Below are 57,671 nucleotides of genomic sequence, written 5' to 3'. Positions count from 1 at the left end.
TGATGGTCTGCCCCTGCCGGTGCAGCTCCTTCAGGATCGCCAGCACTTCATTTCCACTGGCGCTATCGAGCGCGCCGGTCGGTTCGTCCGCCAGAATGACGTTGCCGCCGTTCATCAGGGCGCGGGCAATGCTGACACGCTGCTGCTGGCCGCCGGAAAGCTGGTTAGGCGAGTAGTTTAGACGTTCTTCCAGCCCCAGCCGGGTCAACAGCGCGAGCGAACGTTGCTGGCGTTCATGGCGTGCTTTACCGGCATAGATGGCCGGGATCTCCACGTTGTCTTGTACCGTCAGGTCGCCCAGCAGATGATAACGCTGAAAAATAAAGCCGAAGTGTTCCCGCCGCAGCGCGGCCAGACTGTCGTTATCCAGCGCCAGCGTGGACGTTCCCGCCACGAGGTAGTCGCCCTCACTGGGTTTGTCCAGACAGCCCAGGATGTTCATCAGGGTGGATTTTCCCGAGCCTGACGCCCCGACGATGGCGACCATCTCACCCGATTGGATCGTCAGATTAATGTCTTTCAGGACGTCGACGGTCTTCTCTCCGTTGGCGAAACGGCGAAAGACATGGCGCAGGTGCAACAACGGTGTCGTCATGGCTCAGAACCCCATCGGCGGCCTGCCCGGACGGCTGCCGGTCGTGCCGCCCTGTTGGCTGACAATCACCTGTTCGCCGGCGTTGACGCCGGAGGTGAGCTGGACGAAGACGTTGTCGCTGATGCCTGTCGTCACCGCCCGTGATTGGATGTCTCCCTTTGCGCCGACCACCTGTACGGATGTCTTCCCGTTGTCGTTATGCAGCGCGGTCATCGGGACAACCAGCGCGTTCTTGACGGTATCCAGCAGGATGTAGACCTGTGCCGTCATCGAGATTCGCAGGATCTCTTCGGGGTTGTCGACATCGAACAGGCCGTTGTAGTACACCGCCGTGGTGGATGAAGTCGAGCTGCTACTGCTGCTGGCGCTACTGCTGCCGGTAGATGTGGTATCGGAACTCAGCGATTCTGGCGCTGGTTCGATGGCGCGTAGCGTAGCCTGATAGCGTTTATCCGGATCGCCGAGAATGGTGAACCAGACCGACATGCCGGGCTTGACTTTGATGACATCCGCCTCCGAGATCTGAGCTTCGATCGTCATGGTCTTGAGGTTCGCGACTTTTGTAATGGTGGGCGTGCTCTGCGCGGCATTCACCGTTTGTCCCTCTTCGACCGGAATGGCGACGATGGTGCCGTCAATGGGAGAGAGGATGCGGGTATAGCCTAAATTGACCTGCGCCGTGCTCACGGCGATTTGAGCCTGGATGATTTGCGCGTCCAGCGCGTTAATCTCGGCCTGTGTCGCATCTAGCGTCGCCTTGGCGCTGTCGTAATCCGATTGAGCGCCGACGCCTTTTTGCATCAACATTTTCTGGCGCTGCCAGCTAATCTGATTATTTTTCAGTACTGCGAGCTTGGCCGCGCGCTGTGCCTGCACGTTTTTCAGCGCAGCCTGGCTATCTTTGAACGCGTTCTGCTGAGTCAGGTCGTCGATTTCGGCCAGCAACTGGCCTTTGGTGACCTTGTCGCCCAATGAAATCGGCAGTGTCTTAATTTGCCCCGAGGCTTGCGCCCCCACGCTGACCAGCTTTTGTGCTTCTATGGTGCCGTCGGCCAGCACGGTTTTTTCCAGATCCCGAATGGCGACGGGGGTAGTAATATAGTTAACTTTGCTTTCTGGACGCAGTAAATAAAGCGAGAGCAGGGCAAGAAGAATAGTGAACAATATAATTAAAATTAAGCGGATGGGCCGTAAACGGAATTTCATCAAAACTTCAGTGTCCTTAGTAAGGCCGAAGACATAAAGCATAGTAAAGACACCAATTTACTCTATTTATCGCAAGCGCCACGTCATAATTGTCTAAATAAAAAGTAAGTAATCTGTAAATACAGCTGCGTAAGATACTGGCACAATTGAGAATAGGTTTCATACGAACATACGGGAACAAATGATGAAAATTTTACTGGTAGATGATGATGCAGAGCTGGGAAGTATGCTGTGCGAATACCTGACGGCCGAAGGGTTCAACGCCGAGCAGGTGCTGACCGGTCAAGAGGGTGTTGACGGGGCTATGTCCAATCAGTACACCGCCATGATTCTGGACATCATGCTGCCGGACATGAGTGGAATCGATGTGTTACGTCAGGTCAGGCGGAGTCAACAGTTGCCGATTATCATGCTGACGGCGAAAGGCGACAACATCGATCGCGTTATCGGCCTGGAGATGGGCGCGGATGATTATGTTCCTAAACCTTGCTACCCACGGGAATTGGTAGCGCGACTGCGGGCGGTGTTGCGTCGTTATGAAGATAAACCGGAAAAGACCAGTGAAACGGGGACGGTCACGTATGGCGAGCTGATGCTGAATACCTCTACTCGCAACAGCGAATGGCGCGGTGAGTCGTTCGATCTTACGGCTTCCGAGTTTAATCTGCTGGAGCTGTTGATGCGCTCACCTGATAGGGTGGTGACGAAAGATGAGTTGTCGGAGAAATGCCTAGGGCGCCGGCGCGAAGCGTACGATCGCAGCGTAGACGTTCACATCAGCAATATTCGACAGAAACTCAGCGCGTTGGAAGGTAGCACGTTAACCATTGAGACAGTGCGTAGCGTCGGCTACCGGATCCGATAATGATGCAGGGAAGACTTTTCTGGAAGATCCTGATCGGTCTGTGGCTAACGCTGATCGTGATTTCGCAACTGCTGTGGGTAGGCATTTCTTTTTATGGCGATCGCGATGTTCCTCCTGAAATAAGACTGGGGCGGCACGTCATCTCGTTACAGATGACGCTGGCATCTCAGGCTTTGCAGCGCGGTGGGATCGCTGCGCTGGATGAGGAGATGTCGAGCTGGCCTGAAAGTGAACGGCACTATCTTACGGTCTCCACGCAGAATACGTCGGATACCGTACAGCCGCAGGATGACAATGGTGAGCCTCTGCTGCCTGACGATATGGTTGAAGGCAATAACCCTGCCAGGCCCTTACAGCGGGTCACCGGTCCAGATCACCAGCATTATCTTCTGCGCTTCGATATGGATAAGCTGAGACAAGAGTTCCGTTTTGGGCCTCCTGCATTGCAGCGATTTTTGCATATTCCCGGTCCTATCCTGTGGATTGGTGCTATCAGCGGGTTGCTGTTTAGCGCGATGATGGCCTGGAATCTTGCCCGGCCCCTTAACCAGCTGCGAGCGGGATTTGGTCAGGTCGCGCAAGGCAATCTTTCCGTGCGGCTGCCGCCGGCGATGCGTCGCCGGCATGATGAGATCAGCGATGTGGCGCGAGACTTCGATTCGATGGTGGAGCGTCTGGACGTGCTGGTCAGTGCGCGGGAGGAACTGCTTCACGATGTTTCTCATGAGTTGCGATCGCCGTTGGCGCGTCTGCAATTGGCTATAGGGCTGGCTCGGCAAAACGACAGTAATGTGGAAAGCTGCTTACAGCGTATCGAGCGCGAGGCGGAGCGGATGGACAAGATGATAGGCGAGCTGCTGACCTTGTCTCGCACCGATAACGCGGAGATTAACCAGGAAATTAACGAGGAGTATTTCGACCTGCTGGGGCTGGTAAACGCGGTGGTGAATGATGCCAGGTACGAAGCGCAAATACCGGGTGTTGAGATCAACCTCAATGCCGGTGACTACGAGGACTACACCCTCAAGGGCGTATCGGAGCTGATGCGTCGCGCGCTGGATAACATTATCAGAAATGCGCTCCGCTTTTCTTCTATGGGAGAGGAGGTCACAGTGACCTTGAGGAAAAGCGAACGCGAGTGGATTATCGATGTCGCTGATAGTGGTCCCGGAGTCGAAAAGGGTAAACTTTCCAGCATCTTCGATCCGTTTATACGCATAGATTCTCCCCAGTCTGGCAAAGGTTATGGGCTGGGACTGGCCATTGCCCGTAAAGCCGTGCTGGCTCACGGCGGGCGTATTGAAGCGATGAATCGGGAGCCTAGAGGGTTACTGATTCGCATCAGCCTGCCACGTTGGAAATAGGGGCGTCCTGCCTATTTCCGCGGCATTTCGCCGCTGTTATGGCCATCGGCCCTCCGCTCTCTGTGGGGGCCGATCTCCCCGCCATCGCCTCTTTGAAAGGCATATTCTTTGTCTTCCGTTGTGCCCATTCACCCTCATCGACATCACCCCCTTTGCTCTGAACTTGATGCGGTGCGCCAACAGGGCGCCAGATGTCTCGTACAGGCGGAGAAGTCAGGAGATTGGTGCGGAGGCGTGATGGAATATGGATGAGCGAGGTGGGGCGCTGGCGGAGATGATAGAGGACGGGGCAATAAAAAACGGCGCCTAAGCGCCGTTGATGTACAAACCAAGCCGTTGTTATTTTTTGATGCGAATAACCGGCGTTTCGCCGACGACAACAGAACCACTCAGTTTGGTCAGCTCTTTGATTTCATCCATATTGGAGATCACAACGGGCGTCAGTGTAGATTTGGCTTTTTCTTCCAGCAGCGGCAGATCGAATTCGATGATCGTGTCGCCTTTCTTGACGCGTTGACCTTCTTCAGCGATGCGTTTGAAACCTTCGCCTTTCAGTTCAACGGTATCAATACCGAAGTGAACGAACAGCTCGATACCGCTGTCGGATTCGATGGAAAAAGCATGGTTGGTTTCGAAAATTTTACCGATGGTGCCATCTACCGGAGCAACCAGCTTGTTTCCGTTTGGTTTGATAGCAATACCGTCACCGACGATTTTCTCGGCGAAAACAACATCAGGCACATCTTCAATGTTCACGATCTCGCCAGACAACGGGGCGATGATCTCAATGCTGCCGGTATCTTTTTTATCATCAGAAACCAGAGACTTCAGTTTATCGAACAAACCCATGATTCTCTCCTAAGCTTTAATATTGGGCCAGCATGGCGGATCAGCAAAGCGTCTTTTCTTTAATGAACCGGTTTACCAGATTGCTTAACTCTTCCGCTGTCGGTTGGGCTAATGCCTGCTCCGCCAGCGCCTTCGCATCGCCGTAATTGGCATTACGGATGATTTTCTTGATACGAGGGATTGAGATGGCACTCATGCTGAATTCATCCAGACCCATTCCCAATAACAGTAGTGTAGCACGTTCGTCACCGGCGAGCTCTCCACACATCCCTGTCCATTTGCCTTCTGCGTGAGAAGCGTCAATCACTTGCTTGATCAGGGTTAACACTGCTGGGGACATCGGATTGTAGAGATGAGAAATCAGCTCATTACCGCGATCTACAGCCAGAGTATACTGGGTTAAGTCGTTTGTCCCAATACTGAAGAAGTCCACTTCCTTGGCCAGATGATGGGCGATCGTGGCTGCAGCCGGTGTTTCCACCATGACGCCGACCTCGATGGTTTCATCAAAGGCTTTACCTTCTTCTTTCAGCTGCGCTTTCAGCATTTCCAGTTCAGCTTTCAGCGTACGTACTTCCTCGACGGAAATAATCATCGGGAACATGATACGCAGTTTGCCGAAGGCGGAAGCACGCAGGATAGCGCGCAGCTGTGAATGCAGAATTTCTTTACGGTCCAGACAGATACGGATCGCGCGCCAGCCCAGGAACGGGTTGTCTTCTTTCGGCAGGTTCATATACGGCAGATCTTTATCGCCGCCGATGTCCATGGTACGAACGATGACTGCTTGAGCGCCCATCGCTTCCGCAACGGCTTTGTATGCCTGGAACTGTTCTTCTTCAGTGGGCAGCGCATCACGATCCATAAACAGGAATTCGGTACGGTACAGACCAACGCCTTCCGCGCCGTTACGCTCAGCGCCAGCGACGTCGCGCACGGTACCGATGTTGGAGCAGACTTCAACCTGATGTCCATCCAGCGTGACCGCTGGCAGATCTTTCAGTTTAGCCAGCTCTTGTTTTTCGGAGATGAACTGCTGCTGAACTTCTTTTAGCTTATCGATGATGTCCTGGCTCGGATTCTGGTAGATGGTGTTATTCACGCCGTCCAGGATCAGGAAATCACCGGTTTTAACCTGTTGAGTCGCATCTGAGGTACCCACAATAGCCGGCAGTTCCAAAGAACGTGCCATGATGGATGTGTGGGATGTCCGGCCGCCGATATCGGTGATGAAGCCCAGCACTTTTTTCAGATTCAACTGAGCGGTTTCAGACGGGGTCAGGTCGTTAGCAACCAGAATCACCTCATCCTGAATATCGCCCAAATCGACAATATTCATGCCGAGAATGTTTTTCAGCAGGCGCTTGCCGATGTCACGCATGTCGGCAGCGCGCTCCTTCAGGTATTCGTCATCCAGTTCTTCCAATGCTTTGGCCTGGTTTTCAATAACAGAAGAAGCCGCCGCGTCTGCGGATGCGTGGTCATCTTTAATCAGGGATATGATTTCCTGCTCGAACTCTTCATCTTCCAGCAGCATGATGTGGCCTTCGAAAATAGCTTCTTTCTCTGGCCCCAGTGTTTCCGCTGCTTTGTTTTTGATCGCTTCCAACTGCTGTGAGGCTTTCGCCCGGCCAGCCAGAAAACGCTCGACTTCCTGATCGACCTGTTCCGCAGTGATTTTTTTCCGGTTGATGACGATCTCATCGTCTTTCAGTAACAGCGCCTTACCAAAAGCAATCCCGGGTGATACTAATATACCTGAAATCATAACCCTACCTTACTTAATACTGATGTGCACTAAAGAGACCGGCTGCTGTTACTCAAGCTCAGCCATCAGTTTAACCAGATGCTCAACGGCTTTTTGTTCGTCTTCGCCTTCAGCGGAGATCGTGACGACTGTGCCCTGAGTCAAGCCGAGGGTCTGTAATTTGAACAGGCTCTTAGCGCTGGCGCTTTTACCATTGGAGTTGACGGTGATGTCAGAAACGAAGCCTTTGGCTTCTTTAACAAACTGAGCGGCGGGACGGGTATGGAGGCCATTCGGCGCGGTAATAGTTACTTCTTGCTGGAACATTCGGTTTTCCCCAACTTATTGGATTAGATAAATGTTGTGGAACTAAAGTCTAGTTTATCGACTGAACTTTAGCCTGTTTGGTTAACTCCCTGCGCATGTTACAGGGGCAGGCCGGGATGCGGCAAGGAACGCCTAAGCATTACCTTGAATACAATATCAGTAAACCACCCTGAGAGTTCAACCATCGTCACACAGATGAATCAGAATACCGTTCGGAGACTCGATTCGCGTTGCGCTCAATCATAAAATTTTCAGAGGGTGGAGACAGATATTAATTTCACGCATCAAAATAATTGTCCGGTTAAATACTAAACCTGGGCTGGAAATGCAATCCACCACACTTGCAAACTTTGACATGGCCCACAAAAAAAGCACCCCGAAGAGTGCTTTTTGTAACATGCTTATTACTTATCCGTGGCTTGTTAGTTACTGCTGAAGTTCTTGCTCGGTGAATACATCGGCGAACAAAGCGGTACTCAAATAGCGCTCGCCGGAAGAGGGCAGGATGACCACGATGGTTTTGTCTTTAAAATCCTCTTCTTTCAGGAGGTTAAGTGCCGCGGCAACGGCTGCTCCGGATGAAATTCCCGCCAGAATGCCTTCTTCCTCCATCAGGCGGCGTGCGTTGCTGATGGCATCTTCATTACTAATACGTTCAACGCGGTCGACCAGTTTCAGATCCAGGTTATCTGGAATGAAACCTGCGCCAATGCCCTGAATCTTGTGAGGACCCGGCTTGATTTCTTCGCCCGCGAGGGCCTGAGTAATGACAGGAGAGTCTACGGGTTCAACCGCGACTGTCGTGATAGCTTTGCCCTGGGTATTTTTAATGTAGCGGCTGACGCCCGTTAAAGTACCGCCTGTGCCGACGCCCGCGATGAAAACATCGACTTCGCCGTCCGTATCTTCCCAGATTTCCGGCCCGGTGGTCTTTTCATGAATTTCCGGGTTGGCGGGGTTACTGAACTGCTGCAGCAACAGGTAACGCTGAGGATCGCTGGCGACGATTTCTTCGGCTTTGGCGATAGCGCCTTTCATGCCTTTCGCGCCGTCGGTCAGTACCAGGTTCGCTCCAAGCGCTTTCAACAGTTTACGTCGTTCGATGCTCATGGTTTCCGGCATCGTCAGCGTTAATTTGTAACCTCGGGCGGCAGCCACGTAGGCCAAAGCGATACCAGTGTTGCCGCTAGTCGGTTCGACCAGTTCTACGCCGGGCTTCAGAACGCCGCGTTTTTCGGCATCCCAAATCAGGTTGGAACCGATACGGCATTTAACACTGAAACTTGGGTTGCGAGACTCCACCTTAGCGAGGATGCGTCCATTACCTATGCGATTCAGCCGAACCAGCGGCGTATGGCCGATTGTGAAAGAATTGTCTTCGTAGATCTTGCTCATAGCCCGTCCTTTAAATAGCTGTGTGTAATTTTCGTGAACGCTAGAGAGAATACCTTTTCAACACTTTCAGTGAAGTAAGCAATCGCTATATCGTTATGTTTTTAGGAAATATATTTTCATAATATCCCGACCCGAGTCAGCGAGGTTTATTTGGCTTTCAACACGTTGGATAAATGCTGGTAACGATCTACCCACAGCGCCGTTGCGCCGCATACGGCGACGGGCATGATGATCAAGTTCAGCACAGGAACGATCGTGCACAGATTGACTAGCGCGCCGAACTGCAGATTGCTCATTTTGTGCTGTCGTAAAGTCTGGCGCATGACCGGGAAACTGACCTTATGATTATCGAACGGATAATCGCAATACTGCACCGCCAGCATCCAGGCGCTGAAGATAAACCAGAGGATAGGCGCGACCGTTTGACCTATGCCCGGTACGAAATAGAGTAAAAACAGCACCAGCGCTCGAGGTAAATAATAGCCAAGTTTCTGTACTTCACGTCGCATGATACGCGGCGTGTCTCTAGCGATGCTCCATATACCGCTGTCCGGCAGAGCGACGCCGGTCAACCGTGCTTCTAACTGTTCAGCCAGCAGTCCATTGAAAGGCGCCGCGATGAAATTGGTCAACGTGCTGAAAAAATAGCCGAAGACCAAGAGGATGGATATGACTGCTAGAGGCCAGAGCAGATAGCTGAGCCACTGCAGCCAATCAGGAATATGGCTCATCAGTTGAGGAATCCAACTGTTTAGTTGCTGGAACAGCCACCAAAAGGCGCCGCCCATCAGCAAAATATTGACCAACATAGGCAGGATGACAAATCGCCGGATTCCCGGCAGCGAGAGCAACTGCCAGCCTCTTACGAAATAGTGGAAACCGCTGCGAAGGTTCTGGCTTTCTTGGGCGTAAGGCATACTCTTGTTCTCATTGTTCTTTGAAGATGGCGGCATCATATCGAGACGATATTGTGCTGGCTAGCCCGCTTTTGCATGAAAAAACAGCAAAAAAGTGCGCACTTCCTATCTTTATTGTCATAAACTGTCGGCCAGACTTGCACTTGTGTACACGGGCAAATACAGTTAGTGATATATGTATATGCCATAGTGGCAATGTATTGGAATAACTGGGATAGCAATGATGCAGGACTTGCGTCTGATATTAATCGTTGTTGGCGCGATCGCTATTATAGCACTGCTGCTGCACGGCTTGTGGACCAGCCGTAAAGAGCGTTCGTCCCTTTTTCGCGATCGTCCTGTGAAGCGTTTGAAGCAGGATCCGGAAGAAACGCCGTTCGAGGCGCTGGATGAAGGCGTTGGAGAAGTACGGGTCAAGCCCGTGCGCCCGCAAAAAAGTACGCCCCCTGCGACTCGTTCGCCAGCGAGCGCTTCAGGGCGTGCCGTGGACGATCCTCCGTTGACGTCTCATGAACCGACATCATCTTCAGCAAATTATGATCCGCTGTTGGGTGAAACGGATTCTGCGGAACAGTCTCGCATCGATGAGGCCGAGCGTGAGCTTGCGGCAGACACGCATTCCGATTCGGAAACGGTGGCGGAGCGTGAAGCCAAAATGGCAAGCCTGCAGGAAGCGGAAGAAGAAGCGGCTCCCGCTAATGAAGCGCCGGCAGCGAAAGAGGCGGTATTGGTGGTGCATGTCGCTGCACATCAAGGCGGCGTCATCGGCGGGGAACTGCTGCTGCAGAGCGTTCTTCAGTCGGGTTTCCAGTTCGGTGAGATGAATATTTTCCATCGCCACGTTAATCCCGCTGGCGGCGGTCCGGTGTTGTTCAGTTTGGCGAATATGGTCAAACCGGGTTCTTTCAATCCTGACGACATGTCGGAGTTTTCGACGCCGGGCGTGTCAATCTTCATGATGGTGCCGTCTTATGGTGACGCTGGCCAGAATTTCAAACTCATGCTGCAATCAGCGCAGCGCATCGCCGACGATGTCGGGGGCGTAGTATTGGACGATGAGCGCCGCATGATGACGCCGCAAAAGGTTGAGGTATACAAATCACGTATCCGCGAAGTACTCAGCTAACCGTTCAGTGTTATCGTGTTTTCTAACGATACACAGTAAAAAGCCTCCGCTTGCGGAGGCTTTTTCTTTAGGCTTGAATTCGCTTAAGTTGCATGACTACCCGTTTTCATCATTGAAGCACATAAATGCCCAACCCGCTTTTCCCTAAGCGACGGCGGTGAACCGTTATTCTTGCGCTTGTGTTGCCGGCGGCTCAGCTTTGGGGTCTGTGGTCGAGGCTGACTTGGCTTCCAGCTCGTCCAGTCGTTGTTCCAGTCGAGTCAGTTTTTCACGCGTACGCAGCAGAACCTGCGTTTGAACGTCAAATTCTTCCCGGTTGACCAGATCCAGACGGGATAGCTGCGACTGCAGAACCTGACGGATCTTTTTTTCCATATCCTCGCCGAGTTCCCGAATCCCTTTGGGCATGGATTCGTGCATCTGACGGGCGATTTGCTCTATCTTTTTAGGGTCAATCATAATGATTTTCCTGATGGGTTAGACGGAAAAAGTGCTGCTATTGGCTAAGTGTAATGCCTCCCAGGCATTGTATAAACCTAAACCGCCCAGCATAGCTGGTTATTGATGATGAGAGTCTTTATACCCGTTGCCCCTGCAAATCGTTAGCGTTATAGTAAACCCGCTTATTCTCAGGGCGGGGCGTAATTCCCCACCGGCGGTAAACCAGTCCATACACGGTATGAGGTTGGAAGCCCGCGAGCGCTCAGACTGTCGTATTAGGTTTGAGGTCAGCAGATCCGGTGAAATTCCGGGGCCGACGGTTAAAGTCCGGATGGGAGAGAGTAACGGTATCCGTCAGGCTGAGCCTGCCCGCGTTATTTTTTTAGCATTGATCGCATTTCCATGCCGTCAGTGCCACTCCTCAAGTTAGCCCTGATTCTGGTAATCCATAGAAAATAGTGAGGGTTTTTTACCATGAATCAGACTTTGCTTTCTCAATTTGGTACACCGACCGAGCGTGTTGAACGCGCGCTTGAAGCGCTGCGTCAGGGACGTGGCGTCATGGTGCTGGACGATGAAAATCGTGAAAACGAAGGCGATATGATTTTTTCTGCCGAACATATGACTGTCCAGCAGATGGCGCTGACCATTCGTCACGGCAGTGGGATTGTTTGTCTGTGCCTGACTGAAGAGCGTAGACAGAAACTGGAATTGCCGATGATGGTCGAGCATAACTCCAGCCACTATCAAACGGCTTTTACGGTGACAATCGAAGCGGCTGAAGGCGTGACGACTGGCGTGTCCGCAGCGGACCGCCTGACTACCGTGCGTGCAGCTACGGCCGACGATGCCCGTGCCAGCGATCTGAATCGTCCCGGTCATGTTTTCCCTCTGCGTGCTCAGCCTGGCGGCGTACTGGTTCGCGGCGGCCACACTGAAGCGACGGTCGATCTGATGACGCTGGCTGGCCTGAAGCCGTTTGGGGTGCTGTGCGAACTGACGAATGACGACGGTTCCATGGCGCGTGCGCCGGAGGTGATCGCCTTTGGTCAGCAGCATGATATGCCGGTCCTGACGATCGAGGATCTGGTGGCTTATCGCAAGGCAGTTGAACTGAAAGCCAGCTAATCGTGCTACCGATCAGTGCCTTATGCCGGGGCGGTGCCCCGGTTATGTTTTAACGCGGTTTACGCGCGAGCAGCGTGGCGAAACGCAGTTTGATTCGCTTACCATCCGTATCTGTTTTATGCAATTCCCCTACATCCTGATTGTATTTCACAATCTCCCACCCTTGGTAATAGCGGCGCAGCTCGTCCTCTTTGAACGTAAACGAAAAGGGCAGCGGGCAGGGGGAATCCTCGGTCGACATCGCCGCGACAATCAGGTTGTACCCCCCGTCGACGGTCTGGTGCTGCATATTCTGGATAATGGCCGGTATACGTGAACGCTCGAGGAACATCAATACAACGGTAGACAAAATCATGTCGTAGGCGTCATCAATGTCGGCGAGATTAATATCATGCTCACGTGCCCGAATACCCTCGAGATGCTCTTGCTCAATGATGCTGTTCAATGCGTGGATACTTTCAGGACTTTTATCCCATGCGGTGACATTCCAGCCTTTCTGATGAAGGTAAAGTGCATTACGTCCGCGGCCGCAGCCGAGATCCAATGCCTTGCCGCTACCAAGATTACGCAGGGCATCAACGACCTCCGAGTGCGTACGAGTCAGGCCATACTTCTGATGGAAATAATCGTCAGGATGGCAGTATAAGCTTAGTTGACAGAGCATGTCGTCGGAGCAGGTCTCAATGCGGTAGCGTTGCTGCGGTTGAATATAAGGGGATGAGTACTGTGGGGAAAGACGGTGTGTCGAGAGGGCCTCATCGTGTTCCGAGAGCATCGTCAGCGTTAACTCTCCTTTTAACACCGCCAGTTTGGTCCAGGTGGCATCCTGAGCGTTGATTTCCTCTCGGAGCGCCGTTTGTAGTGTCCCGCAATCCCATACCGGCAGCTGTCTGTAGCACATCAATGCGTTCATCATGATCTCAATAGCATAGCGAAAGCAATTTCATCATTGTATCGGCAGGATACGTCGAAAACCACGAAGTTACTTTTTGAATGCATCAATGGTTGGGAAGTCATTTAAGGCCAGATGAGAAAGCGTCAAAAAACTAGAAAGGGATGATACAGGGAGAAAGTGCGAACGCTAAATGAGGAATCGGGGGGAAGCCTATCGCTTCCGCCCCGGAGTGCCTGACCTGTATTAGTGTCAGAATAACGTGCTATCAGCCGCAGCGGTTGCAGGCCTTGGCCTGAATCTGCTGGAAGAAATCATTGCCCTTGTCATCCACCAGGATGAATGCCGGGAAGTCTTCAACCTCGATTTTCCAGATCGCTTCCATACCCAGCTCCGGATATTCGACGCAGGTCAGACTCTTAATGCTGTTCTGCGCGAGGATCGCGGCAGGACCGCCGATACTGCCGAGGTAGAAACCACCGTGTTTTTTACAGGCGTCGGTCACCTGCTGGCTGCGGTTGCCTTTTGCCAGCATGATCTTGCTGCCGCCGTGGGACTGGAGCAGGTCTACGTAGGAGTCCATACGACCCGCAGTAGTCGGACCCAGAGAGCCGGAGGCGAACCCCGTCGGCGTTTTGGCCGGGCCTGCGTAGTAAATCGGATGATCTTTGACGTACTGAGGCAGGCCTTCGCCATTGTCGATACGTTCTTTCAGCTTCGCATGGGCTATGTCGCGTCCCACGATGATGGTGCCGCTCAGGGACAGACGAGTAGAGACCGGATACTGAGACAGCTCGGTGAGGATATCATCCATCGGACGGTTGAGGTCGATGCGGACCGCCTCGCCTTCGCCAGCCTGACGCAGATGTTCCGGAATGTATTTGCCGGGATTCTGCTCCAGCTGTTCCAACCAAATACCGTCACGGTTGATTTTGCCTTTGATGTTACGGTCGGCGGAGCACGATACACCCATACCGACCGGGCATGATGCGCCGTGGCGCGGCAGGCGGATGACACGAATGTCGTGCGCGAAATATTTACCGCCGAATTGTGCGCCCAGGCCCAGATTACGGGCTTCTTCCAACAGTTCCTGCTCCAGCGCGGTGTCACGGAAAGCCTGACCGTGTTCGTTACCTTCGGTCGGCAGCTCATCGTAATAATGCGTTGAGGCCAACTTGACGGTTTTCAGGGTGGTTTCCGCCGAGGTGCCGCCGACGACGAAAGCAATGTGGTACGGCGGGCAAGCTGCGGTGCCCAGCGTGCGCATTTTTTCCACCAGGAAGTTTTTCAGTTTTCCCGGGGTCAGCAGCGCTTTGGTTTCTTGATACAGATAGGTTTTATTGGCAGAACCGCCCCCCTTGGTGACGAACAGGAATTTGTACTCTTCGCCTTCCGTGCTGTAGAGATCAATCTGAGCGGGCAGGTTAGTGCCAGTGTTGACCTCTTTATACATATCCAACGGTGCGTTCTGCGAGTAGCGCAGGTTGTCTTCGATGAAGGTGTTATAGACGCCGTGCGACAGCGCTTCCGCATCGTTAACGCCGGTCCAGACGTTCTGGCCTTTCTTGCCGACGATAATGGCGGTTCCGGTATCCTGACAGGTCGGCAAAATGCCCTTGGCGGCGATCTCTGAGTTGCGGAGGAATTGTAGCGCGACATATTTGTCGTTTTCACTTGCTTCCGGATCGCTCAGAATGTCGGCGACCTGCTGCTGGTGGTCGGGACGCAACATGAAAGACGCATCGTGGAAGGCTTGCTGAGCGAGCAGCGTCAGTCCTTCCGGCGCGATTTTCAACATGTCCTGACCGTCGAACTGGGTTACTGAAACATAGTCACTGGAGAGTAAGCGATACTGGGTTTTATCTTTACCGAGGGGAAATGGCTCTTGGTAATGAAAAGTTTTATTCGACATTGGTTTCTCACTTAAGGCCGTATAGTTTATGAATTCGTTCAGTTTTATCGCCCTGGCGGCGTGTTTGCGCAGTCTTAATCATTAGAACGGTGCGTTTCGTGCTGCGACAAAAATAATAGACGCTACAATGTTATGGTTTTATTTCCACGAGTGCTACGTATGAGAGGCACATTATTATTAATCTCCGTCATGTTTTCATGGAAAATAACGATAGGGTTGTTTCATTCGGTGAGAATTCAGTCTAATGCGCGTCATTAAATAATATTTAAGTTAATTAATTTATATAATTTATATAAATAAGGGGCGATAACGCGCGTCAAAAAAATATCAATGCGCAAGCGAGTTATGCATTTTCATTATTACTCTTCCACAAATGTCCCTCTATTTTATTCCATAAAATCCGCATAATAGTTCGATCCCGGTTTTGAAAATGTGCCTTCTGCGTCAGCGTCTAGGCTTGATTTCAAACATGTCTCTGTTTGCATTCGGAAGATCGGGCAGAGCAACGCCCCTTCACTCAGAGAGGAATACCTATGAACTTCGATCTGTTTGCCGATGAGCAACCCGAGCGCCGTACGGAGATTCTCGCGCCGGGAGCCGTGGTGATGCGTGGCTATGTCTGGGACGAGGCTGACACGTTATTAAACGATATCAAGCGGGTGAGTGATTCAGCGCCTTTTCGGCACCTGACAACACCGGGCGGATATGGCATGTCCGTGGCCATGAGCAACTGTGGGCCATTAGGATGGGTGAGTGATGAGCGAGGCTATCGTTACGACGCGTGCGATCCGCTTTCCGGCCGCCCTTGGCCCGAGATGCCGCCTCTCTTCCATCAGTTGGCGACGGCTGCGGCTGAAGAGGCCGGATTTCCGAGATTTCAGCCCGATGCTTGCCTGATCAATCGCTATTCACAGGGAGCGCGTCTGTCACTTCATCAGGATAAGGATGAACGCGATCTTGAGCAGCCTATCGTTTCGTTTTCTCTGGGTTTGAATGCCATTTTTCTCTTTGGGGGAAGGGAACGTAGCGATCCGTGTCAGCGTGTACTGCTTTCTCATGGCGATGTGGTCGTTTGGGGTGGGGAATCTCGGTTGTTTTACCACGGTATTCAGCCGCTGAAATCGGGACCTTTACCCAGCGGCATGCCGGGGGAATATCGGTTCAACATGACGTTTCGCAAGGTTCGCTAAAGCATGGGAGAGCGCATGGCGCGGGTCAGCGGGTACAAGCATCGGGCGTCGGATGCACCCGATGCGGAGAGATTAGGCTTGCCCCAGGCGCATGAGTTCTTCCGGTGCAAAGAAGCCGTTCAGGCCTTTCAGTTCAACGCATTTAGCCTTACGTACCTCTTCACGTTTGAGGTTTTCCACATGGATAGCGGCGACGGTACCTACGGCGCGGGAGCCATCCTGCATGACTCGACAACCGATGCTGAGCGGGTTTCTATATCGATCATACGCTGTGTACATTTTTTGCCTCCATCGCTTTGACGACCTACAACGCGAACGATCCTACTGCTCAGTAATACAATAAACCATATGATTGGCATGGTTATAGCTAATGACTCTATAGATCAGAAGGCTTGTGACGGATCGCGTTAAAAAACAGAATGAACGCACAGGTGTGCGTTCATTCTGTCGGCCGTTAAGACGTCGCGTTTTTGGGCAGGCGCTTAAAGCTGCAGATCAATTGAACCGCGTTGATGATGATGAGCAGCGATGTCACCAAAAAGACCCAGCGGTACCCCAACGTGGCAGAAATACCGGAGCCGAGCAGGGGACCGACGACATTCCCCAGATACATGCAGGACTGGTTATACCCGAAGATGCGTCCGGTCACCTGCTGACTGCTGTATTTCACCAAAAGCGCCTGCACGGCGGGCAATAATGCGCCGTCGGCAAAACCCAGGATAAAGCGCAGTATCCCCAATTGGGTCGCACTTTGAATGGTCGACATCAGGAAAAACAGCAGTGCGCTGAACAGTAGCGCGACGATGAGAATGCGTTGTGAGCCAATACGGTCGCCGAGTTTGCCCAGTCGGGGGGCGGACATTAGCGCCGACACGCCGGGAACCGCGGCAATGACCCCGCTGATGAAAGCGATATTCTCGATGTCGGGGGAAAGCTCGCGGATGAACAGTGTCAGTATCGGGCCAATGGACCCGTTGGCCATCTGTATCATCATGGTGGTGATGCAGAGGCTGACGATCAGCATCGGATAAGGCAGGGACGCGAAGACGGCCTTACCGGACAGCCGGTCGGCTTTGCTGACTTTAACGAAATTCTCTTTAATCGCGAATAGCGTAATCAGGAAGGAGATAAACAGCAGGCCGGACGTCACGAAAAAGACCGTTCGCAGACCCAGGTGGTCCGCCATGAACCCCCCCAGCATCGGGCCTATCAGCACGCCGGAGACTTGACCGGTGGAAAGTGTGCCCAATGCCCAACCGCTACGGGCGCGGGGTACCTGAGAGGCGATCAACGCCATGGCGTTGGGAATATAGCCGGAAGTCAGTCCCATCAAGGCGCGAAGTAGGAAAAGATGCCAGACGCTGGTCGCCATTCCTTGTAACCCCATGACGATCGACATCCCAAGCGCGGCGCGCAGCAGCATCAGCCTGCGCCCTTTACGGTCGGCCAGGCTGCCCCAAAGAGGCGCGACGATGGCTGAAATCATGAACGAAGAACTGAAAATCAGCCCGGACCATAGGTTGAGAGACGCGTGATCGCGAACGCCGAGTTGCTCGATATACAGCGGCAAGAAAGGCAGGATCTGGCTCATGGCCATGCCGGTAAAAAAGCACCCTACCCAAGCGGAGAAGAGGTTAAGTTTCCATTTTTCCATAAGGTCAGGACATGAAGTGGCTTAGACTGGGAATAATCAGTATGGCCGTTTTACCCGCATCGTGAAATGGTTTTTGTATATCAAAGGATAACCAATAGGCAAAAAAAAGCGCAACCGAGGAGAGACGAAGGGGGAAGATTACGCCGCCATTTCAGTCAGAACAGGCGGCGTGAAGCCTTACTGACGAACCAGTCGGCCGACTGCGTGACTGTCTTCAAAGTTACTGCGGAATGGGTTGATATCCAAACCGCCACGCCGCGTATAACGCGCGAAAACCGTCAGCTTCTGCGGCTGGCAGTAGCGTTGAATGTCGTTGAAGATGCGCTCGACGCATTGCTCATGGAACTCATTGTGCTGGCGAAACGAAATCAAATAGCGCAGCAGGCATTCCGGGTCTATTTTTTTGCCTTCATAGTTAATCACCACGCTGCCCCAGTCTGGTTGGTAGGTCACCAGACAGTTGGATTTCAGCAGGTTGGAGCTGAGCGTCTCGCTAATTATCGGTGCATTTTCGGAAACGGCGTATTTCAGATATTCCGGGTTAAACGAGTAGTCGTTCACTTCGATATCCAGGTCATCGATAACGGTGCCTGGCAGGCCGTCAATCTGCGCTGGATAGCCGCTCAGACCGGGATAAATATTGACTTTAACCTGGCCTTGCGCGGCGGCCGAGAGGTCGGTGACCAGCGTGGACAGCAGGGTTTCAATATCGCGCATGCGTGTTTGGTTAAAGCTGTTGAGGTAAAGCTTGAATGACTTGGATTCGATCAGGTTGACTGAAGAGGCTGGAACCTGAAATTCGGCAATCCCCACCATTGGCTTGCCTTTCTTGTTGAGCCAGGACAACTCAAAAGCCGTCCACAGGTCATAGCCCGTGAAAGGCAGATCGGCGTCAGTCAGGCCGACCAGCTCGCGCCCATTGGCGCGAGGCAGCGCTTCCAGCAGTTCCGGATCGTATTGATCGGGATAGTTGGAGCGAACGCCAAGATGTGTGATTTTATCGTTTTCCGTGATATGCATAAGATCATTTCCTTGCCGGAGCGGCGTTGATATATCTTCTGAACAGTTTTCGCGTGCCGTAAATCGGGCCGACGCCCAGCACAGCATAAACGACTTTGATCATGAATTGAGACAGAATCATGGTTTTAATGACGTCAAAACTCAGCACATTATAGAACGCTACGGTACAGAAAATAACGCTGTCTACCGCTGATGCGGTGATCGTGCTGGTGATGACGCGAATGAACAGATAACGCGACTTTGTCATGATTTTAATTTTATATAGAACATAAGCGTTGACGTTTTCAGAAACCAGATAGGCAAGCGAAGACGCCACCAGCACCGCCATGATGCTGTGCACGATACCGTTATAGGTACGGTCATACTCCCACTGTGGCAGCCCTGGGATCAGGCTTGTGACCCAGAGGCCAAGGACGAAGGCGAGATTGGCAAAAAAGGTGATGAAGATCGTTCGCCTCGCCAACTTCAGTCCATAAAATTCGTTGAGGATATCCACCAGAATAAACGTAATGGGGTAGACGAAAACAGCGGGCGGCACCACCATGTTCAGCGCGGGCACGAATACCGGCTTCACCCCGGCAATGGTCGAAAAAATGTAAATAACGCTCAGCGCAATGCTGATGAGAAGATAGGCGTGCCAGGAACGATCGTTGCGGTCGCTGATATCGTAGACGGTAGTGATGTCTTTGCTGTTGTAGAGCTTTTTATATAAGGCATTGAGCTCATGGCGGCTGAAATCATCGGAGATTTCGTTATCCACTAGCTCTTTCAAATCCATACTGATGGTTTTTCCTGTGGCCAGTACCATAATATTGGCTGATAATTCGCCGCTATGATTAAAGCCCAGTAGTTTGAACTTTCTGTTGGATTCCATTTACAGTCTTTCCTCTATGATATAGCCCAGCAGTACTACATTGCTGGATCTTTTCCTTTCAAATGAGATGCTGCCTTCTGATGGCTGAATAATAAAACCTTCAGCCTGCGAATAGCATAGTAAAGGGGTATCAACTACCAGGGCTGGCGGACGTTTAATAATAATGACATCGTTCGGTGAAAATTGGTCACTAATAGTCGATTCAACTCTCATCGCTAAAATATTCGATTCTTCGCCGAAAAAATAGGTGAGCGGATATTGAATGACTAGTTGACCTATTTTCTTATCTTGTGATGCTAATAAATCAGATTGAGGAATAATGGGGATCGCGGCCGGATTTTTATTACCTTCATAGGAAAGGGTATTATTAATCTGCTCGATCTTTTCCAGATCGTAATCTTCTATTTCCTCACACGACAGGCCGAAAAAATCGGAAATACGATTCACGGTTGATTGCTGTACGTTATTCACGCGGCCATCAAGAATTTTGTAGATAGTCGTGCGGGTCACACCGGTGCGGTTTGAAAATGACGCTTTCGTTTCCCCGCGCGTTCGCATCAAATATTCAATATTCTTGATGATGTTTGTTTTACGTTGAGCATTCGTTGTTTTCATAGACATCCTTTACGCAATAACGCCTCTTACCCGTTTATCTTACGCTAAAACAACGTTTGTCCGCATCCAGAGGGGCGTAATTTCTTGTCGAATTCGGCGGTTAAACCATCCTGCGAAAATCATCACCCATTCACTATCTTTGTCATTATTATTCTCCTATCGATAAGTGAACACTATAGTTTTATTTGCGTCAACTTATCTGTTGACTAAACGATTTTGGCTGCGTTACTGTTCTGAAAAGCGCTGATGGATATACACGGTGCATGCTGTTGTTGCCTCTTTTGACGGTAATGATTGATTAGAAAGTTATTACCGTGATTTTTTGATTAGAACCAGAGTCATACTAATTCCAACACCAGGGAACTTAGGTGAGAATAAATGAAGAAAATTTCATTCGAAATCTATTGGGCGGAAATTATTAGCAATGCAAATTATATGGCGCGCAGTCTTGAAGCAGGCAGCGCGGTAATATAATGGCTTGGCTCTCATTGCTATTCTCGCCTTATATCAACCTTTCCCCGTCATCCTTGGTTCGGCTTATGTCCGAAGTGGATACCGGCGGCACCGCGCTCTAGAATGATTCATGAGGCGCCTTGTCAGCGCCAATTCGTTCACAAGGAAGTCACACCGAAACGCGAATTTTCGCTATTATGCTTTCTTTCTACCTGCGACAGATGAGTACTATGGAACGTTTTCTTGAGAATACGATGTATGCCGCCCGGTGGCTGTTAGCTCCGGTTTATCTTGGTTTATCGCTGGGGATGCTCGCGCTGACCATTAAGTTTTTTCAGGAGATCTGGCATGTTCTGCCCAACATTTTTTCCGTGGCGGAATCTGAACTGGTCCTGACGCTGCTGTCGCTCGTGGATATGACCTTGGTGGGAGGCTTGCTGGTCATGGTGATGTTTTCAGGCTACGAAAACTTCGTCTCGGCTCTCGATATTGACGAGGGCAAAGAGAAACTGAGCTGGCTGGGCAAGATGGACTCCGGTTCGTTGAAAAACAAAGTGGCGGCTTCTATCGTCGCCATCTCCTCCATCCATTTACTGCGCATATTTATGGATGCCCGCAATGTCGCCGATAACAAGTTGATGTGGTACGTGATTATCCATCTGACTTTTGTGTTGTCCGCATTCGTGATGGGGTATTTGGACCGACTGTCGCGTCGGGACAAAGACCACTAACACCCGGCGCTATGCGTTGCCCGTCATGCTAGCGATTACCCACAGAATCAAGCGCGTTGGCTACGGCGAACCGCCTCTGTGGCGCGCGGCTCCTCTCCAAATCATTTTGAGTGTTTTGTCACAACTCTATATTGTTACCGGTAACATGTTACCGGTAACGGTGCTACGATTATTGACATGACCGTTTTTATTCCATGGGTGGAGAGAGAAGTATGGCGGGTCAAAGCTTTATTCTGATGGGCGTGTCCAGCACGGGTAAATCATCAGTCGGCGAGGCGTTGGCGAGGGCTATCGGCGCCAAGTTTATCGACGGTGACGATTTGCACCCGCGCAACAATATCCTGAAAATGGCGGGGGGGGACCCGCTAAATGATGATGACCGGGCACCGTGGCTGGAGCGCATCCGCGATGCGGCATTCAGCCTTGAACGAAAGAATGAGACCGGCGTTATCGTCTGTTCAGCCCTGAAAAAGCAATATCGTGATCAAATTCGCTCGGGCAACGAGCATGTCACCTTTATCCATCTTTCCGGCTCTTTCGAATTGGTTCTGGCTCGCATGATGGCGCGCGCAGGCCACTTTATGCCTGCGGCACTCCTAAAGAGTCAGTTCGACACATTAGAAGTACCGGCAAACGACGAACCCGATGTCGTCACGGTCAGTATTGATGGCAGTTTTGATGACGTGGTGAAACGCTGCGTCATGGCGGTACGTGGGAGAGCGTGCCGTGCTTAAACGGAGAAGTGAATGAATAACAACAAAGTCATTGAGCAAGTCACACGTCGTATACGGGAGCGTAGTCAAGCCTCTCGTAGCCGCTATCTGGCTAAAACGGAAGCCCAGGCGGCGCAAGGCAAAACACGCAGTCACCTGTCCTGCGGCAATCTGGCGCATACGGTAGCCGCCTGTTCATCCAGTCAGAAAGGCACGATTCTGGATTTTACCCGTGTGAATGTCGGTATTATCACCGCCTACAACGACATGTTGAGCGCCCATCAGCCTTACGGCACCTATCCCGACACGATTAAAAAAACGCTGGCCGAATCGGGCCATAGCGCGCAGATTGCCGGCGGTGTTCCGGCGATGTGCGATGGCGTGACCCAGGGTCAAGATGGGATGGATCTGTCCCTGTTCTCGCGCGATCTGATCGCTCAGGCGACGGCGGTGTCGCTGAGCCACAACACCTTTGATGCGACACTGCTGCTGGGCATATGCGACAAAATCGCGCCCGGACAGCTGATCGGCGCGCTGTCGTTCGGCCACCTGCCTTCCGCTTTCGTGCCGTCCGGCCCGATGTCGGCCGGCATCAGCAACGATGAGAAAGTAAGAGTGCGCCAGCAGTATGCGGCGGGTGAGGTGGGCAAGGCGGCGTTGCAGGACATGGAGTGCGAAGCGTATCACTCACCGGGCACCTGCACCTTCTACGGCACGGCCAACACCAATCAGCTGGTCTTTGAAGCGATGGGGCTGATGCTGCCCGGTTCTTCTTTCGTCGCACCGAACGATCCGCTGCGGTCGGCTCTGACCGAAAAAATTACTGCGCATATCGCCACTCTGGCCGACAACGGTACCCAATACCGACCGCTGTCGCGCGTGGTGGATGAAAAATCCATTGTTAACGGTCTGGTCGCTCTGCTGGCCTCCGGCGGGAGTACCAATCACTCTATCCATCTGGTGGCGGTCGCGGCGGCGGCGGGATACGTCCTGACTTGGGACGACATCGAAGAGCTATCTCAGGTGGTGCCGTTGTTGGCGAAAATGTACCCGAACGGTCCAGCCGACATCAATGAATTCCAGCGGGCGGGCGGTGTGCCGACGCTGATGAAGGCGCTGGCGGAGCGCGGTCTGCTGAATATGAACGCCACGCCGGTTTACGGCGGCATGGAAGACTATCTCCTCACGCCGCGACTGCAAAATGGCGTATTGGTTTTCGAGCCTGCGGCCGACTCCTCCAACCCGAACGTCATCGCTTTGCCCGGCACTCAGTTCAGTGAACAGGGCGGCTTGAAAGTGCTGGACGGCAATCTGGGACGCGGCGTCATCAAAGTCAGCGCCGTCGCGCCGGAATACCGCTTCATCGAAGCTCCGGCTCGCGTCTTTGAATCTCAGCACGACGTGGAGACGGCTTACCATGCCGGCGAGTTTACGCGAGACGTGGTGATTGTCGTGCGCCATAACGGCCCTGCCGCCAACGGCATGCCGGAGCTGCATAAGTTGATGCCGATAATGGGCAACTTAATGAAATCCGGACTGCGGGTCGCGCTGGTGACGGACGGACGTCTGTCCGGCGCATCCGGCAAAGTGCCTGCGGTGATCCACCTTTCGCCGGAAGCGCAACGCGGAGGTCCGCTGTGTCGGATCCACGACGGCGACGTCATTCGTGTGGATGCGCAGGCCGGTCGTATCGACGTTCAGACCGATCTGTCCGCGCGCCCGGAAATGCATCCGGAACTGGCGCCTGAGCACCTGGGGTCCGGCCGTGAGCTGTTCTCAGTGTTCCGCCAGATGGTATCCAGCGCCGAACAGGGCGCGTCCATCTTCAGCTTCTAATGCCTTCGCCGCGCACGTTGGTGTGCGGTAGCTCCGGTCGGATGACGAATGTCCGTCAGGTTCTCTCGTCATCCGGCCTTTTTTGTGCATGTTTCCTGGGAGTGGCTATATTTTTTGCAGGCTTCCTAAGGAATTTACGATGAAAAAATCACTGATTTTCGCACTGGTCGTCGGTATGGCGTTAACTGCCTGTCATTCTAACGATCCCGCTGAGTTTATGGTGCCCGGCAATGAAAAGATGGAAGTGTCGAAGCAAATGTATGTCTGTGATGATGGCTCAAAGCTGGGGGTGATGTACTACAACAATGAGCCAAACTATGCCGCGCTGGTCAACATTCCGGATAAAGGAAAAATGTTGATGGTTAACGTGCCTGCGGCCAGCGGTTCCCGCTATGTCGGCAACGTCTTCGAATGGTGGACCAAGGGCGACGACGGTACGTTGAAACAGGTCATTGAAGATAAAACTATTGAGTGCCATAAGTAAAATTATCCTCGGCGATAAAGCGCTATCCTCGTCGGGGGCGCTATCTCGTCATGCTTTGACGTTTCCCACCTCAACATTCCCGGCAATCACGTCGATGCGCACTGATCTGACGGGGCAACGGCCGTAGATCGCCCGTCCGCCGACTTGCTCGTCGGCCGTTTGGCTGTCTGCGGCGTGATTTCTCGCGGCGATCGGCCTATCATCCAGTCTGAACACATGTACGCGAAGGCTGATAAGGATGTCAGGAAAACAACGGGTTATATGCGGTATTGCCGCACTTCTTTTTATCGCTTTGATCGGGGCTGTCGTACGCTATTGGCCCGATTTCCTCTCCGTGATGTTGGCAATACAGATCGATCTCCACCGCTATCTGGTGGGATACCTGCTCCAACTTCAACTTGGACACACGCATCTGGGCTATGGGGCATGGCTGCTGGCCGCCAGCTTCATCTACGGCGTATTGCACGCCATCGGCCCCGGACACGGCAAATTCATCATCACGACCTACCTCAGCGTCTCCCATGAGACGGCCTCTTCCGCCAGAATCCTCGCCTTTCTGGGCGCGATGACGCAGGGTCTTGCGGCAATTCTGTTCGTCTCTCTGCTGGTGGTGTTCCTGAACGTCTCAATAGGCGATTTGAGCCTAAGTCGCTGGTATATGGAAAAAATCAGCGCGCTCTACATCGGGGCGTTCGCCGTCGTGTTGATTGTCAGAGCCGCACGCGCGGGGCAAACCCGTCCGGCCATCCGCCGTTGTACGCCGGTGGTCGCCGGTGCGTCGGCGGTATTGGCTCGATCTCTTGCGAAAACGGCTATTGCGCCGGCGGCCTGCTGCGGACATCACGCCCTCAACCCGGCGGCCGTGCCACGCGATCTGTCGTCCGCGTTGGCGATGATTGCCGCTATCGGCATTCGGCCATGCACCGGCGCGATAATGATCCTGGCGTTCGCCAACGCGGTCGGCTGCTTCAACTGGGGCATTGCCGCCGTCATGGCGATGGCGCTGGGAACGGCGTTGGCGATCTGCGCGCTGGCAACGTGGGTAATCCATTCGCGCGACCGGGCATCGTCTGTGTTGCAGCGTACGCGCCACCCTGTGTTCGGCACGCTGCGTCCTTGGCTGCTGTCGGCTTCGGGACTGCTCCTGTTCCTGTTTGCCCTTCTGATGTTCTCCTCCACCTTGCCAGCGAACGCGATGGGCGATGCGCTTAACAACGGCTGTTAAGCGCAAACCCCGATGAAAGGCCTGGAATGAGAACGGGGCGGGGGCGTATTCAAGGTTGTCACCCCAGCGGCCGCGTGTTTTCATTGGGCGTCGACGGCGGCAGAACGTTGTTTTTTTAGGAAGCGAGGCAACGTCGGCGACGGGCGCTCCTTCGCCGCTTTTCGCGCGGCGGAAGAGCCGACTCACTCTCAGATAATCCAATGCCATGTCTCAGATGAACCAGGCGAGCTTCAAACTCTCGCCAGAAAAAACGCTGTCGGACGAACAGCTAGCGCTCAAACAGCGAGTGGAAGCCTTTCTGTGCCAACATCGTCACGCCGCTCAGGCGTGTTTCGTTATCCAAGGGGCGGCGGGCACCGGCAAAAGCGTGTTCCTGCATGCGTTGTTCGCCGATTTACAGCGTGACGCGCGTCAGCGGCCGGATCATCCGCTGTACGGCAGCGAAAACGTGTTGCTCGTCAACCATCCTGAAATGCTTAAAGCCTATAAAAACGCGTCGGACTTGCAGGCCGCACTCCGTAAAAAAGACTATGAACGCCCGACGACGTTCATTAACCGCATGCGCAAACGTGAAGCCAAGGTGGATATCGTGCTGGTGGACGAAGCCCACTTGCTGCTGACCCGTAGCGATCGCTACAACCATTTTTTTCAGGACAATCATCTGGAAGAGATTTTGCGCCTCGCCCGCTGTGTGGTGCTGATTTTCGATGAGCAGCAGGTGCTGAAATCCAAAAGCCTGTGGCGAAAAGGCGATCTTGAGCGATTGATCGCCCGCGGGCCGCACGAAGTCCATCTGTTGCGGCATCAGTTCAGGATGAAGGCCGCTACGTCGGTGCAATGCTGGATTGACCACTTCTGTCGGCGACAACTGTTGCCCTTGCCGGTCGCGGCACCCGGCGAGCCGATGTTTGAGCTGAAGATCTTCGACGATGCGCAGGCCATGTATACGGCGATCCGGCGGCGCAACGCCGACAGCGGACTGTCGCGGATGCTGTCGACCTATGATTACCCCTATCGGCTGGACGGACAGGATCACTTTATTGAAGCGGGCGACTTCCGGCTGCGCTGGGATCGCTCGAAGCCGAACGAGCGCCTGCCGTGGGCGGAGCGGGAAGACACTATCGACGAAGTGGGCTCGGTATACACGGTGCAGGGCTTTGACCTCAACTACGTCGGGTTGATTCTGGGGCCGTCGGTATCGTGGGACGCCGAGCGCGGTGAAATCCTCATCGACCCGTCCCGTTATGAGGACGGCGCGGCGTTTCAAGGGACCGGGCGTCTTGACGACGCCGAGGCGGTGAAAGTCCGTATCATGCTCAATGCCATTAACGTGCTGATGACCCGCGCGATTGATGGACTCTATATTTACGCTCACGACGCAGGACTGCGTCGCCAGCTGCTTCACTTACAGGATGAGGCGGCAAACCACGGAGAGAACCATGTCTGCAAATGAACTGGTGTGGATTGACGATCCGCGCATGAAAACGGTGTCCCGGCACGTCGAGGTGATTGATGACTCCGTCAACGCGCTGGTGGAACGGATGTTCGCCCTTATCGAGAGTATGAATGATTCGGGTCTGGCGGCGATCCAGTTGGGGATCCCGCAGCGCATCGTGGTGATTGATATGGACGACGAACAGGGTACGCGCCAGCGTTTGGCGCTGATTAACCCGGAGGTGGTGGAACGATCTGAAGAAACAACCTCGCATCTCGAACTATGTTCCTCCATCCCGCAGCATCCCTTGCCTGCGGAGCGGGCCAAGCGCGTGCGCGTGGCGTATACCGATCGGGACGGCAATCAACAGTCGTTGGAAGCGGGTGGAGCGCTGGCCGTGTGTTTACAGCATGAAATCGATCATCTCGATGGATTGTCGTTGATCGATAACCTGTCCGCTTTGAAACGTAACCGCATTCGAACCCAGCTGGCGAAGCTGCGTCGCAAGCTCGCACCGCGCGACGAATAGCGAGGTCGCCGTGTCTTTCCCCGTGTTGCCGTATTAGCGACAGCCGGGATGAATCTCCCCCCGGGCGCAGAACACGCCCGAGGGAGCGCGAGAGCTAGTGGAACAAAGGCTGTGGGGACGTCACGCCTGGGACCTCAGAGCGCGTCATCTTCTGAACGATGTCGTCCAGCGGGCAGAGCCAGCCGACGGCCGTTTGTTGGCAGTGGCTGTCGTGATACTCCTCGATCAGCGGCGGCGCCTCTGACGTCAGCGGGCTGAGATTGCGCCACTGGTCCAGCGACATGGCGCTAAACGTCAGGCGCACGTAGCGCTCGCCGCTGCGGGTATCGCGATAGCGTTCGAATGCCAGACTGGCTCCCGGCGGGATATCGTTACGCGGATATTCTCCCAACGTCCAGTTCATCTGTAGCATGGTCTGGATTTGCGCGATATTGGTGTCATGGCCGACGAACATCACCAGCGGTGCCTGGAATCTGCGGTTTTCCAGGGCGGACGCCGTGGTGCCGGCCGTGAGCGCCGCGACCAGCTGAGACATCAGCAGCGTACCGCCGTGTCGCGCCAGCTCCGGGGTATCGCTGACCAAATCGTATTTAGCCGCGTGCAGCGCCATCAGCGCCGACACCTCGCGCGCATTACGGGCATGGCCGAAAGCCACCTGAGACAGCGGCAGTCCCTCGCTGTACTGTAGGCGGATGGTTTCGCCTATCGTCGCCCCCGGCGACAGCGGGCCTTTGAGCGATACGCCGTGCTTTTTTTCCACCAGCTTCCACGGCGCATTCAGGAACTCGCAGGACGACGGCGTATCGGCGCAGACCGCCTCGCGCAGCAGCGTGATGGCGGGCTGATAGCGTTTATTCAGGTCCTCTGCGCTGCCCGTCCGTGCCGTGACCTGCTGTTTGACCGTCTCTTTGTCCGGCTGGCTCAGGCCCATATCCACGCTTTGAAACAGCGGATCGCGCTTTTCACGCGTGCTGCCCGCCGCGAGTCCGCAGCCCGGAAACATCCCGTCAAGGAGCGCTTGCGCCGTGGCGCGGGTTCTTTGCAACGGGCTGGACCAGACAAACACCTGTTCCGGCGGCGGACAGCCCGCGCCGATGGGCAGACCTGCCGCTCGCCAGCGGGCGATTTGATAGGCGCCCTGATGGATAATCCCGGCGTAACCGTGACCAGAGAGGTAACCGTCTTGTACCGTCCATGCGGGCCACGTTTTACCGGTCGCTTTGTTCAAGGCGTCGGTGTCCGTCTGCGGACGGACACCGTGGCGGCTCAGGGTAACGACATTTTCCAGCGTGAATGGCGCCTCGGGCGCGGCCATCAAAGGGAACGTGGTGACCAGCGCCAGCGTGGCGGCGCCCAGTTTGAACATGTTCATAGCGGATAGCGAACCTCATGATTAAAACGTGTATTTAAATCCGGTAGCGTAAGTCGTTTGCCGTTTATCGCTGCTTTTGGAAACGGATTCGTTGGTGACCTCAAGGACATATTGCCAGTGGGTCAGGAATTTGATTTTCATTTCGACCTGATGTTCATAGTCGGTATCACGTTTAGCGAAAATAGGCTGGTCGCTAAAATAACGAGAGTATTTATAAGATAGCGTCGCGCGGCTGACTTTATATTTTGCTCCGGCATCAATACGGTGTGTATGTTTGGTCGGTTTATCGTCGTAATCGGTTATTTCGTAGCGATAACGCGTCGCAAGGGCAATATTATCAACCATAAACCATTCCGCGCTCAAAGACGGTTTCCAGGTCTGCTTTTCATCGTAAATGCTGGTGGTTATGCCGGGCGTCAATGTCAGGGAAGGGGAAACCGCCAACGCATCATCGACGCCTAACTCCGTTTTATCTTTTCGTAAGTGGTTGAAAGCCTTGCCTGCCGAGCCATCCGATGACTCGCGTGAATAGGTTTCCCACTCTGCGGACAGCCCCAGTCCCTGACTGAAGCGGTGTTCAATACCGAATTTATCGCTGTGGGTATGGGAGACATCGCTGAATTCATGTTTCCAGAAAAGAGAAACCGCCTGAGATTGAAAAGACAAAACGGATAAAAGGATGAATAAAAATTGACGTAATAACATTAATAATCGCCGTTTGTGCTAAAAGTGCTGCGAATATAGGGGTGCGACATGACAAAAAAATGAAAATTATTTGTCGCTAAGATAATGAGATGAGATTTTATTAAATAAGCCAGAAGTCAATGTCTGCCTATAAAATAAAATGCTTTTTATCTCATGATAATTAAATTGTTATTCTGCCGATGGCATGACGTTATTGTCACCATCGGCAGAATAGGCAGGCTATCGCGCTTAAGGCAGACGCGTCGTCTTTTTCAGCGCGATATACAGCACGCTGGCGACGACGAGTGAAGTAAACGCGGGAACGCCCCACTCAACGTTCAGGCCCACGACGCTGCCGACAATACTGGCGAGAATGGCCGCCCAACCGATCGCGGGGGTGTTGGCCGCATCCGGCAACTGACCCGTCTTGCGGCTGGCGTCCAGCAGCGTTCTATGACTGCGCAGCAGGTAATAGTCCACCAACATAACCCCGATAATCGGCGGAAATACCACGCCCAACAGCGTCAGGAAATCGACAAACCGGTCCAGAATACCGAGCACCGACAGCAGCGTGCCGATCAGACCAATGACCAGCGTGATCGACATGTAGCTGAGCTTTTTACCGGTAATGCCTTCAATCGCGTTAGCTAATCCCAGCGAGGAGGAGTAGAGATTGATATCGTTGATTCTCAACGTGGAGAATACGACGGCGATCAGCCCGATGCCCCCGGCCATCTGCGACATAATGGTGACGACATCCGCCGTGTTCAGCGCTCTCGCGATCAGGATAGCGAGACCGTTTACGATGAATTCGCCGACGATAATCGACATCAGTGTCATCCAGAATACGTGGCGGCCTTTCTGCGAATAGCGGGTCATATCCGGCGTAATCAGGCTGGCGACGATGCATCCGCCGACGACCATGGTGGCCCCGGCGCTGATGGAGACGGACTCGGACGGGATCGAGTTGATCAGAGCGTAGAACGAGTGCCCCGCCAGCGTTTGCGTCGAAATGTAGGCGACGATACCGATGAACAGCGGGACGGCGATACGGGCGGTATAGCGCAAGGCTCTGAAACCGGAGGCGACCAGCAGGGTCAGCGCCACGCCCGACAGCGTGGCGGAGCCGGCGAAGCCCAACTTGTCGTTAAGCGCGTAGTTGAGCGCTCGCGCAAACACCGCGTTCTGTACGCCGAACCAGCCGAGCAGGCTGATGGCGATCACCACGCCCATCAGCACGGCGCCCAGTCGGCCGAAGCCGCACCACCGCGCCAGCAGGCTGCCGGACAGTCCCTCCATCATGCCCGCATAGCCCAGACCGACGGTCACGATGCCGAAAATAAGGCTGCCGATGGCGATGGCGGCGAATGCCTGACTAAGCGTCATCGAATGCCCCAGCACGGCACCGAGCATGAACTGATCCAGGGCGGTCAGCATGCCGATGTGCACCAGCGCGATATTGAAAAAAGGCAGCCTCGCGGAGAGGGGAACCCGGCTAACCGGGTAATCGTCTAATTTTTCCATGTTTTCCAGAGTCCTTGTGGTTAATCGCCTATTCCTGCAGGCGCGGCCGGTTTTAATGCCAGCTGACAGCCAACGCGATTCCCGGTCGTCGGGCGGACGCGAGGTCACCTTGCGCCCCGAGACAATCGGGAATCTCTCGGGATGGATCGGTAAATTCGCCCGGCGTGGTCACCGCGCTAAATATATTGAATGCCTTTCACCAGCAGGGTGGGCGGTATGTATTTATCCAGCCCGGTGTGATAACAAAACGCTTTAAATTGATGCAGTGAATGCACGTCGGCTTTTTGGTAAATGCTATATATTCTGTTTTCGACGGTTTTATAGGCAAGGTTGGTTTTTTGGGCGATCTCCTTGCCCGAAAAGCCCTGCAAAATCAGAAAAATCATTTCCAGCTCCGAGGGCGTAAATAAACTGTTTTCGACGCGGGTAATCAGCGTAGAGGGCGCTTTCTTATCGATATAAACCAGCGGGGAGAGCGTCGTCAGCGGTTTGGCGTTCCACATAGTGCCGATACAGCGTTTCCTGACATCGAAGATAGGGATTTTTTCACTGACGAACGGCGAGAGAAAAGGTTCGCCGTTCCAATAGTGTGTTTCAATGACGGCGACGCTTTTCTTGCTGTGCTCCGTTCGTCTGTCGTGCTCGATGAAGTCTTCCGACATCTCCGCCCATTCGGCGGGGAATTCGGCGTCCAGTTTCCCCTCGAACTCAAAATGGGCGGGCGTATTGGTATACGTTAGGGCGGCTTTGTTCATATAAATATGCCGCGATGCCAGATCCTTGATACCCCAGGGTTCGTGCAATGCTTCCATCACGGTAATCAGACCGCCGATATAACGGCTGATGTCCTCGGTGTCCTGTGGCATCCTGGCCTCCTTTCAAGACGGTTAGATAACTTACTGGAACTCCTTACGGAGATAATGGCGCGTAAAACGGTGAGCGTAACCGGCGAGGTGGCCGTACTCCTGATAACCAAGTTTCTCGTAAAATCCCTTGGCCTGAAAACTGAAGGTGTCGACATACGCCATATGGCAGCCGCGTTTTTGCGCTTCCGCCTCAGCCTGCTGCATCATTTGGCGGCCTAAACCGGCATGCCGATACGGTTCGCCGACCCACAGAAATTTAATTTCCAGCGCTCCCCACCAGGTGCTCGCAACCAGTCCTGCAATAATTTCATTATTGTCATTGGTGAAAGTTAGAAAGAGCGGGTGAATATCACCTTCCTGAAATTGTTTATTGTGTTGCAATAAACTTTGAATGACAAATTCCTCATCCTGAGGGGCGGGGGTGTCGGTAATATTCAACTTCATTATTTTTATGCTCCTGATTTTTATGTAACTTATATCGCATCCAGGCGAATATTAATCTTTAGCATAAATTGTTTTTTGAGACAAGAGAGGTTTTCACTCCTTTATCTTTAGGTTGCTTTGGTTAGTCTATTTCGAGTTTATGCAAGAAAATCCAGGCGTTAAATACGCTTATAGTGAAATGATGAGTCGTATCCTCTTTGTCATCACCAGGGAAATATATTCTTATTGGAGGGGGGAGTAATGATGAGTGAGTATCAGTTCTTTTGCGTATCAATTATTAATGATCAAAATAATCGATTGTATGTAGTGAATTAATAATATTTAACGATACTTTACATCTAAGAAAGCGAGCCTCTTAGACGGAGGCTCGGGCGAGTAAAACAAATTAGTCGACCGACCGAATAAACGCCAGCAGATCTTGATTCAATCGATCCCCGTGCGTCTGGGCGATAGCATGTGGCGCACCTGCATAGACCTTAAGTTGGGCGTTTTTGATCATCTCTGCGGCCACCTTGCCCGTCGATTCGAACGGCACGACCTGGTCGGCGTCGCCGTGAATAACCAGCGTGGGAACGTTAATGCTGTGCATATCCGGGCGGAAGTCCGTTTCAGAAAATGCCGTGACGCAGTCGAGCGTACTTTTCAGAGAGGCCAGCAGCGCGATATTCAGCGTTTGCGTCAGCACGCCCTCAGAGACCTGCATCCCTTTATTAAGACCGTAAAACGGCGTGGCGAAATCGCTGATAAACTGCGCACGGTCTTGCATAATCCCTTCGCGGATGCCGTCGATAACCTGTTGCTCCACCCCATTCGGATAGTCGGCGGACTTCATCAGCTTCGGGGTGACCGCGCTGAGCAGGGCCAGGGCCTTGACGCGGTCAGCGCTGTGGCGGTGGAGGTAGCGGCAAACGTCGCCGCCGCCCATCGAAAAACCGATCAGCGTCATCTCGTCTAACTGCAGGTGTTCACTCAATTCGTGAATATCGTCGGCCAGCGTATCGTAATGATAGCCATTCCAGGGCTGGTCTGAACGCCCAAAACCGCGGCGGTCGAAGGCGATGGCGCGGAAGCCGTGTTCGGCGAAGAAATACAACTGACTGTCCCACATATCGGCATCCAGCGGCCAGCCGTGACTGAACAACAGCGGCTTACCTTTCCCCCAATCCTTGTAATACAGCTGAGTACCGTCTTTCGTTCTGAATGTGCTCATGCGTAATACCTCTGATAGGTAGCGAATGTGAAGATGAATGCGTACTCCCGGCTCGCTTGGTGCCGGTTCGGGCGACGCAGACGCTATTTCTCAGCTTAGCAGGATATCCTTATTTGACAGGCCGCTGGGCGTTGGGCACGGCTTATTCGGCGAAGACAAAGAATGAAATAGCGGAGAGGCACGATTGTCGTCACGATGTGAGCGAGCGGCGCATTTGCGGTGTTTTACAGGAAGAGAGGCACACGCTTTACTCAAAGAGGACATCTGAATTTAAGGAGGAATACAAGATGAAAATGACGATTGGCGCATTCGTGCTGGCGCAACTGAAAGCCTTATCCATTCGAACGGTTTTTGGCGTTCCTGGCGATTATAATCTTGAGTTATTGGAGTTGATTGAGCACGACGAGCAGATCGATTTCGTCGGGAGTTGCAATGAGCTTAATGCAGGATATGCAGCGGACGGATACGCCCGCATTCACGGCGTTTCCGCGTTGGTGGCCACGTATGGCGTCGGCGATTTGGCGGTACTGTCGGCGATTGCCGGGGCGTATGCGGAATCGGTGCCGATTATTTTACTGACTGGCGCGCCGCCTTTATATGCCAGAGAGTATCGGATTTTGCTGCATCACTCACTGGCGGACGGTCAGCTTGACCACGACATGATCTGTTTTCGTCAATTCACTGCCGACCAACTCCTCATCACGCCTGAAAACGCAGCGCAGTCCATTCCCCGGGTCATATCCCGCGCCTGGGTTGAAAAGAAACCGGTCTACTTGCAGTTGCCTTCGGATATTAGCGATGTGGAAATCGAGGTGCCGGATACGCCCTACGACTATGTGATGCCGCAGAGTGACGTACGCCGATTGCAGATGGCCGCCGACGCGTTGTCCCATCGCCTTCAACAGGCCGAAAGACCGGTGATGCTGGTTGATCATGCGGTGGCGCGCTTTGGTCTGTCCGAAAGGCTGTGCGCATTTGCCCGACGCTTTTCTATTCCCATCGTTTCGATGTCCACGGCTAAAGGGGTTATTCCTGAAAACGATCCGCTGTGGCTGGGGAGCTATAACGGCGATTTATCTCGCCCGGACGTGCTTCGTCGACTGGAAGAGACGGATTGCACGCTGTCTTTCGGCGTAAAACCTATCGATCTCAACACCAACTTTTTCTACACGTCGCCGCTGTTCAAAGAGGTCATCCATATCGCGCCCTATTCTCTGACGATGGAAGCGGACTTCTATCCCGCCGTGGCGACGGGGGATCTGCTGCGCGCCGTCATGCTGGCGCTTCCGGAGCGGACGAGCGAGCGACCTGTGGTGGGGGCGCCCACGGAGGTCAGCGAAGCAGCCTGGGGACAGCAGGCCTTCTGGCAGCGCATACAGACCTTCATTCAGCCGGATGACGTTGTGGTCGTGGATATCGGCACCAGCAACGCGGGCGTGATGGGGCTGCCGCTGCCGGATGGCGTCACGGTGGTGGGGCAGCCGCTATGGGGAGCCATTGGTTATTCATTACCGGCCTTGCTGGGCACGATGCTGGCGGCGCCGCAGCGCCGGCATGTGCTGTTTGTCGGCGACGGGGCGTTTCAGATCTCTTGTCAGGAGCTGGCGACGTTGATGCGTCTCGGTCTGGCTCCCGTTATTTTTCTGCTCAACAATAACGGCTACACGATTGAGCGCTACATCCTGGGGAAGCGCTCGTCCTACAACACGATACCCGCCATGCGGTACACCGAACTGCTCCATGCCATGGAGGGCGGAGATGACGTTGTCGGCGCGGTGGTGGAAAATAGCGCCCAACTGGACGCCGCGCTGGAGCAGGCCGAACGTGCTCAGTCGCTCACGTTGATTGAAGTCAGGCTGTCAGACTTGGATAGTCCGGCGGCTTTGAAAACGCTGTGCGGCCACTGTCGCCGATTTAATTTCGGGATTCGGGCTCCACGACTTCCGTAGCACGGTGTCATCTTTGCAGGCCGCCGTTTTCGGGTGGTCTGCCATCACGCCCCAACGCTAGAAAGTTATTTTATCATTATCCCGGTTATGCAATTCCGCTTTGTAGCGATATTTATTGCCTGAGTGTCCGCATGATTTTATTTTATTTTACGCATCGTTCCTTTTGGGATAATGACCGTTGTTTACAGGCAATGGTTATATTTTTCTTTTAGGTATAACTATTTCTTATGTTTTTATATATCCGCGCTTCACGCGAAGGTTATTCCTGTTTCAGTGACAATGGCATACCGATCTGATGCCAAATACATTTTGGGTGGCGTGTGTTTTTATTCAGGAGTGACAGTTTCAACATGTTGTGCTATATCTATAAATACTGCATATAACGGTCGATAATATCGTCATTAGACGATATGTCCAAATATTTCATCAATAACCACCTTTCGAAGAATTATCTATGCCACGTTTAACACTCACTTGAAATAAAGGAAAATTATGTCTGATGTACACGACGACAGCGATAAATACAGTCATAAACCACCGGTGATATCACTGGCTGACAATGAAAAGACATCCGATACATCCGAGAGTGAAAATAACAGCTTTTTAAGCGCTGATGCCTTTTTATTGACAGCAACGGCCATTGCCGCCATCGCGGGATTCTTATATGGCTACGATACCGGAATTATTTCCGGCGCTCTGCTGCAAATCACCCATGACTTTTCCCTCACTTCCCATGCTCAGGAGCTGGTCACCAGCGCCATACTGGTCGGCGCCGTAGTCGGCGCCTTGTCATGCGGTAAGCTGTCCAGCGTGCTGGGGCGGCGGTACACGGTCATGATTGTCGCCGCCATCTTCGCGCTGGGGGTGATTGGCTCGGGTCTGTCCCCCAACGCCTATTATCTCGGCGCCGCGCGGCTGGTGCTGGGCTTCGCCGTCGGGGGCGCATCGCAGATTGTGCCGGTCTATATTGCCGAGCTGGCGCCGCCGGAGAAACGCGGCCGACTGGTGACATTCTTTAATATCTCTATCGGGATCGGTATTCTCACCGCCGCGCTGGTCGGGACGTTTTTGCAGGATCTCTGGTCCTGGCGAGTGATGTTCGCCGTCGCGGCGATCCCTGCGGTAATTCTGCTGCTCGGCATGCTGCCGCTGCCGGAAAGCCCGCGCTGGCTGGTGGGTAAAAAGCGCATGAAGGAAGCGCATGTGGCGCTGGATACGGTGCGTGAAACCGCCCGGGAAGTGCGCCGCGAGATCAAGGCCATCCAGCGCGTGCATGAGCGCGCCAAACGCAAGTCGACCGGCAGTTGGAAAGATCTGAAGCAGCCGTGGCTACGTCCGGCGCTGGTCGTTGGGTTGGGCATTGCCGCGTTTACTCAGCTCTCTGGCATCGAAATGATGATTTACTACACACCGACCTTCCTGACTGGCGCAGGTTTCAGCCGGGATATGGCGCTACACTCCGCGCTGGGCGTGGCGATCATTTATCTGGTGCTGACCATCGTCGGCAAGCTGTTGGTCGACCGCATCGGCCGCCGTACCTTGACGCTGTACATGATCCCCGGCGCGGTCATCAGCCTGGCGCTGCTGGGGCTGATGTTTAGATTGAACGCCAGCGGCGGTCAACACGGCTGGCTAATTGTGGCTTGCCTGTTTGCCTTTATGATCTTCAACTCGGGTGGGATTCAGGTCATCGGCTGGTTGGTGGGATCGGAGGTCTACCCGCTGGGCGTCCGTGAAAAGGCCAGCAGCCTGCACGCGGCTACGCTGTGGGGCTCAAACCTGCTGCTGACTTCCACCGCATTGTCGATGGTGAATTTGCTGGGTATTGGCGGCGCCATGTGGTTCTACGCTTTGCTGAATCTGCTGGGGTTCATCTTCATCTACTTCATGATGCCGGAAACGAAAGGGCGCAGTCTGGAAGAGATTGAAACCTCTCTGAAGGAAGGGCGTTTTTATCCCAGCCATCAGCGCGAACAGGCCGTCACGCAGGAACCGTAACTCATTCGTCAGAGGGGCATCGCCCCTCTTTTTTCGGCTTAATTTTTCCGGTCACCGTCTGGCCTAATCGCAGGGGCGGCGAGGGCAGACGCAACGGCCCGCGTTAAATCTGACTGATGATAATCCCGCCGCTCAACACCAGCGCCAGACCAATCAGGGTGAGGGTCAGTTCCTTGCGGGTTTTATGTTCCTTCAGAATAAAGATCCCGCCCAGCGTGGAGATAATGACGCTCATCTGAGACAGGGTAAAGCCGGTCGCCACGCCGTTGCGCTGCGCGGAGATCAGATAACCCAGCGCGGCCACCGCAAAGATCAGGCCGGGCAGCATGCTCCAGTAGGTCCGTTTCTCTTTGAGCGTACCGCCGAGTTGTTTGATGGAGAGCAGGAGCGACATCGCCACCATGCCCGCCGTTTGCGGCAGGAAGGCGTCCCACCCGCTGAGATTAAAGATGCGGGGCAGGGCGGAATAGCCGATGTAGCCGAACATGGAGACGATCAGAATGCCCACCCCGGCGAGCAGGTGTTGCTCACGCGAGGTGTTTTTCTTAGAGGTGTACGTGGTCAGGTAGACGCCGACTATCACCAGCAAAATGGCGAAAAAGCCCACCATTTTGGTACTTTTCCACTCCCCAAAAAAGCAGACGCTGAACAGTGACGTCCCGATCAGCTGCAACCCGGTGGAAACGGGCATGGCTTTCGACACGTCTATTTTCGTAAAGGAGACGTATTGCAAATATTGACCGAAGGCCCAACACATGCCCGAACCGGCACCCCCGACGATAACCGGCCAGACCAGATTCGCTGGCACGAAGATCGCGACGACAAGCGCGACCACGAAAGCGCCCAGCGTGGTGCCAATGATCTGATTATTGGGCGAGCCGCCGATAGACGACACCACGAGCGGGAGGATCCCCCAAAACAGCGCCGGGATCAGCGCGATCAGTATATTCATGCCTATTTATCTCTTAACGGATTAACGACGTCTCCCTTCCCTTCGGCCCACGGCGCGAAGAGAAAGGAAGGAAGCGTTGCTGAGGGGAGGGGGTTATCCCTGACCGCCCTGGAAAGAGGGGTAGAGCGTCATGCCGCCGTCGGCGAATAGCGTAATGCCGGTGACATAAGAGGCTTGCTCAGAGGCGAGCCAGGCCGTGACATTGGCGATCTCTTCGGGTTCGCCGGCGCGTTTCATCGGGATCATTTTTTCCAGCGCCGCGCGTTTCTCAGGGTCGTTCATTTTTTCTTTGTTGATGGGCGTATTGATGGCGCCCGGTCCGATACCGTTGATGCGAATACCTTTGTCCGCATATTCCAGCGCCAGCGTCTGCGTCAGCAGTTTCACGCCCCCTTTACTGGCCGCGTAACTGGCGAAAGTCGGCCACGGGATCTGCTCGTGCACGGAAGACATGTTGATGATGGTGCCCTGAATATTGTTTTCCAGGAAATACTTGATGGCGAGTTTGGCGGTCAGAAAATAGCTGGTCAGGTTAACAGAGATGACCTGATTCCAGTCGTCCAGCGTCGCCTCGTGGGAAGCGGTCTGTTTCTCGATGCCGGCGTTATTCACCAGAATATCGAGACGTCCGAAGGTGTCGATAGCCGTTTGAAGCACCTTTTGCGTGTGTTCTTCGAGGCTGATGTCGCCTTTGAAGAGGACGGCTTTTCCGCCGCTTTGCTCAATCGATTTGGCCACCTCATTCGCCCCGTCATCGTCCGAGCGGTAACACACCACCACGTTGACTTTCTCCGCCCCGAAACGCTTGGCAATCGCCGCGCCAATGCCTTTCGATGCGCCAGTGACAATCGCCACCTTATCCTGTAAATCATTGAACATAATAACTTTCCTCACAGTGTGCGTGTGTTGGTACTGTTGTTTTCAAGTCGTGTTTAGCCCAGGGTTTTATGCAGATGGCGCGAGGATGGCGCGGTTAACGCTGAGGGCTTAATGCAATCGCAAAGCTGCCGTGGAACCAAAAGCCTTGCGTTCATGCCCAGCGCAAACGCCGGACGTGTCGCTTTGCCGCGCTTGATATCAGCTCGCTGCGGAGCCTGAGGCCGGGTAGGGACTTCCGATGAAGGCGCGTCACCATTCACGCCGTTACAGTATAGTTCATGTCAGTTTTTTCTCTTTTCGGCGGCCGAAAAGCAGTGAAATACGCTGGATTTGTCGTGAATGTCGCGGCATCGACGGCGCGATGGAGGGGAACCGCCCGAAGCGACGTGGCGTCAGGGCGGGTGAGAGACGCAGTCCGACCGTCACTGCGGACAGTGACGCCGTAGGGTTAGCGAGGGCTTCTCGTTGAACAATTTCTGATAGTCGATGGCGAACTGGCTCAAATGCCAGAATCCCCACTGCATCGCGGCGTCTTGCACCGTGCGATGCGGTGTCTCGGGGTCGATCAGCTCTCGCCGCACCGCATTGAGCCGGATGATTTTGAGCCAGGCGTTGGGGGCGATGCCTAAGATGTTCTGGAAGGCATTTTGCAAGGTGCGGCGGCTGACGTGGAGTCGATTGCACAGGTCCAGCACGGTGACCGGTTCTGAGGTTTGGCTCAACACATATTCTCGTGCAAAGGCGATCAGTTTGCGGTGATGATGATTTTGCGCCGGTTCCGTCGGCGGCTGGACGTTTTCCAGAAACGACATCAGCATCGTGAGAAGGTTATGGTTCAACAGTTTCTGCGTATTGCCTTTTTTCATGACCTGCGGGAAATGGCAGCTGTACCACAGTGCATGGCGGATGTAATCGCAGAGCTGTTCCTTGTTGCTGAGATCCATTTGCAGCGTGGTGCCGCGGGTCAGCCGTTCGGTCAGCCACTGCGGGTCGCTGAGCGCGCCGATGTATTGATGCAGCAACTCATGTGAAATCACGACCCCCAAAATGGAAAAGTCGTCCGGCGTTGAAAGCTCGAACTCTTTCCCGCCGGGGCTGACGGCAATGCCGTACTTGTCCAGCGGTTGCGCGTTGATAAACCCCATGTTCTCCTGCGTAGAAGGAATACCGAACCATAACGACCCTGCCCAGGCCATACAGGATTGGCGCAACGCCAGATTAGTGTATTCGTGACAGAGCTGCATGCCGTCTAACAGCAGTTCCTGTAGCTCGCCGCGGAAATGGCCGGGCGAGACTTGATCGTAAAGCTGTTGCCAGGCGGTGATGGTGCGGGACTGGGCGTAAACGTCCTGCGTGTAACGCTGATGCATCGGGTGATGAGTTTGACTCTGTAATGCCTGGACGGCGTCGGGAGGTGTCGGCTGGGCGGCAAGCTGATGCGGATGAAGGCGATGGTCTGTTTTCATCTGTCGTTTCCTCCGGTAAAACCTTTGCGCTGTGTCGCACAATGAGCCGATGGGGGGCGTGGTCCCTGCCACTCTGTGCTGGCGGCAGGGACGCTTAGCATACGAAAACTAGACGATGCGGAACATATCCACCATCACACAACGACGGATTCGAACGAAAGTCCGTCCCGATGTCACCCCTTCGCCGGTCGGTGTGGAAATGGTCATGGATGTCCAGCCCTCGCCGCCGAATCCCAGCCCGGCGATACAGGGACCGTTCTTAACGAAAATACTGGTGTTGATGCGGCTCGCCATCTTGTGCAGATGGGTGATGTCGGTCGAGTGCATCGCCGCCGTATGGCGACATCCGCCCTCCAGCCGCACCGCCAGCTCGATGGCTTCTTCCACGTCGGCCGCGCGCACGACGGGCAGCACCGGCATCATCATCTCCGTCACGGCGAAGGGATGATCGGCAGGCGTTTCCGCCAGCAGCAGCCGCGTGTTGTCGCCGACGTCCAGGCCAATCGCCGCGGCGATCTTCGCCGCATCGCGCCCTACCCAGTCGCGGTTGGGGCGGCCTTTCCCGTTTTCGTCGATATCGGTCAGCAGCAGCGGCAGCAGCTGTTCGACCTGCTCGCTCGTCAGCAACACCGCCTGATGCTGCTGCATGTGGGTCAGCAACGCGTCGGCCACGCTGTCGACGACGATCGCCACTTTTTCATCGACGCAGATAATGTTGTTGTCGAAGGACGCGCCGCGCACAATGTCACGCGCGGCGCGAGCGATGTCCGCGGTTTCATCCACCACGACGGGCGGGTTGCCTGCGCCAGCGGCGATCAGGCGCTTATCCGTATGTTTACGCGCGGCCTCCACCACCGCTTCGCCCCCGGTCACGACCAGCAGACTAATACCCGGATGGCAAAACAGGCGCTGAGCGGTTTCAATATTTGGGTCTTCGACGGTGACCAGCAGATTATCGGGGCCGCCTACGGCGATAATTGCCCTGTTCAACAGGCTGATGGCGTGCAGGGAGACCTTCTTCGCCGAAGGATGCGGCGCAAACACGATGCTGTTGCCCGCGGCGATCATACTGATGGCGTTATTGATGACGGTAGCAGCCGGGTTCGTCGAGGGGGTGACCGAGGCCACCACGCCCCAGGGCGCGTTTTCGATCAGCGTCATCCCGTTGTCGCCGGTGATCACCTGTGCCTCCAGGCTTTCCGTGCCCGGCGTGCCTGAGAGACATTTTTGGCATATTTGTCCGTCACGCGGCCCATGCCGGTTTCGGCCACGGCCATTTCCGCCAGCACCTGCGCGTAGCGCTCACCGGCCTGACGGATCGCCGTAATCACCCTTTGCCGCAAGACCACATTATCCAGCTGTTTCTGCGCCTGCGCCGCCGCATTCACCGCATCATCCAATGAGGCAAAAACACCGTATTGCATATCGAATTTAGGCGCCGGACTTGCCGGGGCGGTGGATTCGAATATTGACTGTCCCATACGTGGATCCTCCAGGATAGGTTCTGACCCCATCCGCGAATCGAGGGATGTCGAAACGCGGAATAGCTTTCCCTGCGGGCGTTCAGGCGCCCCCCTGTGCGGTCGCTCCTACAGCGGTCGCACGGCGAACAGATTAATGGCGTGAATCTGTCCGTGGTTAGCGCGGTTATCGCCCGCGGGCTACAGGCATGTTGCGTTCGTTTAATGAATGCCACTATCAAAAATCGGCAAACTTTCCTTAAGTTTGAACCGCGTCATAAATTGACATTTTCTCTTCCAATAACGTCTTGCTTTTACGTCGTCGCCGTTTGCGGTTTGGCCTCGCCCTTTCTTTGCCCTTTTTCCTTGATCGCGCCCAACCCGGGTGAGGGCGCATTGACCAATATCGCCGCATTGCCGTGGATCTTTCCGTCTTTCATCGCCTGGTGGGCGAGCGGAATATCGCCAAAGGCAAAGACCTGATTCAGCGTGGGAAAGATCCAAGACCGTCTCGAAGGTTGATGTATGGGTCAATATCCAAGCGGGGGAGCGCCGATGAAAAGAGCGTCGACCAGAATCATTAACAGGGTGTTTTGAAGGTTCAATGTGGTATCTCCTTATGGGTCGATTAACAGATGAAGATTCGGGTCATTACCGGTTCGTCACCGCGACTTCCTGATAAAAAAATCAATGCGAATATTCCGATGGTGATGGCGCAAAATTTGAACAGCAATATAGCGTTGAGGGAATAATTTTTTGTGACTGGTGTTTTGATTTCCTATTTTTAATAAGACAAGCTATTTTTACAGATAAAATCAGTGCGAGAAGATATGGTATTTTAGGTTTAGTTCCTCTATTTAGTGATTCACTCTCCTGCCATTTATTAATACCGTGTTAGATAGTCACATTAAGTCAATATCAAATATGGTATTAATAATGAAGAAGGAGCGTGTTTTCCTTATAAATAAACCATTTATATTGTGAATGTGTTGTTTCTGTTCTAATTTTAACTCAAGGTTAAAATCGATAGGACGAAATACAGCATTCCCCAGGCGGCTCGAAGCTGTGTGATACTATAAGGATACAAATAGGCAAAACCATCTCTCAATAATGTGATAGTTTCATTAGTAGATAATGATGGCTTTTATATCGTAAATGTGTATTTATTAAAAAGGGAAAATAGTCATAAAAGTATTACTCTAAATCATACTAGGGCGAACCGCGTGGCGTTTAGGGATGAATTGGTATTGTATGACTAGTGTCGTTTTATAAATTATAATTATTGCCGTTTTACTATGTTCGAAATAAATTTTTTGCGTGCAATACCATCCCTGTGATGGGATTGACTCTTCCAGTGTGAAAATGGTGGTATAAGACTATGGATTGGTTGAAAACTCCTCCTTTATACGCTTTGAAGGCCTTCGAATCCGCCGCCAGGTATCAATCATTTACCTTGGCCGCAGACGAGCTGTCCATCAGCCAAAGCGCTGTTAGTAAACATATTCAAACGATAGAAAGTTTTTTTGGGCGCCGTTTATTTGAACGTAATGGACCTAAAGTGGTTCTCTCGTCCGACGGGATGGATTTCGCGAAAGAAGTTCATGAGGCATTTTATTCGCTCTGTCATGCTTGTGAACAATTTTCAAATACTGAAGAAATTTTGAAAGTCAGCGCACCTGTGACATTTTCACTCCGTTGGTTTATAGCCGTATTAAGGAAATTGGATGCGGACGAGAACTACCCCCGTATTATTCTCGATAGTCAGCGAGTAGGGGCTGATTTTATCGATATCAAAGATCTCAAAAAAGAAGGTTTCGACGGGATAGTTCAATATCTCCATAGGGATGAAAGTCCCGATAACCAAGAGAAGACTTTATTATTAGAGGAGTGGGTGATCCCCGTTTGTTCACCCAGTCTATTAACGCAATACACACGTTCCTCAAGGGTGGGGATTGATCTGCTGGGTTATAAATCACCCGAAGACAAGCTGATGTTGTGGAACGAAAAAGTCCCCGCCGATATTTATCTTACGCCCTTAAACCGTCAGGATTTCAACTCGATGGATTTGGCGATCAGCGCTGCGCTCCAAGGGCTAGGTATGGCCATTGTTGATGTTAATATGGTGAAAAAAGAACTCGAGAACGGTACGTTGGTCCTGCCATTCAAATATGCAATAAAAACGGGGTATGGATACCACTTCTCCTGGCTAAGAAATAATCTGCAATGTGAGAAGTTAATTGCTCTCAATCGCTTCCTAAAACAGGAAATATTGGAGGAGCGTTTAGCATTCATTCAATATATTGATTGATAGGCGTGGATATCGACGCTGTCATCAGCGTATTAACCCTATTGTCAGCTACCTCTTCTGACCGACGGTGACGACGTTCTGTCCAGTGAGGAAATGACGTGCTTATCTTGGGGAGTGCGATTTTCGTCATCGATGGCGGCTTGGGCTTTCCATCGAGCGATGCTCGAAACGGCGTATCTCCCCGATAAGTTGCGGCATGGCTTCAATTACGCGATCGGCGCCTGCGTCAATCAGCCGTGTACGGTGGCTGGGCGTGGTATGCGCGCCGCCGGTAAATCCCACGACAAACATTCCCGCACTTTTCGCCGCCGCGACGCCATGAACGGAATCCTCGATGACAATCGTCTGTTTCGGCGCGGTATTCATGACCTGAGCCGCATGCAGAAAAATGTCGGGACGGGGTTTGCCGCGGCCTGGACCGAGATCGACCGCGGAAAAGATATACGGCGCGAACAAGGACTTCAAACCCACCCGCGTCAGCATGTAATCCAGCTGTTCCGCGCTGGAATTGGAGCCGATACACCGACGGAGGGGAATTTGGGACAAGGTCTCCCGCACGCCGGCGATACTGACCAGCCTGTCGGCGAACGCGGCCATCAGCTGCGGATAAAACGCCTGACGTATGTGGGGCGGGATCGTGACCCCCTTGTGAACGCGGATCTGGTCGAGCAGCTCATCCCAGGTGAGTCCGCTGTAGCGATGCGTGAACTCATCAAGCCCGATATTGACCCTATGCTGATTCAGCAAGGACACCGTCAGCTCGATACCGATGATCTCCGAGTCGACCAACACGCCGTCACAGTCGAAAATAATTAAATCCACTCTGTCCGTCATCTCATTTTCCTGTCAGCAGGGCTGGCCGAGCGCCGTTGCCTGCGCTGGCCAGCCTGGTTAAATCGGAGATTAAGCGCTGATGCGTTGTTGGCGATATTTCACCAGCAGCCGCTGGATGTCCCGTAAACGGGGCACGGCGAGGGTGGTCAATTTTTCGCGTGTGACGCTGCGGTCAAGAGAGATGCAGTCTTTCCACAGTGAACGGCCTGCGATCACGCCGGACGCGCCGTTTCGAAGCGCGACGTCAACCTGTTGCAGGAAGGTTTCGTGGTCGACGCCGGCGGACAAGACTGCCCACGGAACGTCTCCGCAGGTTTCCGTGACGGCGGCGCAGGCTGCTTCCGAGCCGGGGTACGGGATCTTCAGCACTTTAGAGCCGCAGTCGATGCAGGCGCGGCAGCCTTCCAGGATCAGCTGGGGAATTTTACGCTGGTAGTCTTCTTTGCTTTCATTTTCCAGCGGATAGGTCAGGAACTCGACGACCAAGAACAGATCTTCTCGGGCGAAATCGGCAATGACGTTGCGCAGCGTCGCCAGATTGGCGGTATTGGCCTCCGGCGTATCCATGCGCAGGTAGATCATGATTTTGCCGCCGGTCGCCCCCAGTTCACGCACTTTGCGGGCGGTGATGCCTTCGACCATTTTTGAGATGCGGTAGCCTTCGGGCGAGGTGTCCCAACCGGAGGCATCCAGGCCGACGAGCAGGCCGGTATTGCGTGGTACCACGCCTTCATCAATGATGCCGGGGACGGCGCAGAGCGGATCGACCAGCACGCAGCCCGCCTCCGACGCCAGATATTGCGTAATATCGTATTTGGTTTTCCCCAGCGTCTCGTTACTGATTTTCGCCTGTTCTTCCGGCGTATCGGCCAATAGGGTTCTCATTCCGCCGCGCTGATCGCAGGCGACCACCATCATAGCGCCGGTATTGTCGCAAATCATTTGATAGCCACGACGTTCTGCTGTTGTCATTTTGTTCATCGGTTAATTCCTCGTACAGGAGATAAGATGTAGGGTTCTGAATGATTAAGGTGCTGAGCGACCCATGAAATAAGGCGTTCTGTCTCGATCTCCTTATCCTGAATCACGGTGTAAACCGGGCCTAACGCCATGGGCTGCGCCTTTTCCGCTAATGCGACTAATTCGGGGATATACTCTTCGCCGGGATGTCCTTTCACCCGGCAGTGGCAGCGCTGGGAATAACGCTCCGCCACCCGCTCGGGCGAAATCTGATTCCATATTTCAATCACGGTTTCGCAGTCGCATTGCGACAGGTAATTGGCTAAGACTGATTTATGCCGAAATCCAAACCAGGCATCTAAAATAAATACCGTGTTCGACGGCGAACTTTTTACAATGTTGAACATAGCCGCATAAGCGGAATAGCCCAGTTGGCGATTCAATGGCCTGTCAATAATATCGGCGAACTGCGCCATAAAAGGCTCTTTAATTTCGTCGATGCTCAAGACAGGTAAATTGAAAAAGTCGGCAATCTGTCCGGCAACGTAACTTTTTCCTGATGCCGGTATTCCATTAACCAAAATCAGTTTTTTCATAATAATCCAAGTATTTCATCAACGGTGGCGGCGTGTCTTATTCGACTTAACGTGTCCTCGTGATCCAGAAGGCCAACAATGGAAGCAATGCCTTCCGTAATATGAGAGTCCCCGTTAACGCCGCCAAACATCACAATAATATCGACGGGTTCACTGCCGTTAATTGAGATGGGCGTTGCGAGTGTCACCATACTGAAACAGTCTTTGATGACCCCGCATTCCGGTCGGGCATGAGGAATGGCGATACCTTCATCAAAAACATAATAGGGGCCATATTCCAATGTGTTATCAATTACGGCTTTCGGATAGTCAGCGGTGACAAAACCACCTTTAATTAATGGTCTTGCCGCTTTTTCGATAATTTCCTGCCAGGCGTTAACGCTGACTCTGACCTGAATAAACGAATTTTGAGCAAGAAATGATTTAATCGTCATATCGCCTCATATATTTTTGCGGATGGTGTTTCTTAACTCATCCATTCTCAGGAAAATATCGTCAACCTGATGTCGATACGGCTTAGCGGCTGAGAATACTTTTACCGCCTGGGTATATTTCACCATCAGCCGTTTTTGAATCGTGGTATCCGCCGGGTTTTTCTTGAGTCCGGATTCCAGCTGCATGATTTCCGAGTGAAGCGTTTCCGCCTCTTCGCTGTTTTCATTTTCCGGCTTCCCTGGCGTCTTTTCTAATTGAAAGAGATGCTTTAATTTCGCGAACATATTTCCTCCTCACGTCGTGATGGAATAACCCGCGCGTTCTGCCGCCTTATTTGCCCAATTTTCTATTCGCTAGCCAGACAATCAGGATGACGAAGGCGATGAAACCGATGACGAACGGCCAGTCATGCTGGAAGGTATGGCCAAGGACCAGACCGGTACTGATGACGTCTGAGTCGCTGAACGTCACGCCTTTGAAGCCGAAGGTTTCTAGCAGCGGCACCAATATCGCGGGCAGAAAGGTAATGAACAGGCCGTGAACCACGCCGCCGATGATGGCGCCTTTTCTGCCGCCCATTGCGTTGCCGAAGACCCCGGCGGCACCGCCCGCGAAGAAGTTGGTCAGCAGGCCCGGCAGGATCATGGCCAGCCCGAACAGCGGGAAGACCAGCATTCCGATAATCGATCCGACGGTGGTGGCCAAAAAGCCGACGATGACGGCATTCGGGGCGTACGGGAACAGCACCGGACAGTCGAGCGCGGGTTTGGCGTTAGGCACCAGCCGCATGGCGATGCCGCGGAAGGCGGGCACCAGCTCATTCAGCAGCAGGCGGACGCCGCTATAGAGTACGAAGACCCCGGCGACGAACTGCATGGACTGCATAAACGCATACATGATGTAGTTGGTTTCGCCCGCGAACTGCGCGATGTACGCCGACCCGGCAAAGATGGCCGGAATGAGGTACATCGGCACCATGATGACCGCCATCGACAGGTAGGTGTCTTGCAGAAATTTGAAGTTATCGGGCAGTTCCAGATCTTCGGTAGAGCGCGAGTTTTTGCCGATTGCTCGCGCTACCGCGGCCTGAACGAGGTAGCCGATGGTACAGAAATGACCGAGCGCTACATCGTCTGAGTCCGTGATTTTCCGGACGATAGGTTGGGCGATGGCCGGCATCAGCACCGCCATCACGCCGCCGAAGATCCCGCCGGTCAAAATCAACGTCGCGCCCGTCAGCCCCGCTTTGTAGCCGATGACGGTGCCAATGGTCGCCATCCATAGCAACGCCTGGCCGGTGAGAAAGATGTATTTGAACGGCGTGATCCGGGCGATGAGGATGTTGACGGCAAAAATCACCAACAGCGTCAGCGCGACTTCGGAACCCAGTTCACGGTTAGCGACGCCGGCAATCGCCGCCACGTCCGTGATATACCCCTGCATGCCGAATCCGTGGGTAAAAATATCGTTAAGAAAGGTCAGGGCGGCCACAATAATATTAATCCCCGCCATCATGATGAGAAACCCTAATAAGGTTTTGAACGTTCCCTCCACGGTTTTACCGACGGATTTTTTTTGCAGAATAAGACCGATCATTGCGATTAACGCAATTAATATCGAAGCCTGGCCTAGAAAATCAGTCACAATAAAATGAATAATAGCGTCCACGGGTTACCTCATTTTTTAGATGGATTTCAGATATGCGAGGATTTTTTCTTCAATTTCTTTTTTGTCGGTGAGTTTATTCAAGATGATGACTTTTTTCTTATCCTCTTCGCTGGCATCCGACGTTAGAATGTCAGCGAACATTTTTTGGGTAAGAATAATGTCGTATTGATAGGATGACGCTTCCGATACTGTTGTGTGATCGATATTCGCATCAATGGCGAGTTTTTGTAATACAGACTTGGCGCTCATTTCAATAGCAAAACTTGAACCGAGACCGCAGCCACATACGCAGAGTACATTAAGCATAATATTACCTCAGATAAGGTTATTTACTTTAGCGAGTTTGTAGAGATAACTATCTTTGTCCACCAATCGTTTTTTAATGTTTTCAAGATCTATCGGTATGGCTTTATTATTATTGTTGATGACAACAATTTTATTTGTCAGGCCGCTGTTAATACATCTCACTAGCTCTTCTGCGAGAATAGCGCCCTGAATGATCTCCTCTCCGGTCGGCGTGCCATTTCTTAAACCGTATCCCAGAATCGTTTTTCGGATGCGGATGCCTATCTTGTGCTCTATCTTTCCAATCATGGTATCAATCGCCCCCTGAAATCCGGGGGTATATTCTTTGGTATATCCTTCAGAACATAAAATAATGACGCTGTTCTGTATTTTTATTTTCTGTTTTATCTGGTCCGCCAGGACATCAATGTCCCAGGGGGCTTCTGGAATGAGCGCAATATCCGCATTACTTTTTAACGCCGCCTGTAATGTCAGTTCGCCGCAGTAGCCTCCCAGCAATTCAATAATAAATATCCGTCCCGGCAAGCCGCGTCCGGTATTGCGTAATTTGGCGACTTCACTGATGACCTGTTCGCAGGCGGTGGAAAATCCGAGGGTATAACTGTCGCCGTCAATATCGTTATCAATCGTCATTCCCACGCCGTAACAGCAGATGCCGTAGCTGCTCAGTGTCTTCAGAAACTGAAAAGAACCATCGCCGCCGCCCATGATCAGACAATCCAGTTTCTTATGACGAATGTTCTTAACAATCCTCTCGTAGTCGGATTTCCGGCATTTATCCTCCTTTCTCCCTGACGCGAGCAACGGCACGGAAGAGAGAGATAAATCGACCAGATCGCGGCGCGTGATGTCTTTGCAGCGATTTTCAATCAGCCCATTAATGCCGCCGTCGAAGATCACCATGTCAGATTCTGTCATCCGGTTGATCTGAAAAAGGAAATTATTCATTCCGCTGACATCGCCGCCGCTTAGTACCAATCCTATTCTCATGGTTAACCTCGGATGAAGGCTCCTCAGTGACTATGGGATCGATAGTAGAGATGGCGGGATTAATTTTTTTGGAGCACGTCACACTTATGCAACATTTCATTCGGCCAGCGAGGCTTGACAGGCTGTTTTAGCACCTGATTTTGTGATTGGCATCACACTATTTTGTCCTGACTCTTCTAATGCCGCTAGGTAATTATTTGTTTTACATATGTTTTGGTTATAGGACGTTTGACGGACAGGCGAGGCGGATTTGCACAGGAAAACGGCTGCTGCTTTTGTGATTTTCTTCACATTAATTTGGGCTAAAGCGCGAAAGGAGTCGGGGCGAGGGGAGGCGTTGGGGGGAGGTAAGCGATCTTGTGATGTCAGGGATGAGGAAAGGGCGACGCGGATTTGTTTGTAGAGTGCACATAATATGCTTGCTTTTAATACCACCGAATGAATAATACGTGGAAATTTACACAATCTTACGATTAATGGATGAAATCTTTTCATTAAAGGGATTTTTCTGATGTGTTTTTCTTATTCAAAGTCGATCTCCCCTGTGTTAGCTGCAACCGTGCTTGCCTATGCTTCCTCGGTGATGGCGGCAGACAGTCCTGATGCGCCGATGCAAGGGGCCGCCGCGATTGATGCTCGCGAGCAGCTGCGTCAGCAAGAGCGAACGCGTGCGCTGAGAGAACAAAACACCCCGCAGGCCGATGTTCGTCTCCAAACGCCTGACGCCGCGTTGCCAGGGTATCCGACAGAGGAAAATCCCTGCTTCACCCTTCATTACCTCGCATTACAGGGAGAGGCTTCCGAGCAATTCCAGTGGGCTTTGGCCTCTGCCGCCGATGCCAACGGCCGCTGTCTGGGCGCTCAGGGCATCACGCTCGCTATCAACAAAGTGCAAAATGCCATTCTTGCAAAAGGTTATGTGACCACCCGAGTAATGGCGCAGGAACAGGACTTAACTCAAGGGATTCTTACGCTTACCCTTCAGCCGGGGCGCATCAGCGATATTCGCTTCGGCCAACCGACGTCGTGGCGTGGGCGGTTGTGGAATGCCATTCCGGCATCGCGTGGCGATATTCTCAATTTGCGAGATGTCGAGCAGGGGCTGGAGAACCTCAAGCGTGTTTCCAGCGCGACGGCGGATATTGAAATTGTTCCCGGAGAACAGGAGGGCGCCAGTGATTTGCGGGTCAATTGGCAAGAAAAGCGCCCGGTTCGTCTGAGTCTGGGACTGGATGACAGCGGCTCTGAAAGCACCGGACGTTATCTGGGCACCGCCACGCTGGCCATCGATGCGCCTTTCGCACAAAACGATTTGTTTTACGCCAATATCGGCAGAGATATGTTTGCTCAGGGGCCGTACGGCAACCGCTCTAACACGCTGAACTACTTCTTCCCCGTAGGCTATTGGGCGTTTTCGGCTAACTATAGCGACTACACGTACCATCAAAATATTCCCAACGCGAATGAAGTCCTGAGCTACAACGGAAAAAGCGACAACGTCGTGGTGACCGTTTCCAGATTGCTGTTTCGCAATCAGTCCCATAAAACCACGCTCAACCTGCGGACCTACCGCAAACACGCCACAAACTCCGTTAATGGCATTGAGATCGAACAGCAGCGTCGCCGCACCGCGGGCTGGGAGTTGGGCGTCAATCAGCGCAGTTACTTCGGCGATACCACGGTAGATGCCAATGTTAGCTGGCGTCGTGGGACCGGCGCATTCGGCGCGACGCGCGCGCCGGAAGAAGCGACGCACAGCGGCAGTGCGCGCACGGGCGTGCTGTTGGGGGACGTGAGTATTCATCAACCTTTCACATTCGTCGACCAATCCCTGCGTTACTCCACCACCTTGCGTGGGCAGTGGAGCGCTAACGCATTAACCCCTCAGGAACGTTTGGCGATTGCCGGTCGCTACACCGTACGAGGCTTCGATGGCGAGCAGATGCTGTCAGGAGAAAGAGGGATTGTCTGGCGTAACGAATTAGGCTGGAACATCCGGTCGCGGGGACATGAACTCTATCTGGCGCTGGATTATGGGCGAGTGGGCGGACCGGGAACACGTTATTTGGTCGGGCATCAACTTGCGGGTTCCGCCTTGGGACTACGCGGGGCTCTTTGGCAACACATTAGCTATGACGTTTTCGCCGGCGTACCGCTCTTAAAACCGGATGCGTTCCATACCTCAGGTGCGACTGCCGGTTTCAGTATCAACGTTGAAATCTGATTCACGCTATTAGGTCCGCTGCCATTTTGTGTTTTCCCAGGGATTAACCTTTTTCACGGAAGGATGTCATGAACAAGCATTGTTACCGTCTTATTTTTAGCCGCACGCACGGCGAGTTACGAGTTGTTTCCGAATTAGCGCGTAGTTGCAGCAGCGAACCCGGTCAGACCCGAGGTCCGGGGGCCGTTCGTTTGTGGGTGACGGTGCGTCGTGCGGTCTGGATGCTGGGACTGGCGTTGTTCGCCACTCCGGCGCTGGCGGCGGGCATTGTGGCGGATAGCGGTGCGGCGGCGGGCCAACGACCCGATGTTATTGCCACGCAAAATGGTCTTCCTCAGGTCAACATCACCGCGCCGAATCAGGCCGGGATTTCACACAACCAGTACAGCCAGTTCGATGTCGATCAGAAAGGGGCCATTCTGAACAATTCGGCGGCGATGACCTCTACCCAGATGGCGGGGATGATTCAAGGCAACCCCAATCTGAATGTGGGTAGCGCGTCAGCCAAAGTCATCCTGAATGAGGTTAATAGCAGCAATCCCAGCCAGCTTCGCGGCTATATGGAAGTGGCGGGCGGACGCGCTCAGGTGATTGTGGCTAACCCGTCGGGGATTGTCTGCGACGGCTGCGGGACGATCAATGCGGGGCGGATGACCTTGACCACCGGCAAACCCCAACTCAATGCGGATGGCAGCCTGGCCGGATATCAGGTTGAGCGGGGCGTCGTGCGTATCGAAGGCGGTGGGCTGAACGGCGACGCCCGCCATGATACGGAGTATGTCGATGTGCTTGCCCGGGCCGTTGAGGTGAATGCGGGCGTTTGGGCCAAAGAGAAAGTCAATGTCGTCGCAGGCCGCAACCGCGTCAGCGCAGACGGTGAAACCGTCGTTCCTTCTGCGGCGTCGGATGAAGCCAAACCCGAGCTGGCCATTGATATGGGCCAGATGGGGGGGATGTACAGCGGCCAGATTCACATGATCGGCACTGAAGCGGGCGTCGGGGTGCGCAATCAGGGCGGACAACTACAGGCGGGCAAAACGCTGACCGTCAGCAGCGAAGGTCGACTGGTCTGGCAGCCCGCCCAGCAGGAGGCCGTGACGCAGGCGGCAGAGTCCATCAGTCTGACGGCCAATAATGATATTGAGCACGATGGAAAATTACACAGCGGCGGCACATTAAATGTTCAGAGTCGTGCGGGGTCGATTAAGCAGTCCGGCACCCTGGCGGCAGCCGGCGACGTCCAGCTCTCCGCTGCGGCGGGCATTGAAAATACCGGGCATCTGCTGGCGGGGAGTGATACCCGTAGTACGTTGATAAATGACGCCGATCTCACCCTGACCAGTCAGGGCGAGGTCCGCAGCAGCGGCAGCCTGTTGAGTCAGAAAAACGTGGCGTTGACCGGAAAGCGCGTCGATATCGGTCAGGCGCAGCTTGCCGCCAGGCAGGCGACGGTCTCCGCCCAGAGCGGCGGTGTCGGGTTGCGGCAAGCTAAAGTCGATGCTCAGCAGTTCACTGTCGATACCTCTGGGGATATCGACGCCCGTCAGGCGCAGGTTAAGGCGGGAACCTGGGCGGTGGGCGGCAATAATCTGCTTAACCAGCAGGCCGTCTGGGTAGAGACTGATGCCGGGGAAAGTCGCTTCAGACTGAACGGCAAGCTTGATAATACGCAGGGCGATATTGAGGCGAACAACCTGAGTCTGTTTGCCGGTGAGGTGAATAACCAGAGTGGTCGGCTGGTGTCGCTGGATAGCAACGCACGGGAGTGGCAGGTCGGGGGATTGCTGGATAACAGCGAGGGTGAGCTGGGCAGCAACGGCGACCTGGCGCTCAATGTCGGCGCGCTGAAAAATCAGGCGGGCTCGGTTAAAAGCTTGCAGGCGCTGCGTATCAACAGCGCAGGCGACGTGGATAACACCCGCGGCACTCTCCTGGCGGGCGCTGCGCTGAGCCTGGATGCGGGACAGGTCGATAACGCATCAGGAGTTCTTGGCGGCGAACAGCTCCAGCTCTCGGCTGAAGGTTTGAACAACACGCTTGGGCAGGTCATCAGTCAGCAAGATCTTCAGCTTACCGCGCATCAGGGGTTGGATAACCAGCAGGGCTTTATTGGGGCCGGGCAGGATCTGGCTATTCAGACCGAAGGCGACTGGAACAACCAGGGCGGCACCGCGCAGAGTGAAACCGTGATTAGCGCCACGGCGAACACGATGAATAACGAGAGCGGCAAGCTGTTGTCAGGCGACCACCTCTCGCTCAATGCCGCTGGCGGCGTCAACAACCAGGCGGGTGAGATCAGCGCGACGACGGTTGAACTCGGCGCGGCGAATTTCTCAAATGAAAAAGGGAAGGTCATCGGTCAGCGCTCGCTGGAGGTGAATGCGGCGCAGGCGCTGAATAATGCGCAGGGGCTACTGTCTGCCCGCGAGAAACTGGTTCTTCGTACCGACGGCCTATTAACTAACCGCGACGGAGAAGCCAGCGCGGCCGAGCTGGACGTCGCGGCCATACAGCTCGATAACGTACAGGGTAGGGTTATCGCCGGACAAAACCTGAACCTGCGGGTGCAGGACGGCGTGGATAATACCGCCGGACTGCTCGAAGCCGCCGAGACTTTGACAGTTCAGACCGAAGGAGACTGGAACAATCAGGGTGGGACCGCGCAAGGCGGCGGCCGGGTGGTCGCGACGGCCCGCCACCTCGACAACACTCAGGGGCGGCTACAGTCAGGCGGCGGGTTATCATTGAACACGACGGCCGACGTCAACAATCAAGCGGGGAAATTGACGGCTCAGGACCACCTCAACTGGCAAGGCGCATCGACCAGCTTACTAAATAATGACGGTGGTTCGTTACAGAGCGGCGGCGATCTGGTTCTGAACGGCGGGCGTCTGAGCAACCGTCAGCAGGGCGTGGTACTGGGCCAGCAAGCACTTTCATTCGATCTGTCATCAGACTGGGATAACCAGGGCGGTCAGTTGACCAGTCAGGGGCCGGCCGTGCTGCGTGCCGCTAATCTGTACAACGCGCAGGGAACGGTTAACGCGCTGGGCAGTCTGGACATGCAACTGACAGAAACGCTGGATAACGGCAGTGGCCGCATTTTCAGTCAATCTACGCAAACGCTGGCTGCGCAAGAGATCCTGAACAATCAAGGATGGATGGGCAGTCAGGGCGAGTGGCGCGCTAACGCCACCCGTTTTGACAATACGAAGGGCAGCGTGCAGTCGCAACAGGGCGCTCAGCTGACGGCCGACGCGTTAACCAACGCGGAAGGGGGATTGCAGTCCGCCGCCGATATGACCTTAAGGGTAGCGGGCGATATCGATAACCGCGGGGGCAAGGTCAGCGCTCAGCATCAGTTGACTGTGCGGGGCCGCACGGCGGACGACGATACGGGCGCCGTGAATAATGCGGGCGGACAGTGGCTGGCGGGTGAGGGCTTAAGTCTGACGGCGCAGAGGCTGGATAATACGCAGGACGGTCTGTTGTATAGCCAGAAGCAGTTGGATTTGAATGTTGGGACACAGATCGACAATCAGCGCGGCAAACTGCAAAGCGGTGAAACGCTGACGCTGAATGCGCAATCACTGCAAAACGATGGCGGCACAGTAGACAGCCAGCAACAGATGCTGCTGAGTACGTCGGGCGAGCTAAGCAATCAGGGCGGGGCGCTGCGCAGCAATGGCGATCAGCGCATTGCCGCCTATCGTGTTGATAACGCGCAAGGGGTGATCAGCAGTCAACGCGGCCTGACGATCAACGCTCCGCAGCTGGACAACGCGGGCGGAACGCTCATCAGTCAAGGCCTAGGGACGTACCATGTCGATACGCTGAATAACTCTCAGGGCAAACTGCATAGCGGTAATGCGCTGATGCTGACCGGGAGTCAGGTCAACAATCAGGCGGGGCAGCTGGTTTCCACACAAGATCTGCTCCTTAACGCCGCACAGTTGAACAATAACGGACAAGGGATCATCAGCAGTCAGGGCGCGCTGGATATCCAAAGCGATACATTGAATAACCGTGATGGCGGACTGATCTTAGGGACAACACGTACAGGCTTGACTGCGCGTGAAGCGGATAACACGGCAGGTCGCCTGCAAAGCGCCGGGAGCATGACGCTGACAGGACTGACCCAGTTAGACAACACTCAGGGGCGCGTTGTCGCGAACGGACCGCTCAGCATTAATGCTCTCAGCAGTCGTCTGGCGCGCTCGGCGTCGGCGCTGTCGGTATTGAACCCCAACGGATTGATGCAGAGCGGGGCATCGCTGGTTCTCGATGCCCTGTCCCTGAACAATCAGGGCGGTACGTTGCAGAGTCAGCAGGCGTTAAGCCTCAGCGTACAGCAGGACTATACCCATCGCGCGGGCGACACGTTGAGCAGCAACGGCGCGCTCACGTTCTCTGTCGCCGGCGTATTAACCAATCTGACGGACTGGCTGCTTCCCGGCGACCTGACCTTGAACAGCGCTCACTTCAATAACCAAGGCGCTTTGGTCGGCAAGTCGATGCAGGTCACTACCGGGCAATTGACCAACCGTGGACGGATTGAAGCCGATGCGATGACGCTTGATGTCGACACGTTGGATAACCCGAATGCGGTGATGGGCGACAACCTGACCCTTCGTGGCCGCGTCATTGATAACTACGGCTCGGGAGCGGTGCTGGCGGCCGCTCAGTCCCTCAATTTACGCGGTAACGAACGTCTGACTAACCGTGACGGCGCCCTGATTTTCAGCGGCGGCAGCTTACAGTTGGGCAGTGACGATCTCATCGAAAACCGGGCCAGCGCGATCGAGGCGGACGGCAATGTGACGGTTGATGCGCAGCGGTTGGTCAACGAGCGCGTGGGGCTGAACATCGAGCGCGATGCGGAGTCCAGTGATTACAAATGGCAGCGCTACAACTATTTCTGGCGTTCCTACGACTTAACGGTCAACACCGATAAGAACACCGTGGCTCCCGTCACACAGTCGCTGACGTTCCAAGATGAGGCTGCGGCGCAAAGCAATCCGTA

50 protein-coding genes, 1 pseudogene and 1 riboswitch (1 of these 52 running past the window's edge) are annotated in these 57,671 nt (G+C 53.7%); of the genes and pseudogenes, 17 read left to right on the top strand and 34 right to left on the bottom strand.

Features of this window, described 5'->3' with window-relative positions; genetic code table 11:
* Together BLU64_RS10925 and BLU64_RS10920 are read right to left on the bottom strand one after the other, a co-directional pair.
* Nucleotides 1-595: the beginning of a MacB family efflux pump subunit gene (locus tag BLU64_RS10925; RefSeq protein ID WP_074728706.1), read on the bottom strand. It extends 1,382 nt beyond the left edge of the window; 595 of the gene's 1,977 nt are visible here — the first part of the coding sequence; the start codon lies at nt 593-595; the stop codon falls past the left edge of the window.
* 3 nt (nt 596-598) lie between these two features.
* A complete protein-coding gene (locus BLU64_RS10920) occupies nt 599-1,801 on the bottom strand; it encodes an efflux RND transporter periplasmic adaptor subunit (RefSeq protein ID WP_026742198.1) in 1,203 nt (400 codons plus the stop codon).
* Nucleotides 1,802-1,985: 184 nt separating this feature from the next.
* Here BLU64_RS10920 and BLU64_RS10915 point away from each other — a divergent pair, with 184 nt between their 5' ends.
* The gene (locus BLU64_RS10915; RefSeq protein ID WP_026742199.1) at nt 1,986-2,666 is read left to right on the top strand and encodes a response regulator transcription factor; all 681 of its coding nucleotides are present in this window, start codon (nt 1,986-1,988) and stop codon (nt 2,664-2,666) included.
* A complete protein-coding gene (locus tag BLU64_RS10910) occupies nt 2,666-4,030 on the top strand; it encodes an ATP-binding protein (protein WP_175527814.1) in 1,365 nt (454 codons plus the stop codon). The genes BLU64_RS10915 and BLU64_RS10910 overlap by 1 nt, the downstream gene beginning before the upstream one ends.
* Before the next feature lie 339 nt (nt 4,031-4,369).
* On the opposite strand, the gene crr is transcribed toward BLU64_RS10910, so the two are convergent.
* The 5 genes from crr to cysZ form a co-directional block, all read right to left on the bottom strand.
* Nucleotides 4,370-4,879, bottom strand: coding sequence for a PTS glucose transporter subunit IIA (gene crr / locus BLU64_RS10905; protein ID WP_026738656.1), 510 nt, complete (start codon nt 4,877-4,879; stop codon nt 4,370-4,372).
* 40 nt (nt 4,880-4,919) lie between these two features.
* On the bottom strand, nt 4,920-6,647 hold the full coding sequence (ptsI, locus tag BLU64_RS10900; protein ID WP_026738657.1) for a phosphoenolpyruvate-protein phosphotransferase PtsI: 1,728 nt from the start codon (nt 6,645-6,647) through the stop codon (nt 4,920-4,922).
* 48 nt (nt 6,648-6,695) lie between these two features.
* Entirely contained in the window at nt 6,696-6,953 is a 258-nt protein-coding gene (gene ptsH, locus BLU64_RS10895) for a phosphocarrier protein Hpr (RefSeq protein WP_026738658.1), read from the bottom strand.
* 426 nt (nt 6,954-7,379) lie between these two features.
* Nucleotides 7,380-8,348 (bottom strand): cysteine synthase A, encoded by a 969-nt coding sequence (gene cysK / locus BLU64_RS10890; RefSeq protein WP_026742201.1) that lies wholly within the window; start codon nt 8,346-8,348, stop codon nt 7,380-7,382.
* Between the two features lie 146 nt (nt 8,349-8,494).
* Nucleotides 8,495-9,265, bottom strand: a complete 771-nt coding sequence (cysZ, locus tag BLU64_RS10885) for a sulfate transporter CysZ (RefSeq protein ID WP_026742202.1) — start codon at nt 9,263-9,265, stop codon at nt 8,495-8,497.
* 220 nt (nt 9,266-9,485) lie between these two features.
* Here cysZ and zipA point away from each other — a divergent pair, with 220 nt between their 5' ends.
* Nucleotides 9,486-10,391 (top strand): cell division protein ZipA, encoded by a 906-nt coding sequence (gene zipA, locus BLU64_RS10880; protein ID WP_175527813.1) that lies wholly within the window; start codon nt 9,486-9,488, stop codon nt 10,389-10,391.
* Nucleotides 10,392-10,556: 165 nt separating this feature from the next.
* Here zipA and ubiK read toward each other — a convergent pair whose 3' ends face one another.
* A complete protein-coding gene (gene ubiK, locus BLU64_RS10875) occupies nt 10,557-10,850 on the bottom strand; it encodes a ubiquinone biosynthesis accessory factor UbiK (protein ID WP_026742204.1) in 294 nt (97 codons plus the stop codon).
* 162 nt (nt 10,851-11,012) lie between these two features.
* Nucleotides 11,013-11,179: riboswitch (FMN riboswitch) on the top strand.
* 127 nt (nt 11,180-11,306) lie between these two features.
* On the opposite strand from ubiK, the gene ribB reads away from it, so the two are divergent.
* A complete protein-coding gene (gene ribB / locus BLU64_RS10870; RefSeq protein WP_026738663.1) occupies nt 11,307-11,960 on the top strand; it encodes a 3,4-dihydroxy-2-butanone-4-phosphate synthase in 654 nt (217 codons plus the stop codon).
* Nucleotides 11,961-12,009: 49 nt separating this feature from the next.
* On the opposite strand, the gene tehB is transcribed toward ribB, so the two are convergent.
* Together tehB and fumA are read right to left on the bottom strand one after the other, a co-directional pair.
* Nucleotides 12,010-12,873, bottom strand: coding sequence for an SAM-dependent methyltransferase TehB (tehB, locus tag BLU64_RS10865; protein WP_074728702.1), 864 nt, complete (start codon nt 12,871-12,873; stop codon nt 12,010-12,012).
* Between the two features lie 247 nt (nt 12,874-13,120).
* Nucleotides 13,121-14,764, bottom strand: coding sequence for a class I fumarate hydratase FumA (fumA, locus tag BLU64_RS10860; protein WP_026742207.1), 1,644 nt, complete (start codon nt 14,762-14,764; stop codon nt 13,121-13,123).
* 533 nt (nt 14,765-15,297) lie between these two features.
* Here fumA and alkB point away from each other — a divergent pair.
* A complete protein-coding gene (gene alkB / locus BLU64_RS10855; protein WP_026742208.1) occupies nt 15,298-15,954 on the top strand; it encodes a DNA oxidative demethylase AlkB in 657 nt (218 codons plus the stop codon).
* A gap of 72 nt (nt 15,955-16,026) precedes the next feature.
* Here the strand turns inward: alkB and ydfZ are convergent, their stop codons facing one another.
* From ydfZ to BLU64_RS10830, 5 genes are all read right to left on the bottom strand, one after another.
* Entirely contained in the window at nt 16,027-16,233 is a 207-nt protein-coding gene (gene ydfZ, locus BLU64_RS10850) for a putative selenium delivery protein YdfZ (RefSeq protein WP_026742209.1), read from the bottom strand.
* A gap of 175 nt (nt 16,234-16,408) precedes the next feature.
* A complete protein-coding gene (locus tag BLU64_RS10845; RefSeq protein WP_026742210.1) occupies nt 16,409-17,608 on the bottom strand; it encodes a multidrug efflux MFS transporter in 1,200 nt (399 codons plus the stop codon).
* Nucleotides 17,609-17,785: 177 nt separating this feature from the next.
* On the bottom strand, nt 17,786-18,628 hold the full coding sequence (gene queF / locus BLU64_RS10840) for an NADPH-dependent 7-cyano-7-deazaguanine reductase QueF (protein ID WP_074728701.1): 843 nt from the start codon (nt 18,626-18,628) through the stop codon (nt 17,786-17,788).
* 4 nt (nt 18,629-18,632) lie between these two features.
* A complete protein-coding gene (locus tag BLU64_RS10835) occupies nt 18,633-19,502 on the bottom strand; it encodes a queuosine precursor transporter (protein WP_026742212.1) in 870 nt (289 codons plus the stop codon).
* The gene (locus BLU64_RS10830; protein ID WP_026742213.1) at nt 19,503-20,117 is read right to left on the bottom strand and encodes a helix-turn-helix domain-containing protein; all 615 of its coding nucleotides are present in this window, start codon (nt 20,115-20,117) and stop codon (nt 19,503-19,505) included. It lies immediately after the preceding gene.
* Between the two features lie 683 nt (nt 20,118-20,800).
* On the opposite strand from BLU64_RS10830, the gene BLU64_RS10825 reads away from it, so the two are divergent.
* From BLU64_RS10825 to def, 7 genes are all read left to right on the top strand, one after another.
* A complete protein-coding gene (locus BLU64_RS10825; RefSeq protein WP_026742214.1) occupies nt 20,801-21,301 on the top strand; it encodes a TIGR00645 family protein in 501 nt (166 codons plus the stop codon).
* 212 nt (nt 21,302-21,513) lie between these two features.
* Complete coding sequence (locus BLU64_RS10820) at nt 21,514-22,035, top strand: gluconokinase (RefSeq protein WP_026742215.1); 522 nt, start codon at nt 21,514-21,516, stop codon at nt 22,033-22,035.
* Between the two features lie 12 nt (nt 22,036-22,047).
* Nucleotides 22,048-23,850 (top strand): phosphogluconate dehydratase, encoded by a 1,803-nt coding sequence (gene edd / locus BLU64_RS10815; RefSeq protein WP_026742216.1) that lies wholly within the window; start codon nt 22,048-22,050, stop codon nt 23,848-23,850.
* Between the two features lie 139 nt (nt 23,851-23,989).
* Nucleotides 23,990-24,334, top strand: a complete 345-nt coding sequence (locus BLU64_RS10810) for an MliC family protein (RefSeq protein WP_074728699.1) — start codon at nt 23,990-23,992, stop codon at nt 24,332-24,334.
* 238 nt (nt 24,335-24,572) lie between these two features.
* Nucleotides 24,573-25,559, top strand: a complete 987-nt coding sequence (locus BLU64_RS10805; RefSeq protein WP_026742217.1) for a nickel/cobalt transporter — start codon at nt 24,573-24,575, stop codon at nt 25,557-25,559.
* A gap of 205 nt (nt 25,560-25,764) precedes the next feature.
* Nucleotides 25,765-27,012, top strand: a complete 1,248-nt coding sequence (locus tag BLU64_RS10800) for a DUF2075 domain-containing protein (RefSeq protein WP_074728698.1) — start codon at nt 25,765-25,767, stop codon at nt 27,010-27,012.
* Complete coding sequence (def, locus tag BLU64_RS10795; protein WP_026742218.1) at nt 26,999-27,523, top strand: peptide deformylase; 525 nt, start codon at nt 26,999-27,001, stop codon at nt 27,521-27,523. The genes BLU64_RS10800 and def overlap by 14 nt, the downstream gene beginning before the upstream one ends.
* Before the next feature lie 94 nt (nt 27,524-27,617).
* On the opposite strand, the gene BLU64_RS10790 is transcribed toward def, so the two are convergent.
* From BLU64_RS10790 to BLU64_RS10765, 6 genes are all read right to left on the bottom strand, one after another.
* Nucleotides 27,618-28,895 carry a histidine-type phosphatase gene (locus tag BLU64_RS10790; RefSeq protein ID WP_074728696.1) on the bottom strand — a complete coding sequence of 426 codons (1,278 nt, stop codon included), beginning with the start codon at nt 28,893-28,895 and terminating at the stop codon, nt 27,618-27,620.
* Nucleotides 28,896-28,916: 21 nt separating this feature from the next.
* A complete protein-coding gene (locus BLU64_RS10785) occupies nt 28,917-29,600 on the bottom strand; it encodes an oligogalacturonate-specific porin KdgM family protein (RefSeq protein ID WP_074728694.1) in 684 nt (227 codons plus the stop codon).
* Between the two features lie 228 nt (nt 29,601-29,828).
* On the bottom strand, nt 29,829-31,103 hold the full coding sequence (locus BLU64_RS10780; protein ID WP_026742220.1) for a cytosine permease: 1,275 nt from the start codon (nt 31,101-31,103) through the stop codon (nt 29,829-29,831).
* A gap of 176 nt (nt 31,104-31,279) precedes the next feature.
* On the bottom strand, nt 31,280-31,969 hold the full coding sequence (locus tag BLU64_RS10775) for a helix-turn-helix transcriptional regulator (RefSeq protein ID WP_074728692.1): 690 nt from the start codon (nt 31,967-31,969) through the stop codon (nt 31,280-31,282).
* A 30-nt stretch (nt 31,970-31,999) separates the two neighbouring features.
* Nucleotides 32,000-32,413 (bottom strand): GNAT family N-acetyltransferase, encoded by a 414-nt coding sequence (locus BLU64_RS10770; protein ID WP_026742222.1) that lies wholly within the window; start codon nt 32,411-32,413, stop codon nt 32,000-32,002.
* Nucleotides 32,414-32,798: 385 nt separating this feature from the next.
* A complete protein-coding gene (locus tag BLU64_RS10765) occupies nt 32,799-33,623 on the bottom strand; it encodes an alpha/beta fold hydrolase (RefSeq protein ID WP_026742223.1) in 825 nt (274 codons plus the stop codon).
* A 287-nt stretch (nt 33,624-33,910) separates the two neighbouring features.
* Here BLU64_RS10765 and BLU64_RS10760 point away from each other — a divergent pair, with 287 nt between their 5' ends.
* Both BLU64_RS10760 and BLU64_RS10755 read left to right on the top strand, forming a co-directional pair.
* Nucleotides 33,911-35,572, top strand: a complete 1,662-nt coding sequence (locus BLU64_RS10760) for an alpha-keto acid decarboxylase family protein (RefSeq protein ID WP_026742224.1) — start codon at nt 33,911-33,913, stop codon at nt 35,570-35,572.
* Between the two features lie 492 nt (nt 35,573-36,064).
* Entirely contained in the window at nt 36,065-37,570 is a 1,506-nt protein-coding gene (locus tag BLU64_RS10755; protein ID WP_074728690.1) for a sugar porter family MFS transporter, read from the top strand.
* 103 nt (nt 37,571-37,673) lie between these two features.
* Here BLU64_RS10755 and BLU64_RS10750 read toward each other — a convergent pair whose 3' ends face one another.
* From BLU64_RS10750 to BLU64_RS10735, 4 genes and pseudogenes are all read right to left on the bottom strand, one after another.
* Nucleotides 37,674-38,522 carry a GRP family sugar transporter gene (locus tag BLU64_RS10750; RefSeq protein WP_074728688.1) on the bottom strand — a complete coding sequence of 283 codons (849 nt, stop codon included), beginning with the start codon at nt 38,520-38,522 and terminating at the stop codon, nt 37,674-37,676.
* 93 nt (nt 38,523-38,615) lie between these two features.
* Nucleotides 38,616-39,401: a glucose-1-dehydrogenase gene (locus BLU64_RS10745; RefSeq protein ID WP_026742227.1), complete on the bottom strand. Its 786-nt coding sequence runs from the start codon at nt 39,399-39,401 to the stop codon at nt 38,616-38,618.
* 422 nt (nt 39,402-39,823) lie between these two features.
* Nucleotides 39,824-40,867: an HTH-type transcriptional regulator EutR gene (eutR, locus tag BLU64_RS10740; protein ID WP_074728687.1), complete on the bottom strand. Its 1,044-nt coding sequence runs from the start codon at nt 40,865-40,867 to the stop codon at nt 39,824-39,826.
* Nucleotides 40,868-40,975: 108 nt separating this feature from the next.
* Nucleotides 40,976-42,291: pseudogene (locus tag BLU64_RS10735) on the bottom strand (aldehyde dehydrogenase family protein).
* A gap of 1,414 nt (nt 42,292-43,705) precedes the next feature.
* On the opposite strand from BLU64_RS10735, the gene BLU64_RS10730 reads away from it, so the two are divergent.
* Nucleotides 43,706-44,635, top strand: a complete 930-nt coding sequence (locus tag BLU64_RS10730) for a LysR family transcriptional regulator (RefSeq protein ID WP_074728685.1) — start codon at nt 43,706-43,708, stop codon at nt 44,633-44,635.
* 126 nt (nt 44,636-44,761) lie between these two features.
* Here the strand turns inward: BLU64_RS10730 and BLU64_RS10725 are convergent, their stop codons facing one another.
* From BLU64_RS10725 to BLU64_RS17245, 9 genes are all read right to left on the bottom strand, one after another.
* On the bottom strand, nt 44,762-45,469 hold the full coding sequence (locus BLU64_RS10725; protein WP_026742230.1) for an HAD family hydrolase: 708 nt from the start codon (nt 45,467-45,469) through the stop codon (nt 44,762-44,764).
* A gap of 69 nt (nt 45,470-45,538) precedes the next feature.
* Nucleotides 45,539-46,450 (bottom strand): tagatose-bisphosphate aldolase, encoded by a 912-nt coding sequence (locus tag BLU64_RS10720; protein ID WP_026742231.1) that lies wholly within the window; start codon nt 46,448-46,450, stop codon nt 45,539-45,541.
* Nucleotides 46,447-47,025: a P-loop nucleotide/nucleoside kinase family protein gene (locus BLU64_RS10715; RefSeq protein ID WP_051625471.1), complete on the bottom strand. Its 579-nt coding sequence runs from the start codon at nt 47,023-47,025 to the stop codon at nt 46,447-46,449. The genes BLU64_RS10720 and BLU64_RS10715 overlap by 4 nt, the downstream gene beginning before the upstream one ends.
* Complete coding sequence (locus tag BLU64_RS10710; protein ID WP_026742232.1) at nt 47,022-47,459, bottom strand: PTS sugar transporter subunit IIA; 438 nt, start codon at nt 47,457-47,459, stop codon at nt 47,022-47,024. Before BLU64_RS10710 ends, BLU64_RS10715 begins: the two co-directional genes overlap by 4 nt.
* Before the next feature lie 6 nt (nt 47,460-47,465).
* Nucleotides 47,466-47,744, bottom strand: a complete 279-nt coding sequence (locus tag BLU64_RS10705; protein ID WP_026742233.1) for a hypothetical protein — start codon at nt 47,742-47,744, stop codon at nt 47,466-47,468.
* Nucleotides 47,745-47,790: 46 nt separating this feature from the next.
* Nucleotides 47,791-49,128, bottom strand: a complete 1,338-nt coding sequence (locus tag BLU64_RS10700) for a PTS sugar transporter subunit IIC (protein ID WP_026742234.1) — start codon at nt 49,126-49,128, stop codon at nt 47,791-47,793.
* A gap of 15 nt (nt 49,129-49,143) precedes the next feature.
* Complete coding sequence (locus BLU64_RS10695; protein WP_026742235.1) at nt 49,144-49,434, bottom strand: PTS sugar transporter subunit IIB; 291 nt, start codon at nt 49,432-49,434, stop codon at nt 49,144-49,146.
* Nucleotides 49,435-49,443: 9 nt separating this feature from the next.
* Nucleotides 49,444-50,424 carry a 6-phosphofructokinase gene (locus BLU64_RS10690; RefSeq protein ID WP_074728683.1) on the bottom strand — a complete coding sequence of 327 codons (981 nt, stop codon included), beginning with the start codon at nt 50,422-50,424 and terminating at the stop codon, nt 49,444-49,446.
* Nucleotides 50,425-50,520: 96 nt separating this feature from the next.
* Nucleotides 50,521-50,919 (bottom strand): hypothetical protein, encoded by a 399-nt coding sequence (locus BLU64_RS17245; RefSeq protein ID WP_139171500.1) that lies wholly within the window; start codon nt 50,917-50,919, stop codon nt 50,521-50,523.
* Nucleotides 50,920-51,007: 88 nt separating this feature from the next.
* Between BLU64_RS17245 and BLU64_RS10685 the strand changes: the two genes are divergently transcribed.
* Nucleotides 51,008-52,648 (top strand): ShlB/FhaC/HecB family hemolysin secretion/activation protein, encoded by a 1,641-nt coding sequence (locus tag BLU64_RS10685; protein WP_244888424.1) that lies wholly within the window; start codon nt 51,008-51,010, stop codon nt 52,646-52,648.
* A gap of 68 nt (nt 52,649-52,716) precedes the next feature.
* Nucleotides 52,717-57,671, top strand: a 4,955-nt coding sequence (locus tag BLU64_RS10680) for a two-partner secretion domain-containing protein (protein WP_139171499.1), incomplete at its 3' end; no start/stop codon positions are given.

Source organism: Lonsdalea quercina (assembly GCF_900107885.1).
Lineage (GTDB): Bacteria > Pseudomonadota > Gammaproteobacteria > Enterobacterales > Enterobacteriaceae > Lonsdalea > Lonsdalea quercina.
Note: the sequence above shows the minus strand (reverse complement) of the source record. Positions and strands in the feature narration are given on the sequence as shown.

Bases quoted from the DNA above. Each gene is read 5' to 3' on its own strand.
- BLU64_RS10920 (WP_026742198.1), bottom strand. From the start codon at position 1,801: ATGAAATTCCGTTTACGGCCCATCCGCTTAATTTTAATTATATTGTTC.
- BLU64_RS10915 (WP_026742199.1), top strand. From the start codon at position 1,986: ATGAAAATTTTACTGGTAGATGATGATGCAGAGCTGGGAAGTATGCTG.
- BLU64_RS10910 (WP_175527814.1), top strand. From the start codon at position 2,666: ATGATGCAGGGAAGACTTTTCTGGAAGATCCTGATCGGTCTGTGGCTA.
- crr (WP_026738656.1), bottom strand. From the start codon at position 4,879: ATGGGTTTGTTCGATAAACTGAAGTCTCTGGTTTCTGATGATAAAAAA.
- ptsI (WP_026738657.1), bottom strand. From the start codon at position 6,647: ATGATTTCAGGTATATTAGTATCACCCGGGATTGCTTTTGGTAAGGCG.
- ptsH (WP_026738658.1), bottom strand. From the start codon at position 6,953: ATGTTCCAGCAAGAAGTAACTATTACCGCGCCGAATGGCCTCCATACC.
- cysK (WP_026742201.1), bottom strand. From the start codon at position 8,348: ATGAGCAAGATCTACGAAGACAATTCTTTCACAATCGGCCATACGCCG.
- cysZ (WP_026742202.1), bottom strand. From the start codon at position 9,265: ATGCCTTACGCCCAAGAAAGCCAGAACCTTCGCAGCGGTTTCCACTAT.
- zipA (WP_175527813.1), top strand. From the start codon at position 9,486: ATGATGCAGGACTTGCGTCTGATATTAATCGTTGTTGGCGCGATCGCT.
- ubiK (WP_026742204.1), bottom strand. From the start codon at position 10,850: ATGATTGACCCTAAAAAGATAGAGCAAATCGCCCGTCAGATGCACGAA.
- ribB (WP_026738663.1), top strand. From the start codon at position 11,307: ATGAATCAGACTTTGCTTTCTCAATTTGGTACACCGACCGAGCGTGTT.
- tehB (WP_074728702.1), bottom strand. From the start codon at position 12,873: ATGAACGCATTGATGTGCTACAGACAGCTGCCGGTATGGGATTGCGGG.
- fumA (WP_026742207.1), bottom strand. From the start codon at position 14,764: ATGTCGAATAAAACTTTTCATTACCAAGAGCCATTTCCCCTCGGTAAA.
- alkB (WP_026742208.1), top strand. From the start codon at position 15,298: ATGAACTTCGATCTGTTTGCCGATGAGCAACCCGAGCGCCGTACGGAG.
- ydfZ (WP_026742209.1), bottom strand. From the start codon at position 16,233: ATGTACACAGCGTATGATCGATATAGAAACCCGCTCAGCATCGGTTGT.
- BLU64_RS10845 (WP_026742210.1), bottom strand. From the start codon at position 17,608: ATGGAAAAATGGAAACTTAACCTCTTCTCCGCTTGGGTAGGGTGCTTT.
- queF (WP_074728701.1), bottom strand. From the start codon at position 18,628: ATGCATATCACGGAAAACGATAAAATCACACATCTTGGCGTTCGCTCC.
- BLU64_RS10835 (WP_026742212.1), bottom strand. From the start codon at position 19,502: ATGGAATCCAACAGAAAGTTCAAACTACTGGGCTTTAATCATAGCGGC.
- BLU64_RS10830 (WP_026742213.1), bottom strand. From the start codon at position 20,117: ATGAAAACAACGAATGCTCAACGTAAAACAAACATCATCAAGAATATT.
- BLU64_RS10825 (WP_026742214.1), top strand. From the start codon at position 20,801: ATGGAACGTTTTCTTGAGAATACGATGTATGCCGCCCGGTGGCTGTTA.
- BLU64_RS10820 (WP_026742215.1), top strand. From the start codon at position 21,514: ATGGCGGGTCAAAGCTTTATTCTGATGGGCGTGTCCAGCACGGGTAAA.
- edd (WP_026742216.1), top strand. From the start codon at position 22,048: ATGAATAACAACAAAGTCATTGAGCAAGTCACACGTCGTATACGGGAG.
- BLU64_RS10810 (WP_074728699.1), top strand. From the start codon at position 23,990: ATGAAAAAATCACTGATTTTCGCACTGGTCGTCGGTATGGCGTTAACT.
- BLU64_RS10805 (WP_026742217.1), top strand. From the start codon at position 24,573: ATGTCAGGAAAACAACGGGTTATATGCGGTATTGCCGCACTTCTTTTT.
- BLU64_RS10800 (WP_074728698.1), top strand. From the start codon at position 25,765: ATGTCTCAGATGAACCAGGCGAGCTTCAAACTCTCGCCAGAAAAAACG.
- def (WP_026742218.1), top strand. From the start codon at position 26,999: ATGTCTGCAAATGAACTGGTGTGGATTGACGATCCGCGCATGAAAACG.
- BLU64_RS10790 (WP_074728696.1), bottom strand. From the start codon at position 28,895: ATGAACATGTTCAAACTGGGCGCCGCCACGCTGGCGCTGGTCACCACG.
- BLU64_RS10785 (WP_074728694.1), bottom strand. From the start codon at position 29,600: ATGTTATTACGTCAATTTTTATTCATCCTTTTATCCGTTTTGTCTTTT.
- BLU64_RS10780 (WP_026742220.1), bottom strand. From the start codon at position 31,103: ATGGAAAAATTAGACGATTACCCGGTTAGCCGGGTTCCCCTCTCCGCG.
- BLU64_RS10775 (WP_074728692.1), bottom strand. From the start codon at position 31,969: ATGCCACAGGACACCGAGGACATCAGCCGTTATATCGGCGGTCTGATT.
- BLU64_RS10770 (WP_026742222.1), bottom strand. From the start codon at position 32,413: ATGAAGTTGAATATTACCGACACCCCCGCCCCTCAGGATGAGGAATTT.
- BLU64_RS10765 (WP_026742223.1), bottom strand. From the start codon at position 33,623: ATGAGCACATTCAGAACGAAAGACGGTACTCAGCTGTATTACAAGGAT.
- BLU64_RS10760 (WP_026742224.1), top strand. From the start codon at position 33,911: ATGAAAATGACGATTGGCGCATTCGTGCTGGCGCAACTGAAAGCCTTA.
- BLU64_RS10755 (WP_074728690.1), top strand. From the start codon at position 36,065: ATGTCTGATGTACACGACGACAGCGATAAATACAGTCATAAACCACCG.
- BLU64_RS10750 (WP_074728688.1), bottom strand. From the start codon at position 38,522: ATGAATATACTGATCGCGCTGATCCCGGCGCTGTTTTGGGGGATCCTC.
- BLU64_RS10745 (WP_026742227.1), bottom strand. From the start codon at position 39,401: ATGTTCAATGATTTACAGGATAAGGTGGCGATTGTCACTGGCGCATCG.
- eutR (WP_074728687.1), bottom strand. From the start codon at position 40,867: ATGAAAACAGACCATCGCCTTCATCCGCATCAGCTTGCCGCCCAGCCG.
- BLU64_RS10730 (WP_074728685.1), top strand. From the start codon at position 43,706: ATGGATTGGTTGAAAACTCCTCCTTTATACGCTTTGAAGGCCTTCGAA.
- BLU64_RS10725 (WP_026742230.1), bottom strand. From the start codon at position 45,469: ATGACGGACAGAGTGGATTTAATTATTTTCGACTGTGACGGCGTGTTG.
- BLU64_RS10720 (WP_026742231.1), bottom strand. From the start codon at position 46,450: ATGAACAAAATGACAACAGCAGAACGTCGTGGCTATCAAATGATTTGC.
- BLU64_RS10715 (WP_051625471.1), bottom strand. From the start codon at position 47,025: ATGAAAAAACTGATTTTGGTTAATGGAATACCGGCATCAGGAAAAAGT.
- BLU64_RS10710 (WP_026742232.1), bottom strand. From the start codon at position 47,459: ATGACGATTAAATCATTTCTTGCTCAAAATTCGTTTATTCAGGTCAGA.
- BLU64_RS10705 (WP_026742233.1), bottom strand. From the start codon at position 47,744: ATGTTCGCGAAATTAAAGCATCTCTTTCAATTAGAAAAGACGCCAGGG.
- BLU64_RS10695 (WP_026742235.1), bottom strand. From the start codon at position 49,434: ATGCTTAATGTACTCTGCGTATGTGGCTGCGGTCTCGGTTCAAGTTTT.
- BLU64_RS10690 (WP_074728683.1), bottom strand. From the start codon at position 50,424: ATGAGAATAGGATTGGTACTAAGCGGCGGCGATGTCAGCGGAATGAAT.
- BLU64_RS17245 (WP_139171500.1), bottom strand. From the start codon at position 50,919: ATGAAAAGATTTCATCCATTAATCGTAAGATTGTGTAAATTTCCACGT.
- BLU64_RS10685 (WP_244888424.1), top strand. From the start codon at position 51,008: ATGGCGGCAGACAGTCCTGATGCGCCGATGCAAGGGGCCGCCGCGATT.